Origin of the sequence: Ornithinimicrobium panacihumi, assembly GCF_052073805.1 — a bacterium.
Classification (GTDB): domain Bacteria; phylum Actinomycetota; class Actinomycetes; order Actinomycetales; family Dermatophilaceae; genus Ornithinicoccus; species Ornithinicoccus panacihumi.
This window is the reverse complement of sequence record NZ_JBQGWG010000016.1, coordinates 1-55,954: the sequence shown is the minus strand read 5'-3', so window position 1 is coordinate 55,954 and position 55,954 is coordinate 1. Positions and strand designations below refer to the sequence as shown.

Annotated in this window: 50 protein-coding genes, 1 tRNA gene and 2 pseudogenes (1 of these 53 cut by a window edge); 20 read left to right on the top strand and 33 right to left on the bottom strand. The window is 70.5% G+C overall.

What is annotated here, in order from left to right; all coding sequences use genetic code 11:
* The 6 genes from ACTMMA_RS13655 to fumC form a co-directional block, all read right to left on the bottom strand.
* Window positions 1-807 carry the 5' portion of a PhoH family protein gene (locus tag ACTMMA_RS13655; RefSeq protein WP_441190681.1) on the bottom strand. 210 nt of this gene lie to the left of the window's left edge, so only the first 807 of its 1,017 coding nucleotides appear in the window; the start codon lies at window positions 805-807; the stop codon falls past the left edge of the window.
* Window positions 808-819: 12 nt separating this feature from the next.
* A complete protein-coding gene (locus ACTMMA_RS13650; protein ID WP_441190680.1) occupies window positions 820-2,304 on the bottom strand; it encodes an MFS transporter in 1,485 nt (494 codons plus the stop codon).
* Window positions 2,301-3,038, bottom strand: coding sequence for a 16S rRNA (uracil(1498)-N(3))-methyltransferase (locus ACTMMA_RS13645; protein WP_441190679.1), 738 nt, complete (start codon window positions 3,036-3,038; stop codon window positions 2,301-2,303). Before ACTMMA_RS13645 ends, ACTMMA_RS13650 begins: the two co-directional genes overlap by 4 nt.
* Window positions 3,039-3,048: 10 nt before the next feature.
* On the bottom strand, window positions 3,049-4,173 hold the full coding sequence (dnaJ, locus tag ACTMMA_RS13640; protein WP_441190678.1) for a molecular chaperone DnaJ: 1,125 nt from the start codon (window positions 4,171-4,173) through the stop codon (window positions 3,049-3,051).
* Between the two features lie 123 nt (window positions 4,174-4,296).
* On the bottom strand, window positions 4,297-5,322 hold the full coding sequence (hrcA, locus tag ACTMMA_RS13635) for a heat-inducible transcriptional repressor HrcA (RefSeq protein ID WP_441190677.1): 1,026 nt from the start codon (window positions 5,320-5,322) through the stop codon (window positions 4,297-4,299).
* 127 nt (window positions 5,323-5,449) lie between these two features.
* Complete coding sequence (gene fumC, locus ACTMMA_RS13630; protein WP_441190676.1) at window positions 5,450-6,889, bottom strand: class II fumarate hydratase; 1,440 nt, start codon at window positions 6,887-6,889, stop codon at window positions 5,450-5,452.
* 85 nt (window positions 6,890-6,974) lie between these two features.
* On the opposite strand from fumC, the gene ACTMMA_RS13625 reads away from it, so the two are divergent.
* Window positions 6,975-7,838, top strand: coding sequence for a DUF3097 domain-containing protein (locus tag ACTMMA_RS13625; RefSeq protein WP_441190675.1), 864 nt, complete (start codon window positions 6,975-6,977; stop codon window positions 7,836-7,838).
* Between the two features lie 22 nt (window positions 7,839-7,860).
* On the top strand, window positions 7,861-8,370 hold the full coding sequence (locus tag ACTMMA_RS13620; RefSeq protein ID WP_441190674.1) for a DUF4870 domain-containing protein: 510 nt from the start codon (window positions 7,861-7,863) through the stop codon (window positions 8,368-8,370).
* 454 nt (window positions 8,371-8,824) lie between these two features.
* Here ACTMMA_RS13620 and hemW read toward each other — a convergent pair whose 3' ends face one another.
* Window positions 8,825-10,051: a radical SAM family heme chaperone HemW gene (gene hemW / locus ACTMMA_RS13615; RefSeq protein WP_441190672.1), complete on the bottom strand. Its 1,227-nt coding sequence runs from the start codon at window positions 10,049-10,051 to the stop codon at window positions 8,825-8,827.
* 53 nt (window positions 10,052-10,104) lie between these two features.
* On the opposite strand from hemW, the gene ppk2 reads away from it, so the two are divergent.
* Window positions 10,105-10,995, top strand: coding sequence for a polyphosphate kinase 2 (gene ppk2, locus ACTMMA_RS13610; protein WP_441190671.1), 891 nt, complete (start codon window positions 10,105-10,107; stop codon window positions 10,993-10,995).
* Window positions 10,996-11,061: 66 nt separating this feature from the next.
* On the opposite strand, the gene trmB is transcribed toward ppk2, so the two are convergent.
* The 3 genes from trmB to ACTMMA_RS13595 all read right to left on the bottom strand — a co-directional run bounded on the left by trmB (window position 11,062) and on the right by ACTMMA_RS13595 (window position 14,253).
* Entirely contained in the window at window positions 11,062-11,712 is a 651-nt protein-coding gene (gene trmB, locus ACTMMA_RS13605; protein ID WP_441190670.1) for a tRNA (guanosine(46)-N7)-methyltransferase TrmB, read from the bottom strand.
* Window positions 11,713-11,855: 143 nt separating this feature from the next.
* Window positions 11,856-13,733 (bottom strand): translation elongation factor 4, encoded by a 1,878-nt coding sequence (lepA, locus tag ACTMMA_RS13600; RefSeq protein WP_441190669.1) that lies wholly within the window; start codon window positions 13,731-13,733, stop codon window positions 11,856-11,858.
* A 94-nt stretch (window positions 13,734-13,827) separates the two neighbouring features.
* Window positions 13,828-14,253 carry a GNAT family N-acetyltransferase gene (locus tag ACTMMA_RS13595; RefSeq protein ID WP_441190668.1) on the bottom strand — a complete coding sequence of 142 codons (426 nt, stop codon included), beginning with the start codon at window positions 14,251-14,253 and terminating at the stop codon, window positions 13,828-13,830.
* Between the two features lie 107 nt (window positions 14,254-14,360).
* On the opposite strand from ACTMMA_RS13595, the gene aceB reads away from it, so the two are divergent.
* The 4 genes from aceB to ACTMMA_RS13575 all read left to right on the top strand — a co-directional run bounded on the left by aceB (window position 14,361) and on the right by ACTMMA_RS13575 (window position 20,295).
* Window positions 14,361-15,983, top strand: coding sequence for a malate synthase A (aceB, locus tag ACTMMA_RS13590; RefSeq protein WP_441190667.1), 1,623 nt, complete (start codon window positions 14,361-14,363; stop codon window positions 15,981-15,983).
* An 87-nt stretch (window positions 15,984-16,070) separates the two neighbouring features.
* Window positions 16,071-17,609: an FAD-linked oxidase C-terminal domain-containing protein gene (locus tag ACTMMA_RS13585; protein ID WP_441190666.1), complete on the top strand. Its 1,539-nt coding sequence runs from the start codon at window positions 16,071-16,073 to the stop codon at window positions 17,607-17,609.
* Window positions 17,609-18,907, top strand: coding sequence for an FAD-binding oxidoreductase (locus tag ACTMMA_RS13580; protein ID WP_441190665.1), 1,299 nt, complete (start codon window positions 17,609-17,611; stop codon window positions 18,905-18,907). The genes ACTMMA_RS13585 and ACTMMA_RS13580 overlap by 1 nt, the downstream gene beginning before the upstream one ends.
* Before the next feature lie 2 nt (window positions 18,908-18,909).
* Window positions 18,910-20,295, top strand: a complete 1,386-nt coding sequence (locus ACTMMA_RS13575) for a (Fe-S)-binding protein (protein WP_441190664.1) — start codon at window positions 18,910-18,912, stop codon at window positions 20,293-20,295.
* Window positions 20,296-20,370: 75 nt separating this feature from the next.
* Here the strand turns inward: ACTMMA_RS13575 and ACTMMA_RS13570 are convergent, their stop codons facing one another.
* Window positions 20,371-22,179 carry an L-lactate permease gene (locus ACTMMA_RS13570; protein ID WP_441190663.1) on the bottom strand — a complete coding sequence of 603 codons (1,809 nt, stop codon included), beginning with the start codon at window positions 22,177-22,179 and terminating at the stop codon, window positions 20,371-20,373.
* A gap of 172 nt (window positions 22,180-22,351) precedes the next feature.
* Between ACTMMA_RS13570 and ACTMMA_RS13565 the strand changes: the two genes are divergently transcribed.
* Window positions 22,352-22,879 (top strand): type II toxin-antitoxin system PemK/MazF family toxin, encoded by a 528-nt coding sequence (locus tag ACTMMA_RS13565; RefSeq protein WP_441190662.1) that lies wholly within the window; start codon window positions 22,352-22,354, stop codon window positions 22,877-22,879.
* Window positions 22,880-22,993: 114 nt separating this feature from the next.
* Here ACTMMA_RS13565 and ACTMMA_RS13560 read toward each other — a convergent pair.
* From ACTMMA_RS13560 to ACTMMA_RS13540, 5 genes are all read right to left on the bottom strand, one after another.
* Window positions 22,994-23,066 (bottom strand) — tRNA-Ala (locus ACTMMA_RS13560).
* A gap of 53 nt (window positions 23,067-23,119) precedes the next feature.
* Complete coding sequence (locus ACTMMA_RS13555) at window positions 23,120-23,755, bottom strand: histidine phosphatase family protein (protein WP_441190661.1); 636 nt, start codon at window positions 23,753-23,755, stop codon at window positions 23,120-23,122.
* An 11-nt stretch (window positions 23,756-23,766) separates the two neighbouring features.
* On the bottom strand, window positions 23,767-24,147 hold the full coding sequence (gene rsfS / locus ACTMMA_RS13550; protein ID WP_441190660.1) for a ribosome silencing factor: 381 nt from the start codon (window positions 24,145-24,147) through the stop codon (window positions 23,767-23,769).
* The gene (gene nadD, locus ACTMMA_RS13545; protein WP_441190690.1) at window positions 24,144-24,716 is read right to left on the bottom strand and encodes a nicotinate-nucleotide adenylyltransferase; all 573 of its coding nucleotides are present in this window, start codon (window positions 24,714-24,716) and stop codon (window positions 24,144-24,146) included. Before nadD ends, rsfS begins: the two co-directional genes overlap by 4 nt.
* A 14-nt stretch (window positions 24,717-24,730) precedes the next feature.
* The gene (locus tag ACTMMA_RS13540) at window positions 24,731-24,979 is read right to left on the bottom strand and encodes a hypothetical protein (protein ID WP_441190659.1); all 249 of its coding nucleotides are present in this window, start codon (window positions 24,977-24,979) and stop codon (window positions 24,731-24,733) included.
* A 40-nt stretch (window positions 24,980-25,019) separates the two neighbouring features.
* Between ACTMMA_RS13540 and ACTMMA_RS13535 the strand changes: the two genes are divergently transcribed.
* Both ACTMMA_RS13535 and ACTMMA_RS13530 read left to right on the top strand, forming a co-directional pair.
* Window positions 25,020-25,988, top strand: a complete 969-nt coding sequence (locus ACTMMA_RS13535; protein ID WP_441190658.1) for a glycosyltransferase family 2 protein — start codon at window positions 25,020-25,022, stop codon at window positions 25,986-25,988.
* Window positions 25,985-26,992 carry a squalene cyclase gene (locus ACTMMA_RS13530; RefSeq protein ID WP_441190657.1) on the top strand — a complete coding sequence of 336 codons (1,008 nt, stop codon included), beginning with the start codon at window positions 25,985-25,987 and terminating at the stop codon, window positions 26,990-26,992. Before ACTMMA_RS13535 ends, ACTMMA_RS13530 begins: the two co-directional genes overlap by 4 nt.
* On the opposite strand, the gene ACTMMA_RS13525 is transcribed toward ACTMMA_RS13530, so the two are convergent.
* The 7 genes from ACTMMA_RS13525 to ACTMMA_RS13495 all read right to left on the bottom strand — a co-directional run bounded on the left by ACTMMA_RS13525 (window position 26,980) and on the right by ACTMMA_RS13495 (window position 36,246).
* Window positions 26,980-28,287 (bottom strand): glutamate-5-semialdehyde dehydrogenase, encoded by a 1,308-nt coding sequence (locus tag ACTMMA_RS13525; RefSeq protein ID WP_441190655.1) that lies wholly within the window; start codon window positions 28,285-28,287, stop codon window positions 26,980-26,982. The two genes, ACTMMA_RS13530 and ACTMMA_RS13525, sit on opposite strands and share 13 nt — an antisense overlap.
* Window positions 28,284-29,456, bottom strand: coding sequence for a glutamate 5-kinase (proB, locus tag ACTMMA_RS13520; RefSeq protein ID WP_441190654.1), 1,173 nt, complete (start codon window positions 29,454-29,456; stop codon window positions 28,284-28,286). Before proB ends, ACTMMA_RS13525 begins: the two co-directional genes overlap by 4 nt.
* A gap of 147 nt (window positions 29,457-29,603) precedes the next feature.
* Window positions 29,604-31,112 carry a GTPase ObgE gene (gene obgE / locus ACTMMA_RS13515; protein WP_441190653.1) on the bottom strand — a complete coding sequence of 503 codons (1,509 nt, stop codon included), beginning with the start codon at window positions 31,110-31,112 and terminating at the stop codon, window positions 29,604-29,606.
* Between the two features lie 137 nt (window positions 31,113-31,249).
* On the bottom strand, window positions 31,250-31,513 hold the full coding sequence (gene rpmA, locus ACTMMA_RS13510; protein ID WP_441190652.1) for a 50S ribosomal protein L27: 264 nt from the start codon (window positions 31,511-31,513) through the stop codon (window positions 31,250-31,252).
* A gap of 35 nt (window positions 31,514-31,548) precedes the next feature.
* Entirely contained in the window at window positions 31,549-31,863 is a 315-nt protein-coding gene (gene rplU / locus ACTMMA_RS13505) for a 50S ribosomal protein L21 (protein ID WP_441190651.1), read from the bottom strand.
* A 162-nt stretch (window positions 31,864-32,025) separates the two neighbouring features.
* Window positions 32,026-35,190, bottom strand: a complete 3,165-nt coding sequence (locus tag ACTMMA_RS13500) for an Rne/Rng family ribonuclease (protein WP_441190650.1) — start codon at window positions 35,188-35,190, stop codon at window positions 32,026-32,028.
* A 276-nt stretch (window positions 35,191-35,466) separates the two neighbouring features.
* Window positions 35,467-36,246, bottom strand: coding sequence for a TIGR03936 family radical SAM-associated protein (locus ACTMMA_RS13495; RefSeq protein WP_441190649.1), 780 nt, complete (start codon window positions 36,244-36,246; stop codon window positions 35,467-35,469).
* 130 nt (window positions 36,247-36,376) lie between these two features.
* Here ACTMMA_RS13495 and serC point away from each other — a divergent pair, with 130 nt between their 5' ends.
* Together serC and ACTMMA_RS13485 are read left to right on the top strand one after the other, a co-directional pair.
* Window positions 36,377-37,453: a 3-phosphoserine/phosphohydroxythreonine transaminase gene (gene serC / locus ACTMMA_RS13490; RefSeq protein ID WP_441190648.1), complete on the top strand. Its 1,077-nt coding sequence runs from the start codon at window positions 36,377-36,379 to the stop codon at window positions 37,451-37,453.
* 9 nt (window positions 37,454-37,462) lie between these two features.
* A complete protein-coding gene (locus ACTMMA_RS13485; RefSeq protein WP_441190647.1) occupies window positions 37,463-38,653 on the top strand; it encodes a phosphoglycerate dehydrogenase in 1,191 nt (396 codons plus the stop codon).
* Between the two features lie 291 nt (window positions 38,654-38,944).
* Here the strand turns inward: ACTMMA_RS13485 and ACTMMA_RS13480 are convergent, their stop codons facing one another.
* The 7 genes from ACTMMA_RS13480 to rbfA form a co-directional block, all read right to left on the bottom strand.
* The gene (locus ACTMMA_RS13480) at window positions 38,945-40,912 is read right to left on the bottom strand and encodes a TIGR03960 family B12-binding radical SAM protein (RefSeq protein ID WP_441190646.1); all 1,968 of its coding nucleotides are present in this window, start codon (window positions 40,910-40,912) and stop codon (window positions 38,945-38,947) included.
* An 87-nt stretch (window positions 40,913-40,999) separates the two neighbouring features.
* On the bottom strand, window positions 41,000-42,067 hold the full coding sequence (locus ACTMMA_RS13475) for an IS110 family RNA-guided transposase (protein WP_441190645.1): 1,068 nt from the start codon (window positions 42,065-42,067) through the stop codon (window positions 41,000-41,002).
* A 262-nt stretch (window positions 42,068-42,329) separates the two neighbouring features.
* On the bottom strand, window positions 42,330-44,171 hold the full coding sequence (locus ACTMMA_RS13470; RefSeq protein WP_441190644.1) for an AMP-dependent synthetase/ligase: 1,842 nt from the start codon (window positions 44,169-44,171) through the stop codon (window positions 42,330-42,332).
* Window positions 44,172-44,234: 63 nt separating this feature from the next.
* Entirely contained in the window at window positions 44,235-45,350 is a 1,116-nt protein-coding gene (gene rodA, locus ACTMMA_RS13465) for a rod shape-determining protein RodA (protein WP_441190643.1), read from the bottom strand.
* Between the two features lies 1 nt (window position 45,351).
* Complete coding sequence (locus ACTMMA_RS13460; protein WP_441190642.1) at window positions 45,352-46,311, bottom strand: bifunctional riboflavin kinase/FAD synthetase; 960 nt, start codon at window positions 46,309-46,311, stop codon at window positions 45,352-45,354.
* A gap of 10 nt (window positions 46,312-46,321) precedes the next feature.
* Window positions 46,322-47,278, bottom strand: coding sequence for a tRNA pseudouridine(55) synthase TruB (gene truB / locus ACTMMA_RS13455; RefSeq protein ID WP_441190641.1), 957 nt, complete (start codon window positions 47,276-47,278; stop codon window positions 46,322-46,324).
* The gene (rbfA, locus tag ACTMMA_RS13450) at window positions 47,268-47,756 is read right to left on the bottom strand and encodes a 30S ribosome-binding factor RbfA (RefSeq protein ID WP_441190640.1); all 489 of its coding nucleotides are present in this window, start codon (window positions 47,754-47,756) and stop codon (window positions 47,268-47,270) included. Before rbfA ends, truB begins: the two co-directional genes overlap by 11 nt.
* Before the next feature lie 243 nt (window positions 47,757-47,999).
* Between rbfA and ACTMMA_RS13445 the strand changes: the two genes are divergently transcribed.
* The 7 genes and pseudogenes from ACTMMA_RS13445 to ACTMMA_RS13415 form a co-directional block, all read left to right on the top strand.
* Window positions 48,000-48,185, top strand: coding sequence for a hypothetical protein (locus ACTMMA_RS13445; RefSeq protein WP_441190639.1), 186 nt, complete (start codon window positions 48,000-48,002; stop codon window positions 48,183-48,185).
* Window positions 48,182-48,340: a hypothetical protein gene (locus tag ACTMMA_RS13440; RefSeq protein ID WP_441190638.1), complete on the top strand. Its 159-nt coding sequence runs from the start codon at window positions 48,182-48,184 to the stop codon at window positions 48,338-48,340. The genes ACTMMA_RS13445 and ACTMMA_RS13440 overlap by 4 nt, the downstream gene beginning before the upstream one ends.
* 181 nt (window positions 48,341-48,521) lie before the next feature.
* Window positions 48,522-49,085 (top strand): hypothetical protein, encoded by a 564-nt coding sequence (locus ACTMMA_RS13435; RefSeq protein ID WP_441190637.1) that lies wholly within the window; start codon window positions 48,522-48,524, stop codon window positions 49,083-49,085.
* 147 nt (window positions 49,086-49,232) lie between these two features.
* On the top strand, window positions 49,233-49,544 hold the full coding sequence (locus ACTMMA_RS13430; RefSeq protein ID WP_441190636.1) for a lactococcin 972 family bacteriocin: 312 nt from the start codon (window positions 49,233-49,235) through the stop codon (window positions 49,542-49,544).
* Between the two features lie 184 nt (window positions 49,545-49,728).
* Window positions 49,729-51,690 carry a bacteriocin-associated integral membrane family protein gene (locus ACTMMA_RS13425; protein ID WP_441190635.1) on the top strand — a complete coding sequence of 654 codons (1,962 nt, stop codon included), beginning with the start codon at window positions 49,729-49,731 and terminating at the stop codon, window positions 51,688-51,690.
* On the top strand, window positions 51,687-52,349 hold the full coding sequence (locus ACTMMA_RS13420) for an ATP-binding cassette domain-containing protein (protein WP_441190634.1): 663 nt from the start codon (window positions 51,687-51,689) through the stop codon (window positions 52,347-52,349). Before ACTMMA_RS13425 ends, ACTMMA_RS13420 begins: the two co-directional genes overlap by 4 nt.
* Before the next feature lie 286 nt (window positions 52,350-52,635).
* Window positions 52,636-53,186 (top strand): annotated as a pseudogene (locus ACTMMA_RS13415) (transposase); the annotation flags it as partial.
* A gap of 7 nt (window positions 53,187-53,193) precedes the next feature.
* Here the strand turns inward: ACTMMA_RS13415 and ACTMMA_RS13410 are convergent.
* On the bottom strand, window positions 53,194-53,544 hold the full coding sequence (locus ACTMMA_RS13410) for an integrase core domain-containing protein (protein ID WP_441190633.1): 351 nt from the start codon (window positions 53,542-53,544) through the stop codon (window positions 53,194-53,196).
* Window positions 53,525-53,944, bottom strand: a pseudogene (locus ACTMMA_RS13405) (IS30 family transposase); the annotation flags it as partial. The pseudogene ACTMMA_RS13405 and the gene ACTMMA_RS13410, both read right to left, overlap by 20 nt.
* A 135-nt stretch (window positions 53,945-54,079) precedes the next feature.
* Here ACTMMA_RS13405 and ACTMMA_RS13400 point away from each other — a divergent pair.
* Window positions 54,080-54,442 (top strand): transposase, encoded by a 363-nt coding sequence (locus ACTMMA_RS13400; protein ID WP_441190632.1) that lies wholly within the window; start codon window positions 54,080-54,082, stop codon window positions 54,440-54,442.
* Window positions 54,443-54,520: 78 nt separating this feature from the next.
* Here ACTMMA_RS13400 and ACTMMA_RS13395 read toward each other — a convergent pair whose 3' ends face one another.
* Window positions 54,521-55,876 carry an IS256 family transposase gene (locus ACTMMA_RS13395; RefSeq protein WP_441189501.1) on the bottom strand — a complete coding sequence of 452 codons (1,356 nt, stop codon included), beginning with the start codon at window positions 55,874-55,876 and terminating at the stop codon, window positions 54,521-54,523.
* Between the last annotated feature and the right edge of the window lie 78 nt (window positions 55,877-55,954).

Genomic DNA, 55,954 nt, shown 5'->3' with positions numbered 1-55,954 from the left:
CACCATCTTGGAGCCGAAACCGAGGCGGGTCAGGAACATCTTCATCTGCTCCGGGGAGGTGTTCTGCGCCTCGTCCAGGATGATGAAGCTGGAGTTGAGCGAGCGCCCTCGCATGAAGGCCAGCGGGGCGACCTCGATGGTCCCGGCAGCCATCAGCCGCGGGATCGAGTCCGGGTCCACCATGTCGTGCAGCGCGTCGTAGAGCGGCCGCAGGTAGGGGTCGATCTTGTCGTTGAGGGTGCCGGGCAGGAAGCCGAGGCGTTCGCCGGCCTCGACCGCGGGGCGGGTCAGGATGATCCGGTTGACCTGCTTGGCCTGCAGCGCCGCGACCGCCTTGGCCATCGCCAGGTAGGTCTTGCCGGTGCCGGCCGGGCCCAGCCCGAAGACGATGGTGTTGGCGTCGATGGCCTCGACGTAGTGCTTCTGGTTCAGCGTCTTGGGGCGCACCGTCTTGCCGCGGCTGCTGACGATGTTCATCGTCAGCACGTCCGCGGGACGGTCCGTGGTGGAGGCGCGCAGCATGCCGATGGAGCGCTCGACGGCGTCCCGGTTGAGCGCCTGCCCGGTCCCGCTGACCGCCAGGAGCTCGTCCAGCAGGCGCTCGACGAGGGCCATCTCGCCCACGTCGCCGCTGAGCCGGAACTCGTTGCCCCGGACGTGGATGTCCAGCTGGGGGAAGGCCCGCTCGATGGTCCGCAGCAGCTCGTCGCGCGGCCCGAGCAGGGACACCATCGACACCCCCTCTGGGACCACGACGGTGTGGGTCGGTCGGATCGGGGTGCGTGCCGGGGTGGGGGCTTCAGTCATCGTGGGTCCAGTCTAGGCGGGGCCAGCGGGAAAAGCCCCTTCTTTCCCCTCCGCGGCCGGCCTGGCGCGCAGCGCGCTGAGCACGGTCAGGAGGCTGACGCCGATCGCGACGGCCAGCGTCCCGACGAAGGCGGTGTGCGGTGCCGAGGCGTAGTAGAGCCCGAAGACGACCCCGGTCAGTGCCAGGGCCAGCGCGCTGGCCATCGCCTCCCCCACCGACAGGGAGGAGGTGTTGCGCCCGATCTCGGCCGGCGGCGACAGGCGCATCGTCAGCAGGGTCGTGGTGGGGTAGGCCATGCCGACGCCGAGGGTGGCCAGGGCGTAGACCGCGATCAGGGCCCAGCCCGGCCAGCGGGCCCACAGGGCGAGGCCGAGCACGGCCATGAAGAGGCCGAAGACGGCCGAGCCGAGGATGAGCACGTGATAGCGGTCCACGCTCTCGCGCAGCCGCCCCTGCACCCAGGAGCCGAGCGCCCAGAAGACGGAGGCCGCGGCCAGGACCGCCCCGGCCTGGGCCGGTGTGTAGGAGTACTCGTCACGCAGCATCAGGGGCAGGTAGGCCTCGGCCGCCACGAAACCACCACCCATCGCGCTGCGGGCCCCGATCACCGACGGCAGTCCCCGCCCGAGGTGGAGCGTGCCGCGGGGCAGGAGCCGGAGCGAGGCGACGAGGACGCCGGTGACGCAGGCGGCGCCGATGAGCAGCTTCATACCCGTCAGCTCGTCCCCGGCGAGGTTGAGCAGGGCGACGGCGACCGCCGCCACCACGGCCCAGGCGATCGTCGAGGGGCGAAGGTAGGGCGAGTCGTCCCCGGCCCGGGTGGCCGCGAGCGCCCGCCAGAGCACGCCCAGCGACAGGACGACCAGGGGCGCGACGCCGAGGAAGACCCAGCGCCAGGAGAGGTGGTCGACGAGCACGCCGGTGAGCAACGGGCCGGCCAGTCCGGGCACCACCCAGGCCGCGGCGAGCAGGGAGAAGACCGCGGGGCGGCGGACGTCCGGGATGCGCTGGGCGATGACGACGTAGATGGCCACGGTGGCCAGACCGCTGCCCAGCCCCTGGAACGCACGTCCCACGGAGAAGATCTCCATCGTCGGTGCGAGGCCGCTGATCGTCAGCCCACCGGCGAAGAGCAGGGTCCCGGTCGTGACGACCGGCTTGGGCCCGGAGCGGTCGGACCACCAGCCGCCGACGATCATCCCCACGATGCTCGCGGCGACCATCGCCCCGAAGGCCATGTTGTAGAGGTGGTAGCCGTCCAGGGCGGTCGCCACGGTCGGCATGGCCGCACCGACGGCGATGTATTCGAGGGCGAAGAGGGAGATGAGGGCGGCCGCGCCGATCGAGGCGCTGCGCAGCCCGGGGCTGAAGATCGACGGTGGCACCGGCGGTGCGGATGGCACGGGCTGTGCGTGCGGGGCGGGCTGTGCCTGCGGGGCGGGCGGCACGGGCAGGTCCCCGGCCGGGATCGGCCGGTCCCCCTGCTGGTCGCTCATCGCCAGCCGGTCCGCGTGTGGAGTGCGGCCAGGGCGGCCGCGCCCGCGGTGGAGGTGCGCAGGACGGTCCGGCCGAGCCGGACCGGCACCGCCCCCGCCTCGGTGAGGGCGGACAGCTCCTCGGGGCCGACCCCGCCCTCGGGACCGACCACGAGCAGCACCTCTCCCGACTCCGGCAGGGGCACCTCGCGCAGCGGCTGGTCCGCGTCCTCGTGGAGGACCAGCGTGACGTCAGCGTCTGCGGCACGCGCGAGGAGGCCCTTGCGGTCGAGCAGCTGCCCGACGACGGGCACCCGGCTGCGGCGGGACTGCTTGGTGGCCGCCCGGGCCTGCTGCTCCCAGCGGCGCAGGGACTTCTCGCCACGCTCGCCGCGCCAGCGCACGATCGAGCGGTCGGCCTGCCAGGGCAGGATCTCGTCGACGTCGAGCTCGGTGGCCGACTCCACGGCCATCAGGTCACGGTCGCCCTTGGCCAGCGCCTGCACCAGCACGAGCCGCAGGGCCGGCGCGGGCTCGTGGGCCACGGCGTCCACGGTCAGCTCGATCACGCCCCGCTGAGCGTCCCTGACGGTGCACGTGGCCAGCCAGCCCTGCCCGTCGGAGAGCAGCACCTGCTCGCCCACCGCGAGCCGCTGGACGTCGGCGGCGTGCCGCCCCTCGGGTCCGTCGAGACGCACCTGCGCGGTGCTGGCGGACAGGCTGCCCGCGGGCACGTGGAAGAGGGGCGCGGTCATGGGCGGCCGGTCAGCGACCGCGCAGGGCGTCCCACAGCTTCCCCTTGCGGGAGGCGTGGGCGCCGTTGCTCATCCGGCCCTCGGGACGGCTCTCGCCGCGCTGCTCGGCCAGCTCGGCGAGCAGGTCGCGCTGGGCGTCGGTCAGGCGGGTCGGCACGCGGACGTCGAGGTGGACGACCACGTCTCCGCGCCCCTGGGCACGCAGGTGGGTCACGCCCTTGCCGTCCAGGGTGATGGTCTCGCCGTGCTGGGTGCCGGGGGCGACCTGGACCTCGACCGGGCCGTCGAGGGTCTCCACCGGCAGGGAGGCGCCCAGCGCCGCCGCCGTCATGGGCAGCTCGACCGTGCAGTGCAGGTCGTCACCGCGGCGGTGGAAGGTCTCGTGCGGCTCGACGAGCACCTCGACGTAGAGGTCGCCGGCCTCCCCGCCGAACGGGCCGACCTCGCCCTCGCCACGCAGCTGGATGCGGGTGCCGGTGTCGACGCCGCCTGGGACCTTCACGGTGAGGTCGCGACGGGTGCGCACCCGTCCCTCGCCGGAGCAGTCGAAGCAGGGGTGCTCGATGACGTCGCCGTAGCCGCGGCAGGCCTGGCAGGGCCGGGAGGTCATCACCTGGCCGAGGAAGGACCGCTGGACCTGCTGCACCTCGCCGCGGCCGCTGCATACCTGGCAGGTGCGGGTGCCCGAGCCCGGCTGTCCGCCGGAGCCGGTGCAGGTGGAGCACAGGATGGCCGTGTCGAGGGTGAGGGTCTCCTCGCCGCCGAAGACCGCCGTCGGCAGGTCGATGTCGAGCCGGACCAGCGCGTCGTGACCGCGCTGCACGCGGGAACGCGGCCCGCGCGACCCCGCGGCCGTCCCGCCGAAGAACGCGTCCATGATGTCGGTGAAGGTGAAGCCCTGCCCGAAGCCGCCGGTCGCTCCCCCGTAGGGATCCTGGCCCCGGTCGTAGGCCGCACGCTTGGTCTGGTCGGAGAGGACGTCATAGGCCTGGGAGACCCTCTTGAACTCCGCCTCCGCCTCGGCGCCGGGGTTGACGTCGGGGTGCAGGGTCCGGGCCTTCTTGCGGTAGGCCTTCTTGATCTCCTCGATCGAGGCCTCGCGGGAGACACCCAGATCGGCGTAGTAGTCGTTCACTGCGTGCAGCGTCCTTGTCGGTCGTTCACGGTCGGTCGGTCTGTGCCAGGTCGTCGTCCGGTCAACGGTGTGCTCAACGACGGCGGGGGGCGGGCTTATGCCCGCGGGAGGGTATGCGGTGCCTCACCCGTCCAGGATCTCGGCGACGTAGTGAGCCACGGCGCGCACCGCGGCCATGGCGTGCGGGTAGTCCATGCGCGTGGGGCCCAGGACCCCCAGGCCCCCGGCCCCGCCGTAGGGGGTGCTGACCACCGAGGTGGTCCGCAGGGGCTCGTAGGGATTCTCGGCCCCGATGGACACGGTGACGCTCTCGGGGTCGTGCGCCGCGAGCGCGGACATGCTGCCGAGCAGCCGCAGGAGCACCACGTGCTCCTCCAGTGCGTCGAGGACCGCGGACAGCGAGGTCGGGAAGTCGCTGCCGACCCGCGCCAGGTTGGCCGTGCCGGCGAGCACGACGCGGTCGTCGCTCTCCTCCTGCGCGGCGTCGGCCAGCGCGGCCACGACGGCCTGGGCGACCGGCCGGTCGGCCGGCGTGACCTCGTCCAGGACGGGGGCGAGCCGGGACGGGACGGCGGTGAGCACCTGGCCGGCGGCGGCGGAGTTGATGCGGGTCCGCAGCACGGCGACGAGGTCCTCTGCGCCGGCGAGGTCGCGGCCGACGTCGACGACGCGCTGCTCCACGCGGCCGGAGTCGACGATGAGGACGACCATCAGGCGCGGGCCGACCAGCGGCACCAGCTCCACGTGGCGCACGCGGGAGCGGGACAGGCTCGGGTACTGCATCACGGCGACCTGGTGGGTCAGCCCGGACAGCAGGCGGGTGGTGCGGCTCACGACGTCGTCCAGGTCGTGGGCGCCGTGCAGGAATCGCTCGATGGCGCTGCGCTCCCCGCGGGTGAGCGGCTTGATGGTGGAGAGGCGGTCGACGAACAGCCGGTAGCCGGCGTCGGTCGGCACGCGGCCCGCGCTGGTGTGCGGCGCGGTGATCAGCCCGTCCTCCTCCAGCGCGGCCATGTCGTTGCGGACGGTGGCCGCCGAGACCCCGAGCTGGTGGCGCTCGAGCAGCGCCTTGGACCCGACGGGCTCGGAGGTGCGCACGTAGTCCTGGACGATGGCGCGCAGCACCTCGAGCCGACGCTCCTCGCTCATGACCGGATCACCTCCCTGCCCGCTGGCACTCTCTCGTGTCGAGTGCCAATCCTACCGCGCCCGGGGACGGGTCGGCCTCACGCTGCCGGTCCACCTACCCATCGGTGGATCCCCGCCAGACGCGGGGTCAGCCCTCCCGCGGGCGGGTCATGTCGACGGGCACCACCCAGGCGTCGTACTGCTCCTCGGTGAGATCGCCGGAGGCGATGGCCGCCTCGCGCAGGCTCAGGCCCTCCTTGTGGGCCTTCTTGGCGATCGCCGCGGCCTTGTCGTAGCCGATGTGGGGGTTGAGGGCGGTGACCTGCATGAGATTGCTGCCCAGGTTGGCCTCGATCCGCTCGCGGTTGGGCTCGATCCCGACGGCGCACCCGTCGTTGAAGGCCAGGCAGGCGTCCGAGATGAGCCGGATGCTCTCGAGGACGGCATGGACCATGACCGGCTTGAAGACGTTGAGCTGGAAGTTGCCCTGGCTGCCGGCGAAGGCCACCGTGGCGTCGTTGCCGAAGACACGGGTGGCCACCATCGTCATCGCCTCGGACTGGGTGGGGTTGACCTTGCCCGGCATGATGCTGGACCCCGGCTCGTTCTCCGGGATGAGCAGCTCGCCGATGCCGTTGCGGGGGCCCGAGGCCAGCCAACGCACGTCGTTGGCCATCTTCATCAGCGCGCCCGCCAGGGTGCGCAAGGCGGCCGAGGTCTGCACGAGGGCGTCGTGGGCCGACAGCGCGGCGAACTTGTCGGGGGCCGAGACCAGCTCCAACCCGGTCTCCTCCCCCATCCTGCGGGCGGCCAGGTCGCCGAAGTGGGGGTGGGCGTTCAGGCCCGTGCCGACGGCGGTCCCGCCGATCGCCAGCTCGCGCAGCCCCTCGCCCGCGTGCCGGACCTCCGCCAGGGCGTAGTCGATCTGGGCCACCCACCCGCCGATCTCCTGACCCAGGGTGATGGGGGTGGCGTCCTGCAGGTGGGTGCGGCCCACCTTGACCACGTCGGCGAAGTCCTCCGCCTTGGCGTGCAGGGTGTCCCGCAGCGTGGTCACGGCACCTTCGAGCCGGTCGCGCAGCTCCAACAGGACCGCGATGTGCATGGCGGTCGGGAAGGTGTCGTTGCTGCTCTGCCCGCGGTTGACGTGGTCGTTGGGGTGCACCGGCGTCTTGCTCCCCATCTCGCCCCCGGCCAGCTCGATCGCCCGGTTGGAGATCACCTCGTTGGTGTTCATGTTGCTCTGCGTGCCCGACCCGGTCTGGAAGACGACCAGCGGGAAGTGCTCGTCGAGGTCGCCCGCGATCACCTCGTCGGCGGCCCGCACGATGAGGTCGGCGACGTCCTGCGGCAGCTCGCCGAGCTCGGCGTTGGCCTGGGCAGCGCCCTTCTTCAGGATGCCCAGCGCCTTGATGACCGGCCGGCCCCAGACGAAGGTGTCGCGCCCGATCGGGAAGTTGTGGATGCTCCGCTGAGTCTGCGCGCCCCAGTAGCGGTCGGCGGCGACCTCCAGCGCACCCATGCTGTCGGTCTCGGTCCGCGTCTGCTCCGGCGTGGTCTCGGGCGTGCCCGTCTGGTTCTCGGCCATGCCTCCCAGGGTATGCGGCGCACGTCGCCGCGCGCAGGGCGAGCCTCACCAGCCTCAGCCGCCACACCGCATACCCTCGTCTGCCGTGATGGATCGCTATGGCTCCGACGTCCTGGCCACCGACTGGCGCGCCCCGAGGCGCGGACGCGCGCAGGAGGTGGAGGCCGAGACCGGCCTGGTCGTCGAGGACGTCGAGACCGGATGGGTCGGGGCGGTCGTGCACGTCGAGAAGGCCGGCGGCATGACCGTCGTGCACCTGGAGGACCGGAAGGGCCGGCGCAAGGGCTTCCCGCTCGGCCCGGGATTCCTCATCGACGGCGCACCCGTCGTCCTGACCCCGCCGGCCGCGGCACGGCGCGCCGAGCTCGAGGCGGCCAGGAAGGCGACCACCCGCACGGCCAGCGGCTCGGTCCGCGTGGTGGGCCAGCAGGCCCGCGTCGCCAGCGGGTCCCGCATCTGGGTCGAGGGACGCCACGACGCCGAGCTGGTCGAGAAGGTCTGGGGCGACGACCTGCGCGTCGAGGGCGTGGTCGTGGAGATGCTAGACGGGGTGGACGACCTGGCCGCCGAGATCCGCGCCTTCTCCCCCACCCCCGACCGGCGGCTGGGGATCCTGGTCGACCATCTCGTGCCCGGCACCAAGGAGACCCGGATCGTCGCGGAGGCGGAGAAGGTCAGCCCGCACGTGCGGATCCTGGGCCACCCCTATGTCGACGTGTGGCAGTCGGTCAAGCCTGCGCGGCTGGGGCTGGACGCCTGGCCGGTGATCGAGAGAGGGCGCTCCTGGAAGCACGGGATCCTGGCCGAGCTGGGCTGGCCGCACGCCAACCAGACCGATGTCGCCCTGGGGTGGAAGAAGATCCTGGGGTCCGTGCGTTCCTACAGTGACCTGGAACCAACGCTGCTCGCCAGCGTCGAAGAACTGATCGACTTCGTCACCGTTCCATGAGCTCAGCAGGAGTGAGAGCACCATGACCCAGCCCCACGACCCCAACCGCACCTACGGCCACGAGCCGCAGCAGCCCTACCAGCAGGGTGCCTACCCGCAGCAGTCCTACCAGCAGGGCGCACCCCAGGGCCCGGGCTACCAGCCTGCCTACGGCGCACCCCAGGGGGGCGCCTCCGGCGAGGAGCGCACCATGATGCTCCTGGCCCACCTGTCCGCGCCGATCGCCTTCCTGGTCTCCGCGGGCTCGCTGCCCTTCCTGGGCCCGCTGCTGATCTGGTTCTTCTACAAGGACCGCAGCCCGGCCGTGCGCAAGGCCTCGGCGGGTGCGTTCAACTTCAACGTCGGCGTCACCATCGCCACCTGGATCACCTGGGCGAGTGTCTTCCTGACCCTGTTCGTCGGGCTGATCTGGGCGATCCCGATCCTGATCTTCCTGTTCATCCTCCAGATCTGGGCGCACCTGCGCGGCGTGATCAAGGCCTCGGACGGCCAGGCCTACGACTATCCCTTCCAGATCCGCATCCTGAGCTGACCTCTCACGGCTGACCCCATCAGCCTCACCAACCTCATCGCCCGGCGAGTCAAGCGCGACACGCCGGGCGATGAGATTTTTTCCGGCGTATCCCTTGCGCCCGGCCCGGCAAAGGAGTAGACATCTCTCTACGCACTTCCGCAAGGAAGAGCGGATCGCAAGACTTGTCGAGGATTCGAACGACTCACGCTGGTGCCTCGTGCACCGGCACGAATCATCCCTGGTGATGCAGGGATCGAGCCTCAGACACCTTCGCGATCGACCAGCTCATCACCAGTTGGCCGTGGCCCGTTTCGCGAACTCATACTTCGCGAAACGGGCCACACCTTTTACCGCACGTTCTTCCAGGCCCTGCTGGCTCATACCCGGCAGGGTCTGCCCTCATTGTGGGCGGGTCGGGTGGCGGAGCGGGGTATGCGGCATGGCGTGTCGGTGAACACGTCGCCTTCGCGAGTCAGGACACGAGCAGGCGGTGCACGACCGTGTCCGCCAGGAGGCGACCGCGCAGGGTCAGCACCACCCGGCCGTGGAGGGCGGCCCGCCCGTCGACCAGGCCGTCCGCCACGAGCCCGGCGACGGCGCGGCGCCCCTCGGGGTCGAGCCGGTCGACCGGCAGCCCCTCGGCCAGGCGGTTGCCGAGGAGCACGTCCTCGTCGCGGCGCTCGTCCGGGTCCAGCACCTCTCGGGCGTGGACCGGGCTGAGGCCCTGGGACACCCGGTCGGCGTACGCGCGCGGGTGCTTCACGTTCCACCAGCGGACCCCGCCGACGTGGCTGTGGGCGCCCGGCCCGATCCCCCACCAGTCGCCACCACGCCAGTAGGCCAGGTTGTGCCGGCACCGGGCGTGCTCGGAGCGGGCCCAGTTGGAGATCTCGTACCAGCCGTAGCCGGCCTGCGCGAGCAGCTCATCGGCGAGCTCGTACTTGTCGGCCTCGTCGTCGTCCTCGGGGGCCGGCAGCTCCCCGCGCCGGACCTGGCCGTGCATCCGCGTGCCCTCCTCGATCACCAGGGCGTAGGCGGACAGGTGGTCCGGCCCGAGCGCGACCGCAGCCTCGAGGCTGGCGCGCCAGTCGGCCAGCGACTCCCCCGGTGTGCCATAGATGAGGTCTAGGCTCACCTGCATCCCGGCGCCGCGGACGGCCTCGACCGCCCGGGCCACGTTGACCGGGTCGTGGGTGCGGTCCAGGGTGCGCAGGACGTGCGGCACGGCCGACTGCATCCCGATGCTGACCCGCGTGAAGCCGTGCGCCGCAAGCGCCTCGGCCACCTGCGGCGTGATCGTGTCGGGATTGGCCTCGGTGGTGACCTCGGCGTCCCGCGCCAGGCCCCAGCGCTCCCTGATCCCCTGGAGCAGCCCGCCCAGCTGGTCGGGCTCCAGCATGGTCGGGGTGCCTCCACCGACGAAGACGGTGGAGACGGCCGGCGGGCCACCTGCTGCCAGGGCCCGCTCGGCGATCGTGAGCTCCTCGTGGGCCGCGGCCACGAAGGTCTCGGTCAGCGAGGCGCCCTCCCCCAGCTCGGGCAGGGTGTAGGTGTTGAAGTCGCAGTAGCCGCACCGCACCCGGCAGAAGGGCACGTGGAGGTAGAGCGAGAAGGTGCGTGACCGCATACCCTCCAGCGCCGCAGGCGGCAGCGAGCCGTCGGCGGGCGCGGGCTCGCCGGGAGGGAAGGCGGAAGGCATGGGGTCCAGTCTCCCACCCGGTGGTGGATGGACCCGCACGCTAGGGTCGCGGTGTGCAGCAGAAGCTCCGGGAGTACATCGACAGCCTCCGCGACGCCGGGTTCACGGTGCGCGACGACCAGGGCTCGGACCCGGACCTGATCACTCCCGAGGGCAGCGCGGTCGACACCTGGCGCGAGGACTATCCCTACAAGGAGCGGATGGCGCGCGACTACTACGAGGTCGAGAAGTGGCTGCTGCAGGTCGAGCTGCTGAAGTTCCAGTACTGGGCCAAGGACAACGGCAGCCGGCACATCCTGGTCTTCGAGGGACGGGACGCGGCCGGCAAGGGCGGGTCGATCAAGCGCTTCACCGAGCACCTCAACCCGCGCGGCGCCCGGGTGGTGGCGCTGAACAAGCCCACCGAGGTCGAGGCCGGGCAGTGGTACTTCCAGCGCTACGTCGAGAACCTGCCGACCAGCGGGGAGATCGTGCTTTTCGACCGTTCCTGGTACAACCGTGCCGGGGTCGAGCGGGTCATGGGCTTCTGCTCCCAGGCGGAGTACGAGACCTTCATGGAGCAGGCGCCGCTGTTCGAGAAGATGCTCGTCGACTCCGGCATCTCGATCACCAAGTACTGGTTCTCGGTGACCCAGACCGAGCAGCGCACCCGCTTCGCGATCCGCCAGCTGGACCCGGTGCGGCAGTGGAAGCTCTCGCCGATGGACCTGGAGTCGCTGGACCGGTGGGAGGACTACACGGCCGCCAAGGAGGAGATGTTCCGCCGCACCGACACCGACTGGGCGCCGTGGACGACCATCAAGTCCAACGACAAGAAGCGCGCCCGGATCAACGCCATGCGCCACTTCCTGTCGCGCTTCGAGTATGAGGGCAAGGACCACGACGTGGTGCTGCGCCCCGACCCGCGGCTGGTCAAGCGGGCCCAGGACGCCGTCGGCGACTGAGGGCGGGACCGGCCCTCTGCTCCCGGTGCGCCCGCCCCTGCGTGGCGCAGGTGGGCACCTGGCCCGTCAGCGCAGGCGGTAGGCCAGGTCGGTGATCTCCCGGCCCGCCTCGGTCCCCCGACGCTCGAAGCGGGTGACAGGACGCAGCGGTGCGCGGTCGGTCGAGACCAGCTCCAGCCGGTCGTCGGCGCCGATCACCTCGCGCATCGCCTCCGCGTAGTGGTCCCAGTCGGTGGCCAGGCGCCACACGCCGCCCGGCTCGAGCAGCGCGACCACGGCGTCCACCAGGTCGGGCGTGACGATGCGTCGCTTGTGGTGCTTGGCCTTGGGCCAGGGATCGGGGAAGAAGGTCCAGACCTCCCGCACGCTGCCGGGCGCGAGCAGGGTCTGCAGCGCGACGGCGGCGTCGGCCTCGACGACCCGCACGTTGGGCAGCGCAGTCTCGCCCATCTTGGCCAGGGCGTGGCCGATCCCCGGACGCCACACCTCGAAGGCCAGGAAGTCCCAGTCCGGTCGCGCCTGCGCCCCCGCGACCAGTGCGTCGCCCGATCCGGAGCCGATCTCGACGACTAGCGGCGCGCCGCGGCCGAAGACCTCGGCCGGGTCGAGCCGATAGGTCGGGTCGATGACGGTCGAGGTGGCGCCCATCGGGCGAGGCAGCTCCAGCACCACCTGCTCGGCCAGGCGGTCCCAGGCCTTCTGGTGGGTATGCGGCATCCGCCCGCCTCGGCGGGTGAAAGAGCGGGTCCGGGCCAGCGGTCGCGGCCCGATCATGGGATGGCCGAGGGCGTAGTGGCCGCGTGGGGGCGTGGTCCGCTCCTGGCTCGCTTCCCCTCGCGGGGGCGTGGGCCGCTCCGGGCTCACTTCTTGGCCTTCTCGGCCCCGCTCCCGTCCTGGGAGAGCGCGGCGATGAAGGCCTCCTGCGGCACCTCGACGGAGCCGACCATCTTCATCCGCTTCTTGCCCTCCTTCTGCTTCTCCAGCAGCTTGCGCTTGCGGCTGATGTCACCGCCGTAGCACTTGGCGAGCACGTCCTTGCGGATCGCGCGGATGGTCTCGCGGGCGATGACGCGGGCGCCGATGGCGGCCTGGACCGGCACCTCGAACTGCTGGCGCGGGATGAGCTCCTTGAGCTTGGTGGCCATCTGGACGCCGTAGGCATAGGCCTTGTCCTTGTGGACGATCGCGCTGAAGGCGTCGACGGTGTCCCCCTGCAGGAGGATGTCGACCTTGACCAGCTCGGCCTCCTGGGAGCCGTCGGGCTCGTAGTCCAGGGAGGCATACCCGCGCGTGCGCGACTTGAGGGCGTCGAAGAAGTCGAAGACGATCTCGGCCAGCGGGAGGGTGTAGCGCATCTCGACCCGCTCGGGCGAGAGATAGTCCATGCCGCGCAGGGTGCCGCGCCGGGTCTGGCACAGCTCCATGATGGCGCCGATGAACTCGCTCGGGGCCAGGATCGTGGCGCGCACGACCGGCTCGGTGATCGAGGCGATCCGCCCCCCGGGGAACTCGCTGGGGTTGGTCACCTCCACCATCGTCCCGTCGTCCATCTGCACCTGGTACTCCACGTTGGGCAGCGTCGAGATGAGGTCGAGGTTGAACTCGCGCTCCAGCCGCTCGCGGACGATCTCCAGGTGGAGCATCCCGAGGAAGCCGACGCGGAAGCCGAAGCCCAGCGCCGCCGAGGTCTCGGGCTCGTAGACCAGGGCGGCGTCGTTGAGCTTGAGCTTGTCGAGGGCGTCACGCAGGATCGGGTAGTCGGAGCCGTCGATCGGGTAGAGCCCGGAGAAGACCATCGGCCGCGGGTCCTTGTAGCCGCCCAGCGCCTGGGTGGCCGGCCGCCGCTCCCCCGTGACAGTGTCACCGACCTTGCTCTGCCGCACGTCCTTCACGCCGGTGATGAGATAGCCGACCTCGCCGACGCCCAGCCCCTTGGAGACGACCGGCTCGGGGCTGATCACGCCGATCTCCAGCAGCTCGTGCGTGGCCCGGGTCGACATCATGGCGATGCGCTCCCGCGGGGACAGCGAGCCGTCGATCACGCGCACGTAGGTCACCACGCCCCGGTAGGTGTCGTAGACCGAGTCGAAGATCATCGCCCGGGCCGGCGCGGCCGCGTCGCCGACCGGCGCGGGGATGAGCTCCACGATCCGGTCCAGCAGCTCGGTGACACCCTCGCCGGTCTTGCCCGAGACCTTGAGCACGTCCTCGGGGTCGCAGCCGATGAGGCCGGCGATCTCCTCGGCATATTTCTCCGGCTGGGCCGAGGGCAGGTCGATCTTGTTGAGCACCGGGATGATGGTGAGGTCGTTCTCCATCGCCAGGTAGAGATTGGCCAGGGTCTGCGCCTCGATGCCCTGCGCCGCGTCGACGAGCAGCACCGCTCCCTCGCAGGCCGCCAGGCTCCGGCTGACCTCGTAGGTGAAGTCGACGTGACCAGGGGTGTCGATCATGTTGAGGATGAAGGTGGACGCCGGCCCGTCGCCCTCGGCGACCGCCCAGGGCATCCGCACCGCCTGGCTCTTGATCGTGATGCCGCGCTCGCGCTCGATGTCCATCCGGTCGAGGTACTGGTCGCGCATCTGCCTCTGGTCGACCACCCCGGTGACCTGCAGCATCCGGTCGGCCAGCGTCGACTTGCCGTGGTCGATGTGGGCGATGATGCAGAAGTTGCGGATGACCTCGGGCGGGGTCGCCGACGGCTGCGGGACCGAGTCAGGACGGGCGAGCGGGGACACGCTGGTTTTCAACCTCGAGGTATGCGGTGGGGCCGGGCAGTCCTCCCAGTGTCCCACGGTGGGGGTCCTCGGCCCAATGCGTCGGGCGCGGCCGTCAGTCCAGGCGGACGAAGGCCCGCAGCGTCCCCTCGCCGACGTCGCGGATCTCGGCCCAGCCCAGCGACTCGTAGAACGCCCGCTGCCGCGGCTCGTCGTCGGTGAGCAGCACCTTCTGGCGGCAGTGCTCGAAGGGCTCCATCGCGGCCTGCACGAGGGAGCGACCCACCCCTTCCCGCTGGAGCGCGGGATGGACGAGGACGTCCTGGAGGTAGGCGATGGTGGCGCCGTCGGAGATGACACGTGCCAGTCCGAGGAGCTCCTCGCCGTAGCGGGCCGTCACCACCCGGGTCGACCCCTCGATCGCGCGGGCCAGAGCATCGGGGTCGCGGGTGTAGGTGCTCCACCCCACCGCGTCGTACAGCCCGACCAGCTCCTCCCGGCCCGGACGTTCCTCGGCGATGACGAGCTCGTGTGCACCCACGAACCTAGAGCCTAGGCCACTTCACGCGCGCCCGCCCGCTCGGAGTAGTATCGTTACCAGAGGCGAAAACTTTTTCCGCATCGTGAGAACTCACCCGAGGAGAACCCATGACCGAGCCCACCGCCACCAGCCCCGTCCTCGACCTGCCCGAGGGCGTCGAGGTCACCGGCGAGCTCAAGCCCGGCTACGAGGAGATCCTGTCCCGGCAGGCCCTCGAGCTCATCGCCACCCTGCACCGCGAGCTCGAGCCCCGCCGCCAGGAGCGGCTGGCGGCGCGCGCCGAGGTGGTCAGGGCGGTCTCCGACGGCGCCGACCTGGACTTCCTGCCCGAGACCGCCCACATCCGCGAGGACGACTCCTGGCGCGTCGGCGAGCACGCCCCGGGCCTGGTCGACCGCCGGGTCGAGATGACCGGCCCCACCGACCGCAAGATGACGATCAACGCGATGAACTCCGGCGCCCGGGTGTGGCTGGCCGATCAGGAGGACGCCAACACCCCGATGTGGGCCAACGTCGTCGAGGGCCCGCTCAACCTGCGCGACGCGATCGCCGGCACCATCTCCTTCACCTCCCCCGAGGGCAAGGAGTACGCCTTGTCGACCACCGACCAGGCGCAGCTGCCCACGATCGTCATGCGCCCGCGCGGCTGGCACCTGGACGAGAAGCACATCACCGTGGACGGGCAGCGCACCTCCGGTGGCCTGGTCGACTTCGCCCTGTCCATGTGCGCCAGCGCCCAGCTGCAGATCGACGCGGGCAAGGGCCCCTACTTCTACCTGCCGAAGATGGAGCACCACCTTGAGGCCCGGATCTGGAACGACGCCTTCAACATCGCCCAGGACGCCCTTGGCATCCCCCGCGGCACCATCCGCGCCACCTGCCTCATCGAGACCTACCCGGCCGCCTTCCAGATGGAGGAGATCCTCTACGAGCTCAAGGAGCACTCCGCGGGCCTGAACGCCGGTCGCTGGGACTACCTGTTCAGCATCATCAAGACCTACCGCACCCGCGGCGAGGACTTCGTGCTGCCCGACCGCAACGCGGTGACGATGACCGCGCCGATGATGCGGGCCTACACCGAGCTGCTCGTGCGCACCTGCCACAAGCGCGGCGCGCACGCCATCGGCGGTATGGCCGCCTTCATCCCGTCCAAGGACGAGGAGATCAACGCCGCCGCCTTTGACAAGGTCCGCGGTGACAAGCAGCGCGAGGCCAACGACGGCTTCGACGGCTCCTGGGTGGCTCACCCGGGCATGGTCGAGACCTGCCTCGAGGTCTTCGATGCGGTACTGGGCGACAAGCCCAACCAGGTCGACAACACCCGTGCGGACGTCGACGTGTCCGCGGCCGACCTGCTGGCCGTCAAGAACACGCCCGGGGAGGTCACCGAGGAGGGACTGCGCGGCAACATCGAGGTCGGCATCCGGTACCTCGCGGTCTGGCTCACCGGCCGCGGCGCCGTCGGCATCAACAACCTGATGGAGGACGCCGCGACCGCCGAGATCTCCCGCAGCCAGGTCTGGCAGTGGATCCACAACGGCGTCACCCTGGCCGACACCGGCGAGACGGTGACCCGCGAGCTGGTCCAGCGCCTGATGGACGAGGTCGTGGCCGAGCTGCCCGGCGACGCCGCCGACTACCGCGAGGCGACCGGGCTGTTCGCCGAGATGGCCCTCTCGGAGGACTACGCCGACTTCCTCACCGTCCCCGCCTACGAGGCCATGCCCTGACCTGGCCACGCCGTGGTCTGACCATTAGTGTGGGTCCCAGACGGGCCCACACTGATGGTCCCCGAACGCTCGACGAGGAGGCCAGGTATGCCGCTCGACCCCCAGGTGCGCGGGCTCACCGACGAGGAGGACGCGCAGTCGCGCGCCCAGGCCGCACCCCCGCCGGCCGGCACCGTCGGTGAGGTGCTGGCGGCCCTGCGGGGCCGCATACCGGAGCCCAACCTGATCACCGACCCGACCCAGCTGCGTACCTACGAGTGCGACGGGCTGGCCGCCTACCGCGTCACCCCCGGGCTGGTGGTGCTGGCGGACACCGCCGATCACGTGCGGGAGACGGTCGAGGCCTGCGCCGAGCACCGGGTGCCCTTCGTCGCCCGGGGCTCGGGCACCGGCCTGTCCGGCGGCGCCCTCCCGCACGCCGAGGGGGTGCTGCTGGTGACCAGCCGGCTGCGCACCCTGCACGAGATCCGCCCGCGGGACCAACGGGCCGACGTCGACTGCGGCGTGATCAACTTGCAGGTCAGCAAGGCGGCCAACCCGACGGGCTACTACTTCGCGCCCGACCCCAGCAGTCAGCAGATCTGCTCCATCGGCGGCAACGTCGCGGAGAACTCCGGCGGGGCGCACTGCCTCAAGTACGGCTTCACCAGCAACCACGTGCTGTCGGTCGACATCGTCACCCCGCAGGGCGAGGAGGTGACGCTGGGCACCGAGGCGCCCGACGCCCCCGGCTACGACCTGGTTGGCGCCTTCGTCGGCTCCGAGGGCACCCTCGGGGTAGCCACCCGGGCGCTCGTGCGGCTCGTGCGCCTCCCGGAGGAGGTCCGCACCGTCCTGGCCGGGTTCGCCTCCACCGACCAGGCCGGCGCCGCGACCAGCGCGATCATCGCCGCGGGCATCGTGCCGGCCGCGATCGAGATCATGGACGCCCTGGCGATCGAGGCGGCCGAGAAGGCGGTTTCTTGCGGCTATCCCGAGGGGGCCGGCGCGGTGCTGGTCGTCGAGCTGGACGGGCCGGCGCAGGAGGTCGAGCACGAGTACGCCGAGGTGGAGCGGATCTGCCAGGAGGCGGGAACCTTCGAGTTCCGGATGGCCACCGACGCCGCCGAGCGCGCCGAGATCTGGAAGGGCCGCAAGTCCGCCTTCGCCGCCGTGGGCCGCATCTCCCCCGACTACATCGTCCAGGACGGCGTGGTGCCCCGCACGGCCCTGCCCGAGGTGCTGCGCCGGATGGGTGAGATCAGCGCCGAGCGCGGGGTGCGGGTGGCCAACGTCTTCCACGCCGGCGACGGCAACCTGCACCCCCTCGTGCTCTTCGACGCCGCCGAGGAGGGTGCCACCGAGCGCGCCGAGGAGGTCTCCGGGATGATCCTGGACCTGTGCATCCAGCACGGCGGGTCGATCACCGGGGAGCACGGAGTCGGCGCCGACAAAGCGCGCTACATGCCCAGGATGTTCACCGACGAGGACCTCGAGACCATGCAGCTGATCCGGTGCGCCTTCGACCCCGAGGGCATCGCCAACCCCGGCAAGATCTATCCCACGCCCCGCCTGTGCGGCGAGCGGCCCCGCATCGTGCAGGGTGCGCACCCGCTGCAGGAGGCCGGCCTGGCGGAGCTGTTCTGATGTCCGCCAACCACCCCGCCACCGACCTGCTGCCCGCCGGGCTGGACCACCTCCTGTCCCCCGCCGGGGACGACGACCACGTCGACGGCGTGCCCGCCCGCGTCGTGGCCCGCCCCGCGACGGCCGAGCAGGCTGCCGGGCTGATGCGCGCCTGCCACGAGCGCGGCCTGGCCGTGGTCGTGCGCGGCCACGGGACCAAGCTGGCCTGGGGCCGCCCCCCGGAGCGCCTCGACGTCCTCCTGGACACGACCGCGATGGACGAGCTGGTCGAGCACGCCCGGGGCGACCTCATCGCCACGGTCGGGGCCGGTATGCCGCTCGCTCGCCTGCAGGAGCAGCTCGCCGAGGCCGACCACCAGGTGGCGCTGGACGACCTCGTGGGTGCCTCCGACGGGAGCCCTGCCTCGCCCGGGAGCACAGTGGGTGGCGCGGTCGCCGCCAACGTCGCCGGTCCCCGCCGCATGTGGGCCGGCACCATGCGTGACCTGGTCATCGGGGTGCGGATCGTGCGCGCCGACGGCACGATCGCCAAGGCCGGCGGCAAGGTGGTCAAGAACGTGGCGGGCTACGACCTGTCCAAGCTGGTCGTGGGGTCGTTCGGCACCCTCGCGCTCATCACCGAGGTCACCCTCCGGCTGCACCCCGTGCCCGCCGCGTCCTTCTGGGTGGGCGGAACGGTTCCCCAGGAGCACCTGGGCACGGTCCTGGAGCAGGTGGTGGCCAGCCAGCTCGTGCCGCACGCCGTGGAAGTCCGCACCCGGCCCGGCGTGGACCCGGCCGTGGTGGCGCTCGTCTCCGGGACCTCGGAGGGCGCCGCCGCCCGCGCCGAGGCCCTGTCCTCGGTCATGGGCGGGCTCGGCTGCCCGGCCACCGTGCACGATCTGCAGCCGCCCTGGTGGGGCGCGATGCTCCACCCCGGCCAACGCGGGGGCACGACCCCGCCGGAGGGCTCCCGACCGCTCCTGGTCAAGGTCACCTCCCGGCTCAGCGGCGTCGCCGACCTGGTCGCCGAGGCCACCCGGCTCGGCGCCACCCTCAACGGCTCGGCCGGCACCGGGGTGCTCTACCTGACCCTGCCCGGCGAGGACGCCGAGGGGGCCGGGGCCGCCCTGGCCTCCCTGCGGGCCGCCACCGCCCGGCTCGGCGGCTCGGCCGTCGTCCTGGACGCCCCGCCTCAGGCCAAGGCAGCGCTGGACAGCTGGGGCCCCGTCCCCGGGCTGGACCTGATGCGCCGCGTCAAGCACGAGTTCGACCCCGGACGCACCCTGGCGCCCGGACGCTTCGTAGGAGGACTGTGACGATGACCTTTCCCGACCCCCGCTCCCCGGTCCAGCTCGGGATCCCGACGGTGCGCGGCGTCGGCCAGCAGGCCGGCAAGGTCCTGGCCAGCCCGGCCTTCGACGGCCACCGCCCGCCGTCGCCGGAGCTCCTCGACGACTGCGTGCACTGCGGCTTCTGCCTGACCACCTGCCCGACCTACGCGCTGTGGGGCGAGGAGATGGACAGCCCGCGCGGCCGCATCGACCTGATGCGCGCGGCCACCGAGGGCGCCCCGCTGACCGACACGATGGTGGGCCACTTCGACGCCTGCCTGGGCTGCATGGCCTGCGTGACGGCCTGCCCCTCCGGCGTCCAGTACGACCGCCTCATCGAGTCGACCCGGGCCCAGCTGGAGCGCCGCGTGGACCGCCCCGCTACCGACAAGGGTCTGCGCACGCTCATCTTCAACCTCTTCCCCTACCCCCAGCGGCTGCGGGCGCTGCGCGGGCCGCTGCGGCTGGCCCAGCGCACGGGGCTGCTCGGCCTCGTGGAGAAGACCGGGCTGGTCGGGCGGGTCAGCCCCCAGCTGGAGGTCATGCAGTCCCTGGCTCCCCCGCTGGGCCCCCGCGTGACGGTGCCGGAGCGCACGCCGGCCGTCGGCCCACGCCGGGCCGTGGTCGGCATGCTGACCGGCTGCGTCCAGCGGGAGTTCTTCGGCGACGTCAACGCCGCCACCGCCCGCATCCTGGCGGCCGAGGGGTGCGACGTCATCGCCCCGCAGAAGCAGGGCTGCTGCGGGGCGCTGTCGGTCCACGTGGGCCGTGAGGAGGAGGGGCAGGCCTTCGCCCGGCGCCTCATCGACACCTTTGAGGCGACCGGCGTCGACCACGTCGTCGTCAACTCGGCCGGCTGCGGCTCGAGCATGAAGGAGTACGTCCACCTGCTCGCCGACGACCCTGACTATGCCGAGCGGGCCCGCGCCTTCAGCGCCAAGGTGCGCGACCTGGCCGAGATCCTCGTCGAGCTGGGCCCCGTCGCGCCCCGGCACCCGATCACCGCCGATGGCCGCGACCTGACGGTCGCCTACCACGACGCCTGTCACCTCAGGCACGCCCAGAAGGTGGTGAGTCAGCCGCGTCAGCTGCTGAACGGCATACCCGGCCTGTCCCTGGTGGAGATCCCCGACGCCGAGATCTGCTGCGGCTCCGCCGGCGTCTACAACATCCTGCACCCCGAGCCCGCCCAGGAGCTGGGCGACCGCAAGGCGGCCAACATCGTCCGCACCGGCGCCGAGCTGCTCGTCACCGCCAACCCGGGCTGCCTGATGCAGATCAGCCAGGCCCTGGACCGCGCCGGGACCCCGATTCCGTTCGTGCACACCGCCATCGCCCTGGACGCCTCGATCCGCGGCGAGCACCTCCTCTGACGAGCTGCGCACCGGCCCCGACGAGGCCCCCACCCGGCGATCCCGGTGGGGGCCTCGTCGTGAGTGGGCTTGCGCTCAGCCGCGGCGGTCCGCGGTCTCCAGCTTCGGCAGCTTCTTGTCGTGGTTGACCATCCAGAAGACCGAGCCGACGATCAGGGCCAGGGTGATGAGGGCGTGGACGATGCCCGCCGGCCGCAGCCCGTAGATCATGAAGTAGCCGACCGCTCCTGCCACCAGGCAGTAGTAGGTCGTGACCAACGCCGTCTTGCGGATCAGGTCGCCCTCGCGTCCCAGCAGACCCACCGTGGCCGAGGCCGCGACGATGTTGTGGATCGCCACCGGGTTGCCACCCGCACCGCCGACCGCCTGGGTGGCGACGACCGTGTCGGGCGTGACCCCGATCTCGGCGCCGGTGTGGAACTGGAAGAGCGCGAAGGTCAGGTTGGAGACGGTGTTGGACCCGGCCACGAAGGCCCCGAGCGCACCGATCCAGGGGCTGATGAGCGGCCAGTTCGCGCCCGCGACCGCGGCCGCGCCCTCGGCCAGGGTCACCGGCATGGAGGCCAGACCGGACTCGGTGAACTCGGCGCCGGAACGAATCAGGATCCGGACCAGGGGCACCGCGAAGAGCAGCGCGACGGCGGTCCCGAGGATCTGCTTGCCAGCCACCTTCCAGGTCTTCGCGATCTGCTGACCGCTCATCCGGTGCAGGGCGTAGGTGATCAGGCAGGTGACGATGAAGACCGTCCCCGGGCTGTAGAGCCACTGCCAGTTCGTGGAGATCCCGGTGCCCAGGATGTCGTCGAACGGCAGCGTCACGGCCGGGTTGTCCGAGCGCAGCGCCGCGGTCAGCGGCTCGATGAGGCGCGTGGCCAGCAGGAGCACGGCGATGATGACGTAGGGCGTCCAGGCCACCGGCAGGCTCATCCGACGCTTGTCGATATCACCGAGGTGGTCGGTGTCCAGCGAGCCCATCCAGCGCTCCTCCCAGGTCGACCTGGGGCCGAAGTCGAAGGTTTCCTTGGGCATGAGGAAGCCCTTGCTGGAGGTGAACATCACGATCGCGAGGCCGATGAGCCCACCGAGGAGGGCCGGGAACTCCGGGCCGGCGACGAAAGCGACGATGACATAGGGGACGGTCATAGCCACCGAGGCGTAGATCGCGAACGGCCAGATCTTCAGGCCCTCGGCGAAGCTCTTGCGCTCCCCGAAGAAGCCGGTGAGGAAGACCGAGATGATCAGCGGGATCAGCAGGCCTGCGATGGCGTGGATGATCGAGACCTGGCTGGCGATGTGCGCCACATACTCCATGTGGTCCATGCCGAGCTCGGCCTCGCGCTCGGCGACACCGGCGCCGTCCTTGAGGCCGTTGCCGATGCCGACGATCATCGGGGTTCCCACGGCCCCGAAGGACACCGGGGTCGACTGGATGATCAGGCCCACCATGACCGCCGCCATGGCCGGGAAGCCCAGCGCCAGCATGAGCGGCGCGACGACCGCGGCCGGGGTGCCGAAGCCGGAGGCGCCCTCGATGAAGGAGCCGAACAGCCAGCCGATGATGATCGCCTGGACGCGGCGGTCCGGCGAGATCGAGGTGAAACCTGCGCGGATGGTGCTCATCGCGCCGCTGCCGATCACCGTCGCGAGCAGGAGCAGCGCTCCGAAGACGATGTAGAGCAGGGTGATCGCGACGATCAGTCCTTCGATCGTGGCCGCGGCGACGGCGGCCGGGCGCATCTTCCACACCAGCATCGCGATGAGGACGGTGACCACGTAGCCGACCGGCATCGCGTACTTGGCCGGCCACCGCAGGCCGGCGAGGAGGATGCCTACGACGACGATCGGGGCGATCGCCAGCAGGCTGAGAACAGCAAGGTTGTCCACGTCGACACCTTTCGGGAAGGACCGGCCGTACAGGAGCGGCGCGGATGTGCACTTGGAATGGCCAGACCAAGAGGCGTGAAGGTGACTATGCCGCGCTCTGGTCGTCCGCGTCAAGCATCTGGGGCACGGTGTCTCGAACGGGTCCGCCGACCACCCCGGCTAGGGTCGGTGCATGGCCCGCAGCGACGTCCCCGGCTCCCCCGCGACCAGTTGGCGCGACGGCCTGCGCCGCGCCGCCGAGGTGGTCGGGCGGGCGCTCCGCCAGCGCCCCGGCGCTCAGGAGCCCGGGCCAGCAGAGGACCTGGAGCCTCCCGAGGACCTCTACACCTACTCCCCCGTCGACGACGAGCACCCCGACCCCGGCGAGGTCGTGTGGGCCTGGGTGCCCTTCGAGGAGAACGCCCGGAAGGGCAAGGACCGCCCCGTCCTCGTGATCGGGCGGGACGGCGCCACCCTGCTGGCCCTGCAGCTCACCAGCAAGGACCACGACCGGGACGCAGCCCAGGAGGCCGCGGCGGGACGGCTGTGGATGGACATCGGCGCCGGGGGCTGGGACCGCTACCGCCGTCCCAGCGAGGCCCGCGTCAACCGGATCCTGCGCCTGGAGGAGTCTGCGGTCCGACGTGCCGGGGTCGCCCTGGACCGAGAGATCTTCGAGGAGGTCCTGGCGCAGGTGCGACGTCACGACGGAGGTCGGTGAACGGCGGGGGTGCCTGAAGCCGCTGCCTCCTCCCGGCGCCGCACCGGGCGCGGGCAGCGTGGGGCGGGAATGCGTTCGGGCCGGGCACCTTCTGGTGCCCGGCCCGAGGTCCGGTGGAGCTGAGGGGATTCGAACCCCTGACCCCCTCCATGCCATGGAGGTGCGCTACCAACTGCGCTACAGCCCCGTTGAGGACTGGATTACTTTACCCAGGCGCCCGGGCAATCTCCAAATCGCAGGTCAGCGGTCCGTGACGCTGCCCACGCTGGCGGTCACGCCGACGTTCCAGGACTCCATCCGCCACCCCGTGCGGTGCTCCACGAGCTCGGCCCAGTGGCAGTTGTGCAGGCCCACGAGGGCCAGCCAGGACTGCTGGTAGGTGAGCCCGATGACGCCCGCGACGAGGGTGCGGCTGGCCACCCCGTGGGTAGCCAGGACGGCGGTCTCGTCCTCGCCCATCCGGCCCACCAGGTCGTCGAAGACCTCCCGGACCCGGGCCTGGACATCTCCGACGCTCTCCCCCGTCTCCCCGCGCCGCGGGTCCTCCCCGCGGTCGATCGCCTCGATCACGTCGGACCAGCCGGCGACGACCTCGGTATGCGGCAGCCCGGCCCAGCGGCCGACGTGGATCTCGCGCAGGCGCGGGTCGGGCTCGACGACCAGCCCGGTGGCGTCCGCGAGGGCCTGGGCGGTGTCGGCTGCGCGGGCCAGGTCGCTGGCCACGATCCGCGTCGGCCGGCGGGCGGCCAGCGCCGCGGCCGCCTCCGCGGCCTGCTGCCTGCCGCGATCGGACAGGTGGCTGTCCAACTGGCCCTGGTAGATCCCCCCCGCGTTGTGCTCGGTCTCACCGTGCCGCCAGACGATGACCCGCCTCATACCGGACCTGCTCAGGCGTCGCGCTGCTGACCGGTGGGCTCCGGCAGCACGACCGAGGGGCAGTCCTTCCAGAGCCGCTCGAGGTCGTAGAACTCGCGGTCCTCGCTGTGCATGACGTGCACGACGATGTCGCCGAAGTCGAGCAGCACCCAGCGGCCCTCGCGGTGCCCCTCGCGGCGCAGCGGCTTGGAGCCGAGGGTGAGCAGGCGCTCCTCGACGGCGTCGACGATCGAGGAGACCTGCCGCTCGGTCGGGGCGGAGGCGATGACGAAGACGTCGGTCAGGACGAGCTGACCGGAGACATCCAGCCCGACGACGTCCTCGGCGAGCTTGTCGTGCGCGGCGGCGGCGGCCGCCTGGGCGAGCTCGGTCGCACGAGGGGTAGCGGTCACTGGGGATCCTCCCGGTAGAGGTGGTACTTGCCGATGTACTGGACCACGCCGTCGGGGACGAGATACCAGACCGGCTCGCCGGCGGCTGTCCGCTCGCGGCAGTCGGTGGAGGAGATGGCCATGGCGGGCACCTCCAGCAGGGTCACGCGGTCCTGGGGCAGGCCGTCGCCGGACAGCTCGTGCCCGGGGCGGGTCACGCCGACGAAGTGGGCCAGGTCCCAGAGCTCCTCGACGCCCTCCCAGGTCAGGATCTGGGCCAGCGCGTCGGCTCCGGTGATGAAGTAGAGCTCGTCGTCGGGCCGCTGGGCCCGTAGGTCGCGCAGGGTGTCCCGGGTGTAGGTGGGGCCGTCGCGCTCGATATCGACGCGGCTGACGGTGAACCGGGGGTTGGAGGCGGTCGCGATGACCGTCATCAGGTAGCGGTGCTCGGCCGGGGAGACCTTGTCCGCGTCCTTGCGGTAGGGCTGCCCGGTCGGGACGAAGACGACCTCGTCGAGGTCCAGCAGGCTCGCGGCCTCGCTCGCGGCGACGAGGTGGCCGTGGTGGATGGGGTCGAAGGTCCCACCCATCACTCCGACGCGCATCAGTGCGTGGCGCTCCCGTGGCCGGTGCCGTCGTCGACCACGCGGCCGGTCGCGTGCCCGCCGTGGGCGTGGTGGGTGCGCGGGTCCACGGACAGCGTGTTGCGGAAGGCCCACAGGAAACCGAGCAGCGCGAAGAACGCCACCAGGGCGATCACGCCGAACCAGATGGGGGCGAACGGCAGCTCGTTGACCACCGCGTGGCCACCCTCGGCAGCGACGATCATGGAGTCGGACAGCACAGACGTCATAGGGGCAACTGTACCCGGCGCCAGCACATAGAGTGGCGACATGCCTGGCCTGTCGCCCCCCACGCTGTCCGTGGTGGTCCCGATGTTCGACGAGGAGGAGGTCCTCCCCCTCTTCGTGGAGCGCGCCCGCAGCGTCCTCGACGAGCTCGGCGAGGACTACGAGGTCGTGGCCGTCGACGACGGCAGCTCGGACCAGACCCCCGTCCTGCTTCAGACCGCCCGCCGCACCTGGCCCCAGCTGCGCATCCTGCGGCTCCGGGCCAACTCCGGTCACCAGGCGGCCATCTCCGCCGGCCTGGCCAGGGCCCGTGGCGACTGGGTGGTCACCATCGACGCCGACCTGCAGGACCCGCCCGAGACCATCGTCGAGATGCTGGAGGCCGCCCGCCGCGAGCAGGTCGACGTGGTCTACGCGGTGCGGACCGACAGGTCCAGCGACAGCGCCTTCAAGCGCAGCACCGCCAACGCCTTCTACGGCACGATGAGGCGTCTGAGCTCGGGCACCGGGCCGGACGACGCTGCCGACTTCCGACTCATGTCCCGGGCGACGGTCGACGCCGTCAACGCGCTCCCCGAGCAGCACCGGGTGCTCCGGCTGGTCGTCCCCTCCCTGGGCTTCCCCTCGACGACGGTCGGCTACGTCCGGGACGAGCGCGCGGCCGGAAGCTCGAAGTATCCCCTCGCCAAGATGCTGCGTCTCTCGCTGGACGCGATCACCGGATTCTCGGCCGTCCCCCTACGGCTGGCCACCTGGTTCGGCCTGGGCGGCTTCCTCGTCGCCCTCGGCCTGCTGGTCTACGCGCTCATCGCCAAGGCGACCGGTCACACGGTCGCCGGATGGACGTCCACGGTGGTGATCGTGGCCGCCTTCGCCGCGGTGCAGCTCCTGTGCCTGGGGATCATGGGCGAATACGTCGCCCGCATCTACTCCTCCCTCCAGCGACGACCGACCTATTACGTCGCCCACGACTCGTTGAGCCCCTCCGACCGGTCCAGCACCGCACCGTGATCCGGCAGCCGCGCCCCGACGAGCTGACGAGCTGGCTGCTGGCGACCGACCCCGCCCTGCGCTGGCAGGTCGAGCGCGATCTGGTGGGCGCCCCGGAGGAGACGTGGCGGGCGACCCGCGCGCGTGTGCCGCACGAAGGCTTCGGCGCCCGGCTGCTCCAGCTGCAGGATCCCGCAGGCACGTGGGCGGGAGGTGCCTTCTTCCCCTCCGGCTGGGAGGAGCCGGAGGAGGGCCCGCGGCCCCCGCAGCCCTGGACGGCCACCACGTGGACCCTGAACTCGCTCCGCGAGTGGGGCGTCGACGCCTCCGCGCTCGGCGACACCGCCGACCGGCTGGCCTGCAACGCCCGCTGGGAGTATGACGACCTGCCCTACTGGGCCGGCGAGGTGGACTGCTGCATCAACGCCTGGACGCTGGCCAACGGAACCTGGCTGGGGGCGGACGTGTCCGGGCTGGAGCGCTGGTTCGCCGAGCACCAGATGGCGGACGGAGGCTGGAACTGCGCCTGGGAGTGGTACGGCGCCACGGTCTCCTCGGTCGAGAGCACCCTGAACGTCCTGGTCTCCCTCCGCTACCGCGAGGAGCAGGGGGTCGGCGACCTCGACCTGCTGCGCTCACTCCGCCGGGGCGGGGAGGACTACCTCCTCGAGCGTGGGCTGATGCGGCGTCGCTCGACCGGGGAGCCGATCGGCGACTTCGTCACCGAGTTCGCCTATCCGGGCCGGGCACGCTACTCGGTGCTGAGGGCGCTGGACCATTTCCGTGCCGTCGACCGGCTCGACGAGGCCGCGGGCCGTCCTGTCGACGGTCCGGACCCGAGGCTGGCCGAGGCGGTCGAGGCGGTCCGGGCCAAGCGCACCGACGACGGTCGCTGGCTGCAGGACGTCAGTCTCGGGGGCGAGGTCTGGTTCGAGGTGGACGTCCCGCCCGGTGAGGCCTCACCCTGGCTGACGCTGTCCGCCCTGCGCGTCCTCGACTGGTGGGACCGCGCTCAGCGCACCTGACCGTCACCCTCCACGACCCACTTGGTGGTGGTCAGCTCGGGCAGCGCCATCGGTCCGCGGGCGTGCAACTTCTGGGTGGAGATCCCGATCTCGGCACCGAAGCCGAACTCCCCGCCGTCGGTGAACCGGGTCGAGGCGTTGACCAGCACCGCCGCGGCGTCCACCTCGGTGGTGAACCGGCGCGCCGAGGCACGGTCCGCTGTGACGATGGCCTCCGTGTGCCCGCTGGTGTGCTCCTGGATGTGCCCGATGGCCTCGTCCAGGGAGCCCACCACCCGTGCGGAGATGTCCAGGGAGAGGAACTCGGTGTCGTCGTCCTCGTCGACGATGGCGACGTGATCGGCGCCGGCCGCTGCCGCATACCGGAGCATCTCCTCATCCCCGTGCACGGTGACGCCGGCGGACGCGAGTTGCGCCATGATCCCGGGGAGCACGCGCTCGGCGACGTCCTGGTGGACCAGCAGCGACTCCGCCGCGTTGCAGACCGAGGTGCGGTGGGTCTTGGAGTTGGTGACGATGCGCACCGCCATCTCCGGGTCGGCGGACGCGTCGACGTAGACGTGGCAGTTGCCCACGCCGGTCTCGATCACCGGGACCGTCGACTCCATCACCACGGTGCGGATCAGGCTGGCGCCGCCGCGCGGGATGACCAGGTCCACCAGGCCCCGCGCGGTCATGAGCGCCCGCGCCGCGTCGTGGCCACCCTCGGACAGCAGCGTGATCGCGTCCGGGTTGGCTCCGCGCTCCTGCAGCGTGGTCCGCATGATGCCGACCAGGGCAGCGTTGGTCGAGGCCGCCGCCGACCCACCGCGCAGCAGCACCGCGTTGCCGCTCTTGAGTCCCAGGCCCGCGGCGTCCACGGTGACGTTCGGCCGCGCTTCGTAGATCATCCCGACCACGCCCATGGGGACCCGGACCTGGCGCAGCTGGAGGCCGTTGGCCAGGGTGGACCCGCGGACGACCTCGCCGACGGGGTCGGGCAGCGAGGCGACCTGGCGCAGGGCGTCGGCGACGTCCCGGACCCGGGCCTCGTCGAGGCTCAGGCGGTCCAGGAGGTTGGGGGCCAGCCCCTTGTCGCGGCCACGGGTCAGGTCCTCCTCGTTGGCGGCGACGACCTGCGCCGCCGAGGCCTCGATCGCGTCGGCCAGCGCCAGGAGCAGGGCGTCCTTCTCCGCCCGCGTCAGCAGCGCGAGCTCGCGGGCGGCCACCCGGGCGAGCCGGGCCAGGTCGTGGACCTGCTCGACGACGCCGGGGTCGATCGGGGCGGGTGCCTGGTCGGTGGTCTGGCTGGTCATGGTGCGGGATGCTCCTCGGGGTGGGGGTCGGGGGCCGCCGTCGGCCGGAGGACGGCGAGGTCGTCGCGACGGACCACGGGGCGTGCGGCGGGCGCGCCGGTGCGCAGCCGGGTGCCGCGCTGGAGACGTTGGCCGACCAGCGGGCGCAGCTCGTCGGCGTCGTAGCCGACCAGCCCGCGGGCGACGACCCGACCGTCCCTGTCGCACAGGTCGACCGTGTCACCGGCCGAGAAGCGACCCTCGAGCCTGGTGATCCCGACAGGGAGGAGGGAGGTCTGCCGCGACACCACGGCCTCCACCGCGCCGTCGTCCAGCACGATCCGCCCGGAGACGCTGCTGGCGTGGGCGAGCCAGCGCCGGCGCGCCGGGCTCTTGACGCCGGTCGGGACGAAGATGGTGCCCACATCCTCCCCGGCCAGCGCATCGCCGGCCCGGTCGGTGCTGGCCAGCACCACCGTGATCCCCTCCGCGGTCGCCATCTGGGCCGCGGCCACCTTGGTCGCCATGCCCCCGGTGCCCACGCTGGAGCCGGCCCGGGACACGTCGATACCGGCCAGATCCTGCGGACCACCGACGAAGGGTATGCGGCGCGCGCCCGGCTCGCGCGGATGTCCGTCGTAGAGCGCGTCGACGTCGGAGAAGAGCAGGAGCGCGTCGGCATCCACCAGGTGGGCCACCAGGGCGGCCAGCCGGTCGTTGTCGCCGAAGCGGATCTCGTCGGTGGCCACGGTGTCGTTCTCGTTGATGATCGGGACGACCTCGAGCTCCAGGAGGCGCTCCAGGGTCCGCGAGGCGTTGACGTAGTGGCTCCGGCGGTGCATGTCGTTGGCGGTCAGCAGCACCTGGCCGACCTGCACGCCGTGCATGGTGAAGGCCTGCGTGTAGGCGGCCATGAGCATGCCCTGCCCGGCGCTGGCCGCCGCCTGCTGGGTGGCCAGGTCCTTGGGCCGACGGGTCAGCCCGAGCGGGGTCATCCCTGCCGCGATGGCTCCGCTGGAGACGAGCACGACCTGGGTGCCCTCGAGTGCTCGCCGAGCCAGCACGTTGGCCAGCGCCTGCAGGCGGAAGCCGTCGAGCCCTCCCGTCGGCGCGGTCAGCGACGACGACCCGACCTTGACGACGATGCGGTGCGCGGTGCGGATGGCGCTGCGATCGACGAGGGAGGACATGGGAGGCATACTATTCCATCCTCACGCATACTCATGCATCCAGGCCGGTGTCCGGGGCGGTGCCCTGGCCGGTGCCCGGGCAGGGTTCCGGGCACCGGTTCGGTCAGGGCTTCAGCCACCCGTCGGGCCACGCGCCCCGGTGGTCCGTCAGTCGTCCTCGGTCGTCCACTTCCCGGCCCGGCGCTCGGCCTCCATCTCGGCCCGCACCTGGGACTCGACGTCCTTGCGGGCGTGGAAGGCGTCGCGCTTCTCCGCGCGGGTCGGACGCGAGCGCTCCTCCAGACGCAGGTCGGTGCCGCGCTGGCCGAGCAGCTCGGCCCCGCTGGCCATGGTGGGCTCCCAGTCGAAGACCACCGCGTCGTCGTCCTTGCCGATGAGCACGGTGGAGCCGGCCACGGCCCCAGCCTTGAGCAGGGCGTCCTCGACGCCGGCCCGGTTGAGCCGGTCGGCGAGATAGCCGACCGCCTCGTCGTTGGTGAAGTCGGTCTGGCGCACCCAGCGGGTCGTCTTCTCCCCCACGACGCGGTAGACGGGGCCGTCCGCGGTCTTCTCGACCAGGACCTCGAAGCCCGTGTCGTCGATGGCACGGGGACGCAGAACCGTCCTGGTGGGCTCGATGACGATCTGCTCCTCGCGTGCCTTCTTCACGTGCCCCGCGAGGGCGAAGGTGAGCTCCTTGAGGCCGATGTGGGCCACGGCGGAGACGATGTGGACCTCGTAGCCCTGCTCCTCCAGGTCCGGGCGCACCATCTCGGCCAGCTCGCGGGCCTCGGGCACGTCCGCCTTGTTGAGGACGACGACCCGCACCCGGTCGGCCAGCGGGATCCCGCCCAGCGCCCCGTGGGGGACGTAGGCGGCCAGCTCGGCCTCGATGACCTCCAGGTCGGTGAGCGGGTCACGGCCGGGCTCGAGCGTGGCGCAGTCGATGACGTGCACCAGGACGTGGCAGCGCTCGACGTGCCGCAGGAACTGCAGCCCCAGCCCCTTGCCCTCGCTGGCGCCCGGGATCAGACCCGGCACGTCGGCGACGGTGAAGCGCTCGCCGCCGGCGGTCACGACGCCGAGGTTGGGCACCAGCGTGGTGAACGGGTAGTCGGCGATCTTGGGGCGCGCCGCCGACAGGACGGAGACCAGCGAGCTCTTGCCGGCCGACGGGAAGCCGATGAGTGCCACGTCGGCCAGGGTCTTCAGCTCGAGGAGGACCTCGGTCTCCTCCCCCGGCTCACCGAGGAGCGCGAAGCCGGGTGCCTTGCGCCGGGTGGAGGCCAGGGCCTTGTTGCCGAGCCCCCCGCGACCGCCGCGGGCCGCCACATACTCGCTGCCCTCCCCCACGAGGTCCGCGAGGACCTCGCCGGAGCGGGTGGTGACGACCGTCCCGCTGGGCACCGGGAGGATGAGCGACTCACCCTGGGCGCCGTTGCGCTCGTCGCCCTCGCCGGGGCGCCCGTTGGGGGCCGTGCGGTGCGGGCTGTGGTGGTAGTCGATCAGCGTGGTGACCTGCGCGTCGACCCGCAGCACGATGTCGCCTCCGTGCCCGCCGTTGCCGCCGTCGGGTCCTCCCAGCGGCTTGAACTTCTCGCGGTGCACGGAGGCGACGCCGTGCCCGCCGTTGCCGGCGCGCAGGTGCAGGACGACCCGGTCGACGAAGTTGGCCATGGGATGGATCCTCTCAAGGTATGCGGTCTCCCGCCTCGTGCGGGGACGCGCAGACGCCGGTGGGGGCTGGGCCACCCACCGGCGTCTGCGGTGTGTCTGTGTCGCCGTCGCGCGTGAGCGTGCTCACGCGGCAGCGGTCAGGCGTCGACGGACTCGGCGACGACGTTGACGGTCTTGCGACCGCGCTTGGAGCCGAACTCCACCACGCCGGGGACGAGGGCGAACAGCGTGTCGTCCTTGCCGCGACCCACACCCTCACCGGGGTGGAAGTGGGTCCCGCGCTGACGCACGATGATCTCGCCGCCGTTGACGAGCTGACCGCCGAAGCGCTTCACGCCCAGACGCTGGGCGTTCGAGTCGCGACCGTTCTTGGTCGAGGACGCACCCTTCTTCGTTGCCATGGCTCAGCCTCCTAGTTGACTAAAGAACGTCGCCGTCAGGCGTCGATCGCGGTGATCTTGATCTGGGTGAGCGGCTGGCGGTGGCCCTGCCGCTTCTTGTACCCGGTCTTGTTCTTGTACTTCTGGATGACGATCTTGGGACCCTTGGCGGCACCCATGACCTCAGCCTTGACGACGGCCTTGCTCAGGGCGTCGGCGTCGGTGGTCACGGTGGAGCCGTCCACGAGCAGGACGGGCGCGAGCTCGACGGTGTCGCCGGCCTGCGCGCCGCTCTTGACCTTGTCGATGGTCAGGACGTCGCCGACGGAGACCTTCTCCTGACGGCCGCCGGCACGGACGATCGCGTACACGTTGAACTCACTTCCTGCAGTCTGGGTGGGGTTTGCAGCTCCCGGTGGAGGAGGGCCGAGCCACCGCACAGCCATGCGACTGGGCGTTGTCTACGAGACCCGTCCCGGACCCGGGGCGAACCGACGCACTAGCCTACCGTGCCGGACGCCCCGGGACCAAACTCACTCGGGGACCGACTCCTGTGTGGTCGTGGCGGCATCGGCATCCGTGCTGGCCGGAGGACCGGCCGGGGCCGACACGCGGCCGCGACGGCGACGCTTGGGCGCGGCGGGCGCCTCGCCCTCGGCCTGCTCGGTCGGGGCCTGCCCGGTCGGGACGTCCTGGGCCGTCTCGGCCGGGGCAGCCGGAGCCGGGGCGTCCGCCGTGGTGATCTCCTGGACCACCTCGACCTCGGGAGCAGGCTCCGGCGTGGTGACCTTCGAGGTCGCCTTGCGGGTGCGGGCGCCACCCCGGGACCGGGAGGCCCTCTTCTCCGGCGCGGGCGCGCTCGCCTCGGTGCCGTCGCCGGCGGCCCCGTCCGTCTGGGGGGCCTCGGCGCTGCCACCTGCGGACCCGTCCGTCTGGAACTCGTCGGCCTGGGGCTCGTCGACCGGGGCTTCGCCCGTCGAGGACTCCTGAGCAGTAGTGGGCTCGCCCGAAGGCTCGGGGGCGACGTCCTCGGCGGACACCTCGTCGACCTGGGCGGCCTCGGTGTCCTCGCCTTCCGGGCGCGCCCCGTTGCCGGCCCCGGCCATCTGCGCGGCCGCATGGGCCGCGGCCGCGATCTGGGCCGGCGTCGGGCCGTTGGGGTTCGGGGTCGGAAGCACGTTCTTGGGCTCGCTCTGCTGGGAGGAGCTGTTGCGGCCGCGACCTCGACCACGACGGCCGTTGCCCTCACCGCCACCGCTGCCACCGTTGTTCCCGTTGCCGGAGCCCGTGCTCCCGGAGCTGGCCCCGCCGGCACCGCCCTGCTCGCCGCCGCCCTTGCCGAGGGGCTCGGTGTGGACGATGATCCCGCGTCCCGAGCAGTGGGCGCAGGTCTCGGAGAAGACGTCGATGAGTCCGGAGCCGACCCGCTTGCGGGTCATCTGGACCAGTCCGAGAGAGGTGACCTCGGCCACCTGGTGCTTGGTCCGGTCCCGGCCCAGGCACTCCAGGAGGCGCCTCACGACGAGGTCCCGGTTGCTCTCCAGGACCATGTCGATGAAGTCGATGACGATGATGCCGCCGATGTCCCGCAGCCGCAGCTGCCGGACGATCTCCTCGGCCGCCTCGATGTTGTTCTTGGTGACCGTCTCCTCCAGGTTGCCCCCGGAGCCGGTGAACTTGCCCGTGTTGACGTCGACGACGGTCATCGCCTCGGTCCGGTCGATGACCAGCGAGCCGCCGGAGGGCAGCCAGACCTTGCGGTCCATCGCCTTGGCGATCGCCTCGGAGACGCGGTAGGTCGTGAAGACATCGTTGGTGCCGGTGTACTTCTCGACCCGCTCGGCCAGGTCCGGGGCCACGTCGTCGATGTAGCGCTTGACCTCGTTCCAGGCGTGCTCACCGGAGACCACGAGCTTGGAGAAGTCCTCGGTGAAGACGTCGCGGATGACGCGGACGGTCATGTCGGGCTCCCCGTGCAGCAGGGACGGCGCCTTGGTGCTCTTCGCCTTCGCGCTGGCGCTGATCCGCTCCCACGCCGCGGTCAGGCGCTCGACGTCGGCCTTGAGCTCGGCCTCGGAGGCCCCCTCGGCCGCGGTCCGCACGATGACGCCGGCGTCCTCGGGGAGGACCTCCTTGAGGATCTTCTTCAGGCGCGTCCGCTCGTTCTCGGGCAACTTGCGCGAGATCCCGGTCATAGAGCTGCCGGGCACATAGACGAGGAAGCGGCCGGGCAGCGAGATCTGGGAGGTGAGCCGGGCACCCTTGTGACCGATCGGGTCCTTGGTCACCTGGACCAGGACCGACTCCCCGGACTTCAGGGCGTTCTCGATCCGCTTGGGCTCGTTGCCGACCATGCCGGCGGCGTCCCAGTTGACCTCACCGGCGTAGAGCACCGCGTTGCGGCCCTTGCCGATGTCGACGAAGGCGGCCTCCATGCTGGGCAGGACGTTCTGGACCCGGCCCAGGTAGACATTGCCGACCATCGTGGTCTGGGTCGAGCGGGAGACGTAATGCTCCACGGGGACGTTGTCCTCCAGGACCGCGATCTGGGTGCGGTCCTCCAGTCCACGCACCACCATGACGCGGTCCACGCTCTCGCGACGGGCAAGGAACTCGGCCTCGGTGATGATGGTCCGGCGTCGACCGGCCTCGCGGCCCTCCCGGCGCCGCTGGCGCTTCGCCTCGAGCCGGGTCGAGCCGCGGACCGAGGTCACCTGGTCGCGGGCGGAACGCTCACCGCTGGAGCTGGACTCGCCGCTACGCCGGCGGCGGCGCCGCCGCCGGGTGCTGCTCGAGCCCTCCTCACCCTCGCCCTGCTCGTCGGAGCCGGTCTCCGAGGAGCTGTCCTGCTCTGCGGGGGTGGCGGAGTCGTCGCCACCGTCGGAGCCGGAGCCGCCGGCGCCTCCCCCGCCGGAGCGGGAACCGCGGCTGCGGCTACGGCTGCGGCTCCGGCCGCTGCCCGAGGCCTGGCCCTCGGTGTCCGTGGTGTCGGTGGCGTCGGTGCTGTCACCGTCATCGGCCTGCGAGCTCTCCGCGTCGTCCTGGCCCGTCTCCGGGGTGGTGTCCGATCCCCCGCGGCCACGGCGGCCCTTGCCGCCGCGACGGCGGCGGTTGGACGTCCGGGACGACCCTGCCTGTGCGTCCTGGGTCGAGTCCTGGTCCTGGGCGTCGTCCGCGTCCGGCTCCTGCCCCTCCTCGCTCTCCTCCTCGGCCGCACGCGGCGCCGGGGTCGTGACGCCGGAGGTGGCACGGCGCGAGCGCCGGCGCGGGATGTCCGAGAGGTCCGGTGCCTGGAAGAGCAGCCCGAAGGTCGGCTGGGCGGCCGCCAGCGCAGCGACCTCGGACCCGTCGGCGTTCTCCTCGTCCTCGGCCTGATCCGGGTCGGCGTCCTTCGACCCTGCGTCGTCCGAGTCCTCGGTCTGATCCGTGTCGGCCTCGTCCGTCTCGGCGGTCTCGTCGCCGCTCCCGTCGGAGTCGGCCTCCTCCGCATCGCCCTCGGGCTCGTCCGCGCTGTCCGCGCTCGCCGGGCTGTCCGGCGAGTCGGGGCTATCCGGCGAGTCGGGGCTGTCCGCACTCTCCGGGGAGTCACTGCCGCCCTGCGCCCCGGTCTCGAAGAGAGCCTGGGTCGCGGCGGTCAGCGCTGCCGCGCGGTCTGCGCGGTCCTGCTCGGTTTCGTGCGTGGTGCTGTCGTCAGACACGTCGTGTCCTTCCAGCCACGCGGACAAGCCCACACCGGGCCCTGCTAGGGCCACTCCCCGCGCGGCGGGTGCAGTCGTCCGGACCTTGCTGGTCGGGACGGAAGTCGTCCTGGTGCCACGGCCGGTTCGCGCGGGGCGCGGCACCGGTCTGGCCGGCTGAAGTCGTCTGTGGCGCCCTTCTGGGCGTCGCGCGTGCGGATGGTGTGTCGCACCACGCGGCAACTCTCGCCGGGTCGGGCAGCGGTGTGGCCCTCTGCCCGGCCGAACGTCAGTATCTCACACGACCGCGTCGGAGAGGTCTTCCGCGACACCCGAGTCGAGCACCGGCCCCTGGCGCAGCCGGGTGCTCAAGGGGCGCGGCAGATCCTGGCCGGAGACGGCCCGGAGCGCGGTCCAGATCTCCTCCGGCCGCACCGTCGGTGTGGTGTGGTGCACCGCGGCGAGCACCACCACGTCATCGGGCGACACCTCCGCGCCCGCGACGGGGCCCCCCGAAGGCTGGATCGTGAGATCGAGGAGCGCGGCCCGGACGTCGAGGTCGCGCAGGCCCTTCTTCATCATCCGCTGGACCACGTAGGAGTCTTGGCCCATCAGCTCGTCCACGGCCCCGGGCAGGGCCGAGAGCACCTCGGGCCCTCGGTCGGCGGCCCGGAAGCGCATCGCCCACAGGCTGGCCTGGAGCCGGTCCGCGAGCGCGCCGGGCTGCGCGGTGACGTCCGCGACGTCGATGACGTCGAGCCCCTCCGGCAGTCCTCGGTCGAGACGGGGACCCACCTCGTGCGGATCCATGGCGCGCGTCAGGGAGATCTCGACATACTCCGCCTCGCTCGCGGCCCCCGTCGGTGCCGCGTTGGCGTAGGAGATCTTCGGGTGGGGGTGGAAGCCCGCCGAGAAGGCCATCGGCAGCCCGGCCTTGCGGACCGCGCGCTCCAGGGCGCGCTGGAAGTCGCGGGTGGAGGTGAACCGCATACGACCGCGTTTGGCATAGCGCACCCGCAGCTTCTGGACGGCGGGATCGGGGGCGGGTCCTTCGGGGACACGTCGAGAACCGGACATGCCGTCAGGGTAGGCGGTCGCGGGCGGTAGCGTAGACCTCACTAGAAGCTCGACGGCGAGCGCGACCGATCCCAGGCGCGCCGCGGCGAGCCGGGAGTCGATCGTCCACCCACTCCCCCGAGGAAGACCCGTGCGCGTCCACAACTTCTCTGCCGGCCCAGCCACCATGCCCCGCGACGTCCTGGAGCGTGCCCAGTCCGAGCTCACCGACTGGCGAGGTTCGGGGATGTCGGTGATGGAGATGTCCCACCGCTCCAAGGAGTTCGTCGGCATCGCCGCCGAGGCGGAGTCGCGCATGCGTTCCCTGCTCTCCGTGCCCGACGACTACGCGGTCCTGTTCCTGCAGGGAGGCGCGACCGGCCAGTTCGCCGCGGTGCCGCTCAACCTGTCCGCCGCGGGCGGCAGCGCCGCCTACGTCAACACCGGGGCGTGGAGCAAGAAGGCCATCTCCGAGGGCAAGAAGTACCTGGACGTCCAGGTGATCGCCGACGAGGCGGCCTCCAACTACTCGACCGTCCCGGCCGAGGGGAGCCTGGAGGTGCCGGAGGGCGCGGCATATCTCCACTACACCCTCAACGAGACCATCGGTGGCGTCGAGTTCCCCTACGTGCCGAGCACCGACGTGCCGCTCGTGACCGATGCCAGCTCCACGATCCTGTCCCGTCCGCTCGACGTGTCGAAGTTCGGCGTCATCTACGCCGGGGCGCAGAAGAACCTCGGCCCGTCCGGACTCGTGGTCGTCATCGTGCGCAAGGACCTGCTGGGCCAGGCTCGCCCCGAGGTGCCCAGCGCGCTGGACTGGAAGGCCATGGCCGAGGCGGACTCGATGCTCAACACTCCCCCGACCCTGGCGTGGTATCTCGTCGGCCTCGTCCTGGAGTGGGTCGAGCAGCAGGGTGGACTGACCGCGATGGCCGAGCGCAACAAGGCCAAGGCCGACCTGCTCTACGGCGCGATCGACGCCTCCGACTTCTACTCCAACCCGGTCGCCCCCGAGGCGCGGTCGTGGATGAACGTGCCCTTCCTGGTCCCGGACCCCGCCCTGGAGAAGCCCTTCGTGGCCCAGGCGGCGGAGGCCGGGCTGTCCGGCCTCGGCGGGCACCGCAGCGTGGGCGGGATGCGGGCGAGCATCTACAACGCCATGCCGCTCGAGGGCGTCCAGGCCCTCGTCGACTTCATGACCGACTTCGAGAAGCAGAACGGCTGACCCCCAGAGATGACCAACGGCACCTTCCCCATCCAGACCCTCAACGCGATCTCCCCGGTCGGCCTGCAGCGCCTGGATCGCGACATCTTCGACATCGGCACCGACATCGCCGATCCGCGCGGCATCCTCGTCCGCTCCGCCGACCTGCACTCGGTCGAGCTCCCCGAGAGCCTGTATGCCGTGGCCCGCGCCGGTGCGGGCACCAACAACATCCCCGTCGACAAGCTGGCGGCACGCGGTATCCCGGTCTTCAACACCCCGGGCGCCAACGCCAACGCCGTCAAGGAGCTCGTGATCGCGGGCATGCTGCTGGCGGCGCGCAATCTCTACCACGCCGCCGACTACACCCGTGACCTCGTGGCCGAGCAGGGCCTGTCCGGCACGGACCTCGACAAGCAGGTCGAGGCGGGCAAGAAGCAGTTCGCCGGCTTCGAGCTGCCCGGCAAGACCCTGGGCGTCATCGGCCTGGGCGCGATCGGTGTGCTGGTCGCCAACGCGGCCCAGTCCCTGGGGCTGAAGGTCCTGGGCTACGACCCGGCCGTGACCATCAAGAACGCCTGGCAGCTCTCCCCCAACGTCGAGCAGGTGAACAGCGTCGAGGAGCTCTTCTCCCGCTCCGACATGATCACCCTGCACGTGCCGCTGGTCGAGGGCACCAAGGGCCTGGTCAGCGCGGAGCGGATCGCGCTGATGCCCAAGGGTGCGGTCGTGCTCAACTTCGCCCGTGGCGGCGTGGTGGATGAGGAGGCCGTGATCGAGGCGCTGGAGTCTGGTCACCTGCACTCCTACGTCAACGACTTCCCGACCGAGGCCGGGGCCGTGCACCCGCGCGTCATCACGCTGCCGCACCTGGGCGCCTCCACCGGCGAGGCCGAGGACAACTGCGCGGTCATGGCCGTGGACCAGCTCTCCGACTACCTGCTCAACGGCAACATCCGCAACTCGGTCAACTTCCCCGAGGTGCAGATGGCCCGCACCCCCGGCACCACCCGTCTGGGCATCTTCAACGAGAACAAGCCCAACATGATCGGTCAGATCACGGCCGTGCTGGCCGAGGCCGGGCTCAACGTCGCGGAGTTCACCAACAAGGCCCGCGGCGACTTCGCCTACACCCTCGTCGACGTCGAGGGCGAGGTGCAGGACAGCCTCAAGGAGCAGATCCTGGCCATCGACGGCGTCGTCCGCGCCCGCAAGATCTGAGCATTCCTGCCCGTTCCGATCGAGCTGAGACCGGCCCCGCAGCCCGCTACGGGTTTGCTCGCTGTCAGGGAGCAAACCCGTAGGGCGTCTCAGGGGCATCCTCAGCGCCTCCCGCGCCTCCCTCTCCGCGCGCCGCTCTGCCGTCTCGGTCCCGTCCTCCACGACGGCCCCGTACGCACCGGCGTGCGCAAAGCGCACCTTCCTGCAGGTATGCGGCGAATCTCGCCGTTGTGCACGCCGGTACGTACAGGGGTGGAGCGCTCGGGTGGGGGTCGCGCGGGTGGGTGCCGCTCAGGAGCGGATGACGCTCAGCGGCAGCAGCTTCTTGCCGGTCGGGCCGATCTGGATCTCGGTGTCCATCTGGGGGCAGACGCCGCAGTCGAAGCAGGGCGTCCAACGGCAGTCCTCGACCTCGCGCTCGTCCAGGGCGTCCAGCCAGTCCTCCCAGAGCCACTCCTTGTCCAGGCCCGAGTCGATGTGGTCCCAGGGCAGCACCTCGTGCTCGCCGCGCTCGCGGGTGGTGTACCACTGCACGTCCACCGGTTCTCCGGCGAAGGCCTCCTCGGCGGCGGCCATCCAGCGCTCGTAGGAGAAGTGCTCGTTCCACCCGTCGAAGCGGCCACCAGCACGCCACACCTGCTCGACCACCGCACCCACCCGCCGGTCACCGCGGGACAGCAGCCCCTCCACGACGCCGGGCTGGCCGTCGTGGTAGCGGAAGCCGATCGCCGAGCCGTAGCGGCGGTCCGAGCGCACCGCCTCGCGCAGCTTGGCCAGGCGCGCGTCGGTCTCCTCCGGCCCCAGCTGGGCGGCCCACTGGAAGGGCGTGTGCGGCTTGGGGATGAAACCGCCGATCGACACGGTGCACCGGATGTCGCGACGACCGGAGACCTCGCGGCCGGTGTCGATGACCTTCTTGGCCAGGTCGGCGATCTCCAGCACGTCCTCGTCGGTCTCGGTCGGCAGTCCGCACATGAAGTAGAGCTTGACCTGCCGCCAGCCGGCCGCATACGCCGCGGAGACCGTCCGGATCAGGTCCTCCTCGGTGACCATCTTGTTGATGACCTTGCGCATCCGCTCCGAGCCGCCCTCGGGCGCGAAGGTCAGGCCCGAGCGTCGCCCGTTGCGGGTCAGCTCGTTGGCCAGGTCGATGTTGAAGGCGTCGACACGGGTGGAGGGCAGGGACAGCCCGGTCTGGGTGCCCTCGTAGCGGTCCGCCAGACCCTTGGCGATGTCGCCGATCTCGCTGTGGTCCGCCGACGAGAGCGACAGGAGGCCGACCTCGTCCAGCCCGGTCGCCTCCAGCCCCCGCTGGACCATCTCGCCGATCCCGGTGATCGAGCGCTCGCGCACGGGACGGGTGATCATCCCGGCCTGGCAGAAGCGGCAACCGCGGGTGCAGCCGCGGAAGATCTCCACCGACATCCGCTCGTGCACCGACTCGGTCACCGGCACCAGCGGCTGCTTGGGATAGGGCCAGGCGTCCAGGTCCATCACCGTGTGCTTGGCGACGCGCCAGGGCACCCCGTGCCGATTCGGCGCCACCCGCTGGATGCGTCCGTCGGGCAGGTAGCTGACGTCGTAGAACGCCGGCACGTAGACGCCACCGGTGCGGGCGAGCTCGAGCAGCAGGCCCTCGCGGCCGTCCGGGCGGCCCGCCTTCTTCCAGGCGTTGATGATCCGGCTGGTCATCAGCACCGCCTCCTCGCCGTCGCCGACGATGGCGGCGTCGATGAAGTCGGCGATCGGCTCGGGGTTGAAGCTGGCGTGCCCGCCGGCGATGACGATCGGGTCGTCCTCGCGACGGTCGCGGGCGTGCAGCGGCATCCCGGCCAGGTCGATGGCGGTGAGCATGTTGGTGTAGCCGAGCTCGGTCGAGAACGAGAGCCCCAGCACGTCGAAGTCGCCGACCGCGCGGTGGCCGTCGACGGTGAACTGCGGGATGCCGTGCTCCCGCATCAGCGCCTCCATGTCCGGCCAGACCGCGTAGGTGCGCTCGGCCAGGACGTCGGGCCGCTCGTTGAGGACCTCGTAGAGGATCATGACGCCCTGGTTGGGCAACCCGATCTCGTAGGCGTCGGGATACATCAGCGCCCAGCGCGCCGTCGACTCACCGCCGCAGTCCCAGTCCTTGACCTGGGAGTTGAGCTCGCCGCCGATGTACTGGACCGGCTTGCTCACCTGCTCCAGGAGCGGCTCGAGCGCGGGCAGGAGCGACTCACCGGGGGCGGCGCGGCGCATCGTGGGTGCTGCTGACATGCCTTCCAGGGTATGCGGTGAGCCCGCCCCGGGGAGAACTCTCCTCGGAGCGGGCCCACCTCGTGCTCAGGACGCTCCTATGGTCTGTCAATCGGTTGCCTGGGCGGATTGGTGCTCGAGGAGTCGGTAGATGTCTCGGGCGACGTAGCGCTTGAGGCAGCGTTTGATCTCGCGTGGGGTCTTGCCCTCGGTGGTGCGGCGGGTGACGTAGGCGCGGGTGTTCTCGTCATAGCGGACCCGGGACAGCACGATGGTGTGCAGGGCGCGGTTGAGCGCTCTGTCGCCGTAGCGGTTGAGTCGGTGACGGGTGGTGACCTGGCCACTGTTGGCAGGGATCGGGGCGACTCCGGCGAGCATCGCGAAGGCCGCCTCGGAGTGGATGCGGCCCGGGTGGGACCAGGCGCACAGCACGGTCGCGGCCACGATCGGTCCGACGCCGGGCTGGGCGAGCAGGTCGGGCCGCCAGGAGCGCACGATGGCCAGGATCGCCTTCTCGTGCTCGGCAGCTTCCTGGGTCAGGGCCTGGGCACGACGGGCCAGGGACCGCAGCGCGGTAACCGTGCTGAGGGTCTCGACGTCCCAGTCGGCACGGGTGCGCAGCCGTGAGGCGATGAGGATCATGGCGGGCAGCTTGTGGCCGCGGAACCGGTCGCGGATCTGCTCGGGTGCGGCGATGACCAGGCTGAACACCTGACGCTGAGCATCCGTAGATGCCTGCACCGCCGAGCGTCGCGCCGCCAGCAGCACCGACAGCGCCTGCCGGTCGCCACCGGCACGCGGGGTGCCCAACCGGGCTCGTGACAGTGCCTCCCGGGCAGCCCGGACCGCGTCCAACGGGTCCGACTTGGCACCGTTGCGCCGGTGCGCACGCTCGGGACGGTCCAGCTCGACAACGAGCTCCTCGCGGCTGGCCAGGTGGCGCGCCAGGCCGGCACCGTGACCGCCGGTCCCCTCGATCGCCCACGCTCGCAGGACCGCGTGCTCGTCGGCGAACTCGACCAGCCGGGCGTAACCGTCGGCGGTGGCCTCAACGGTGATCTCATCCAGCACCCCACCGGTGCCGGTCTCCACGACGGCGGCCGAGTGGGTGTGCACGTGGGTGTCGACGCCGATGATGACGTCGACGACCTCGCGCAGATCGGTCAGACTGGGCATTGCGTTCTCCTCCTTGCCGGAACGGGGACGTGGTTCCGGTCCGGGGCGGAGACTCGGCAGGACTGTGATGAGACACGTCCGGGCGCCGTCAACGCCAGGACGGTCAAGCTCCTGATCAGGCCAGCTGCTCCGACCGGGCCGGGGCCGGCGACCACGAGCGGACAAGTCCCGCGAAAGGCACGAAGCCAGTCAGTCGAAGGGTCACGCTCGTGATCACCAGACACAGCCCATCACCATCAGGCTGCGAAGGGAATCCTCACAGTCAGTCGACGTAGAACTTGTCGAGGTCGTCCTTGTACTTGCTGACGACGGTCTTGCGCTTGAGCTTCATGCTCGGCGTCAGGTCGCCATCCTCGACGGACAGGTCGTGGTCGAGGATGTGGAACTTCTTGACCTGCTCCCAGCGGTTGAGCTTGGCGTTGAGCTCGTCGACATAGCCCTGGACCATCTCCCGGCACTTGTCCGAGCCGACGATCTGGGCGTAGGAGTCGCCGGCCATGCCGTGCTTGGCGCCCCAGGCGGTGATCGCCTCGGGGTCGAGGGTGATCAGCGCGGAGACGAACTTGCGGCCGTCGCCCTCGACGATGAGCTGGCTGGCGTAGGGGCAGATGCCCTTGAACAGGGACTCGATGTGCGAGGGCGCGCCGTACTTGCCGCCGGAGGTCTTGAACAGGTCCTTCTTGCGGTCGGTGATCCGCACGTGGCCGGTCTGCTCGTCGATCTCGCCGATGTCACCGGTGTGCAGCCAGCCGTCCTCGGTCAGAGCCTCTCGGGTGGCCTCCTCGTTCTGGTGGTAGCCGGTCATGATGCCCGGGCCACGCAGCAGGATCTCGCCGTCCTCGCCGACCTTCACCTCGGTGCCCGGCAACGGCCAGCCCACCGAGCCGACCCGGTTGCCGGCCGGCCGGTTGACCATCGAGGCAGCGCTGGACTCGGTCAGCCCGTAGCCCTCGATGATGGTCAGGCCCATGGCGTGGAACCAGCGCTGCACGTCCGGGTTGAGGGCGGCCGAGCCGGAGATGAAGAAGCGCACGCGTCCGCCGAAGCGGTCCCGGATCTTGGACAGGACGAGCTTGTCGGCCAGCTTGTGCTTGACGGCCAGCAGCCCGCCGGGCTCGCCGTCGGAGGCGCGGATCTCGGCCGCGTCCTTGCCGACCTGGGCGGCCCAGTCGAAGAGCTTGGCCTTCACCCCGCCCTCGTCGTGCATCATCGTGGTGATCTTGCCGTAGGCCTTCTCGAAGATGCGCGGGGCGGCACCCATGAAGGTGGGCTTGATGATGCCGACGTTCTCCACGATCTTCTCCTGGCGGCCGTCCACGGCGGTGGGGAAGCCGATCTGGAGCGGCAGGGTGAGCAGCACCTTGCCGAAGACGTGGGCCAGCGGCAGCCAGAGGAACTGCAGGTCGTCCTGGCTCAGGATGCCGGTCGCGTCGACGGCGGCGGCCTCGTAGGTCCAGGCCGAGTGCGGCAGGCGGACGCCCTTGGGCCGACCGGTGGTGCCGGAGGTGTAGATGATCGTGGCCAGGCTGTCGGGGCCGGTCGCGTCGATACGGGCGTCCACGAGACCCGGCTCGGTCTGCAGCCGGGCACGGCCGCTCTCCTCGAGCTCGGCGTAGCTCATCACCCAGTCGCCGTCGCCCTCGCCGTCGATGACGACGACCTTGACGACATCACCCAGGGAGTCGCGGTAGTCGCGGAGCTTGGCCACCTGGTGCATGTCCTCGGCGATCACGACGCGGCTGCCGGAGTCGGACACGATGAACGCCACGTCGTCGGCCACGGTGGTCGGGTAGATGGTGGTGGTCGCGGCCCCGGCGCACATGACGGCCAGGTCGGACAGCACCCACTCCAGGCGGGTGGAGCTGGCCAGGGCCACCCGCTCCTCGACCTCGACGCCCAACTCGATCAGGCCGGCGGCCAGGGCGTAGGCCCGGTCGCGGGCCTGGGTCCAGGTCAGGGAGACCCACTCCTCGCCCTGGGGAGACCGGAAGGCCTCGGCCCCGGGAAGGGCCTGCACCCGTTCGCGGAACATGTGCCCTACCGAGGCAGCACGGTTCTCGATCAGGCTCAGGTCGACCTTCTCATCGGTCACGGAACGGGCCATGTCAACTCCTTCGTCGCACGCACGGGTAAGGGCAATCTTCGCAGACGAGGGGGCCGGCACCAACTACCTGTCGCCGCGTTGCGCCGCCGCCACCAGCCCGATGGCCAGCCAGCAGGCCATCATCGACGACCCGCCGTAGGAGAGGAAGGGCAGCGGCAGGCCCGTCACGGGCATCAGCCCGAGGTTCATCCCGACGTTCTCGAAGATCTGGAAGGCCAGCCAGCAGGCGACGCCGACGGCGACGAGCCGCCCGAACGGATCCTGGCTGTGCGACCCGATCAGCAGTGCTCGGACCACGAGGAAACCGAGCAGGAGGATGAGGCCGAGGGATCCCGCATATCCCAGCTCCTCCCCCGCCACCGAGAAGATGAAGTCGGTCTCCTGGAAGGGGATGAATCCGCCCTGGGTCTGGGGGCCCTGCCCCAGACCGGTGCCGTTCCACCCTCCGGAGCCGATGGCCAGGCGCACCTGGCGGGTCTGATAGCCGATCCCCTGCGGGTCCAGGGACGGGTCGCGGAAGGCCAGCAGCCGGTCGACCTGGTAGGGGTCCAGCAGCGGCACCCTGATCGCGGCGACCACTGCGGCGGCGGTGGCCACCAGCGCCGCCATGGTCCAGCGCCACGAGGCTCCCGAGGCCGCCACGACGCCGAGGGTGAGCATCCCCAGCACCAGCGCGCTGCCCAGGTCGGGCTGCAGGAGGATGAGCCCGACCGGGACCGCTGCCAGCACCCAGGCCAGCACGACGTCGCGCCACTGCGGCGGCCGGAAGGGGTCGCGCCCCTCGGCGAGGATCATCGCCAGCCCGATGACCAGCCCGATCTTGGCCAGCTCGGCCGGCTGCAGGGAGAAGCCGCCGGGCAGGAAGAGCCAGGACCGGGAGCCGTTGACGGTCTGGCCCGCGGGGGTCAGGACCAGCACCAGACCGGCCAGCCCGGCGACGTAGATCCAGGGCGCGACGGCCCGCAACCACCGCACCTCCACGGCGACCAGGGCCAGCGCCATGGTCAGCCCGATGGCGGTGTTGACCAGGTGCCGGACGGCGAGGGCAGACCCCACGGACTCCTTGGTGGCCGACCAGACGAGCACGGCCCCGACGATGGACAGGCCCAGCGCGGCGACGAACAGGCCCCAGTCGGTCGAGGCGTAGCGGGAGCGCAGCGAGCGCGTCGCGCCGTCCACGTCAGCCCAGCAGCTCCCTGGTGCGGTCGACGTCCTGGGCCATCTGCTCCAGGAGCGCCTCGATCGAGTCGAAGCGCACGTTGCCGCGGAGGCGGTGGACGAAGTCGACCCACACGGTCTCGCCGTAGAGGTCCAGGTCGGTGCGGTCCAGCACGTAGGCCTCCACCGTGCGCCGGACGACGTCGTCGAAGGTCGGGTTGGTCCCGACCGAGATCGCCGCCGGCAGCCGACGGTCGGGGTGGTCCTCGGCCAGCTCGGGACGCTCCAGCCAACCGGCGTAGACGCCGTCGGAGGGGATCAGCCCGTCGCTGTCGTGGGAGAGGTTGGCGGTGGGATAGCCCAGCTCACGGCCGCGGTGGTGCCCGTGGACGACCTCGCCGGAGACGCGGTGGGGGCGGTCGAGGATCTCGGTGGCCGACTCCATGTCCCCGCTGGCCAGCGCGTCCCGCAGCGCGGTCGAGGACCAGGTGCGACGACCCTCGTCGACCTCGCCGACGGTGTCCTGGACGACGACCTCGAAGCCGTGCTCGCGGCCGAGGTCGCGCATGGTCTCGATGTCGCCGCTGTTGTGCAGCCCGAAGCGGGAGTCCTTGCCCAGCACGACGACCTGCGAGCGCAACCCCTCCACGAAGGTCTCGACCACGAAGTCCTCCGGGGTCAGGAGGGCGTACTCCTTGGTGAACTCGATGACCACGACCCCGTCGAGGCCGGCCTCCTCCAGCAGCGCGAGCCGGTGCTCGAGCCCGGCGATCGCCTCGGGCGCCCGCTCGGGGTGGAGGACGGCGACCGGGTGCGGGTCGAAGGTCACCGCGACCGCGGCGAGGCTGCGCTCGGCGGCAAGGTCGGTAACGGTCTTCAGCACCGCCCGGTGGCCACGGTGGACGCCGTCGAAGTTGCCGAGGGTGGCGACGGTGGGGCCCAGCGTGTCGGGGACCTCGTCCAAGCTGTTCCAGCGGTGCACGGGCGTCACTCTACTTCTGCCCCGCGGGGGCGAGGACCACGTGGGGTCGGGCCTGGGCGCGGCTCTCGTCGAGCACGGCGACCAGGGTGCCGTCGGGGCCGAACGCCGCGACCGGCACGTCGCGGCCGGCCTCGGCGGAGTCGATCCGCTGCCCGTAGCCGAGGGCGCGGGCCTCCTCCTCGGTCAGCTCGCGGGTCGGCAGCGCGGCGCGGGCGGCGTCCGCCAGCCCCACGAGGTATGCGGCAGGGCCGGGTCCGTGCTCCGGGTCCAGCTGGTCCAGGCTCACCGCGCGGTCCAGGGTGAGGTCACCGACGCGGGTGCGACGCAGCGCGGTCAGGTGGCCACCCACCCCCAGCGCCGCGCCCAGGTCCCGCGCGAGCGCACGCACGTAGGTCCCGGAGGAGACCTCCACCTCGACGTCCAGGTCCAGGCAGCCCTCCGGCACGACCGCCCCGTCCGGCCCGGTCTGCCCCGCGGCACGGGTCGCGAGCACGTCGAAGCGGCCGACCGTGACCGGCCGCGCGGGCAGCTCGACGTCCTCGCCGGAGCGGACCCGGGCGTAGGAGCGCTTCCCGTCGACCTTGATGGCGCTCACGGCGCTGGGCACCTGCTGGATCTCGCCGGTGAGCCCCCCGACGGCCGCCGCCACCTGGGCCGCGGAGACCGCGCCGGCGTCGGCGCCGCCGGTGACCTCCCCCTCGGCGTCGTCGGTCAGGGTGCGCTGACCGAGGCGGACGGTCGCCGCATACCCCTTGTCGTGACCCACGAGGAAGGTGAGGAGCTTGGTCCCCTTGTTGACGCCGAGGACGAGGACGCCGGTGGCCATCGGGTCGAGGGTGCCGGCGTGGCCGACGCGACGGGTGCGGGTCAGCCGGCGGACGCGCCCGACGACGTCGTGGCTGGTCCAGCCGGCGGGCTTGTCGACGACGAGGAGCCCGTCGCCGACTGCGGGCCCCTCAGCGGCCATCGGTCGAGGCGTCGTCCATCTCGTCGGCGTCGGCGTCGGTCTCGTCCTCGTCGTCGTCGGTGCGGGGCTTCTTGTAGGGGTCCGCCTCACCGGCGTAGCCCGCGGCCGTGCGGGCGGCCGCGAGCTCCGCGTCGCGCCGGGCCACCTCGCGCAGCAGGTCGTCGAGGTGCTGGGCGTCCTCGGGCAGGGCGTCGAGGATGAACTCCAGGCTCGGGGTCAGGCGGATGCCCAGGCCCTTGCCGACGAAGGAGCGCAGGCGACCTCGGTACTCCTCCAGGATCTCCGCCGCGGTGGTGCGGTCCTCGTCGGTGCCCAGCACGGTGTAGAAGACGCTCGCGTGCTGGAGGTCACCGGTCACCCTGACGTCGGTGATGGTGACGAAGCCGACCCGCTCGTCCTTGACCACCTGGGAGAGCCCCTGGGTGACCAGCTGCTTGATGCGCTCGGCGATCCTGCGGGCGCGGGCCGGGTCGGCCATGGTGTCCTCCTGGGGCTCGGTGGGGTGGGGCCGGACCATCCTACGGAAGGCGCGTACCCTGGGAGGTATGGCGAGGTGCCTCCTGACCGGTCGCGTGGCGGTGCTGCCGCTGCTGGCCGTCGAGTGGGGTCTGGCCGCGCACGCCCGCGGGAGCATGAGTTGATTGAGCGTTCGTGTCCGGTTTGAGGCGCCGGATCAAACCACATCGGTACGGTCCTCGTGACACCTTCAGGAGGGTGCACGATGAGCAACGATGCCTCGATGCCGAGGATACGGCGACCGAAGAAGGTCCTGTCGCCCTCGGCGAAGTATGAGATCTGGCTGCGGCTGGTCCGTGGCGAGGCCACGATCGCCCAGGCCGCGACCGAGGCCGGGGTGGACCGGTCCACGATCATCCGGCTCCGGCAGGTCGCCAAGGACGGGCCATGACGGCGCTGGCCGCTTCCAAACCGGGCACGCCCGGCAAGAGCCAGCGCGATTTCGAGTTGGAGGAGGCCAACGCCGAGATCGCTCGGCTGGGCGAAGCGGTCAAGGAGCTGGCGGTGAAGCTGACGCTGGTCGAGGGAAAAGGGGGCTCGGTTTGACGCCCACCGCGCCTGTCCCGACCCGGGTCGAGGCCGGCGTCAAGGAAGCCCTGCTGGACTTAGTCCAGCACGCCACGGAACAGGGCTGGCCGGTGGAGAAGGCCTGCGCGGTGCTCGGCCTGGACGTGCGCCGGCGCGCCGCGGCTCCTACGAGGGCCTGTTCTGGGCCGCCCCGTCCACGGTGCGGCGGGTCCTGAACGACCATGACCTGCGGTTTCGTCACCCACCGCGGGCATCGCCAAGCCAGCGGCGCCCGTTCCCGGACTGGGCCTCCTACACCCCGAACTCCATCTGGATCTACGACACGACGCACTTCGTCGCCGCCGGCGTGGGCGCCCTGTTCATCGAGGACCTCGTCTCGCGCCGGTGGATCACCACGGTCGTCTCCGCCGAGGAGACCCACACCCAGGTCCGCCTCGCCTTCGAGCGGGCCCTGGACGTCGAGGGCCTGCTCGAGGTCGCGCTCGAGCGTGCCGAGGCCCTGGACCGGGACCTGGGCCTGGACGGTGAGGACGAGCTCACCCCGATCCTGCTGGCCGTCTCCGACAACGGCTCACAGATGATCTCGGCGCACACCCGCAAGTTCATGGCCATGGTCGCCATCGCCCAGCACTTCGGCCGCCCGGCCACCCCGACCGACCAGGCCTGGGTCGAGTCCCTCAACGGCACCGTCAAGCACGAGTGGCCGCACCTGACCAAGATCACCGACCCCGAAGAATCCACGACCCAGATCAAGTCGCCGTGAACAGCGTTCACGACCTCCTCGATCCGGCCGAAAGTAAAATCTTGGTAAAGTCACTTGCTGCCCCGTCTCTGCCGTGTAATCTCCCTGCCGAGGGGCTCGGTCGAGAACAAACTCGCCCGCAATCATCCCCTCGCGGAGAGGAAAATCATGAACATCAAGCGCAAGATCCTGTCCAGTGTCGCCGGCGCAGCGCTCGTCGCGGGGGCGGCCGTTCCGGCCCTCGCGGTTGTCGTCCCTGCCGGTGGGGGCACGTGGAGCTACGGCACCACGACGAACGGCACGATCGTCTACTCCAACTACTACCACCGTGACGTGACCCACCGGGGCAGCACCATCAACGCGTGGGGCGAGTACAGCTGCACCGACGCCACCAAGGGCAAGTGGGCCAACGACTCACAGCGTGCCAAGCCAGGGGCGGTGGACAGCTCATACTGGGCGAAGGCTCGTTGCTCAGGGTGAGTGTCTGACCGTCACCAGACGGGGTGGTCGAGGCCGACGGAACCGGCCTCGACCACCCCTATTATAAGCCCGTTGGAGGGGTCTCTTGCTAAGAACGACACTGCGACTATTGATGGTCGCGTCTTGGGTCATCGCCTTGCTCCTGGCCTACCAGGTCGTTGAAGCACGCAGCAATCTTGCCCCAATGCCGGCCCAGCAGCTGATCACAATCACGCAGTGGAGCGGTAAGGAGTCGGCGGCCGACCTACGGCGCGACATCGAAGAGGCCGCCAACGACGGAGGCTTCCAACTGGGTCAGCTGGTCCCAGACCCGGAAAACAGTCGCGTCGCCAGGACCCTCTACGTCGCGGGCCCCGGCATAGTGAAGCCGGGAACACCCGACAACTTCCTGGACTTCGGGGACGCGATGCACACCACCGTCCAACCCCTCACGGATCTGGGACTGCACAGTCCCGTCGGGAACTGGGTTGTCTTCGGAGATTCAGAGGACACGTTGATTGCCACACGCGTCCTTCATGAACACGGAGCAGAAACGCTCCCCCAGGCTCTGACAACTTCGCCCCAGCTGGGACAGCTGCCCCAAAGCGCTAAAACCATTATTGCCGCGTTTGTTCTGCTTCTCTTCGGGACCACTGCCGCGTTCGTGGTCACACGGACAAGACGCTACGCCATTGCCCGGATGCATGGTCGAAGACTGCTCTCGGGGTGGCGCCAAGAGGTAGTCCCGTTCTTCTACGCTTGGCTGGCCGGCGGCGTCGCAACCCTCATCGTCGGTGTGGCTCTGACGGTCGCGCGCTTCGATGGAGTCGGCTTGGGCCCTCTCGTCCTGCAGGCCCTCGCAATATCGACGGTGTTTCTTGTGGGCGTAGGAATGGCCTTCGTCCTCCTCCTCGCGGTCACGCATTCCATGCCACTGCTAGCAGCCCTCAAGGGAGATATACCTGGGCGTACCATCGTTCTTTCCTCCTACGTGCTCCGGAGTGCCGCCATCGCCCTAGCTCTCGGTCTCGGGGCGACAAGCGCGTCGCTCCTCGTCGATGGGCAGGCTCGCGCTGAGGCCGAACGGCCCCTACAGGAACTGCGAGGCGCAGCGGTCCTCACCCTCGGCAATGCCTTCACCGAGGAGGACCAGAATCTCCTGGGACGGACCGTGGAGGCCTGGCTGGCCGACCTGGATGCCGAAGGGAAAGTGCTGCTCGCCAAACAGGAGACGATCGGGGGCGGAGACTCCATGATCGCGCCTCACCCAACACTGTTGGTCAATGACAAGTATCTGGACGAGCAACATATCGGACTCCACGACGAGACAGTGCTGTCGCGCGAGGCCCTGAACCAAGACGTGACGGTCATGATTCCGCCGGAACTGTGGCCCAACAGGGAAGCGGTGGTAGCCGAAGCCAAGACGCTACTCGAACTCCGGACCCGCGACGCAGGACGTGACCTGTCGACCCGGACACTGGAGGCCAGGGCCTCCCAAGTCGTTGCCACATACTCAAGCCCATCCGAGGTAGCCGGCGCCCCCCTCCAGCAAGACCAACAGGCCTTCCTGCGCGACGCGATCATCATCGTGATGCCCCCGAACACATATGAGGGGTACGTCTCGGCCGTGAGCGCAGGGGAGCTGATCGTGCTCGATCCGGACGTTGTACGTGCACAGGTGCAACAAGATGCACAACTCCAGCGCTTCGTCCTCAGCGTCACGCCAGCAACGGCAAAAGCCGACCTGATAGCTTCGGAGAAGCAGTCCGAGTTTAGAAGCGCCTCGTTCGCTGCCGCGATCTCCTACCTCGTTCTTCTCCTCGCTGGTATCGCCGTTGCAGGAGGCTACGCGAAACAGTTTGCGACACGCATTTTTGTTCAGCACCTGAACGGCTGGAGGATATCGAAAACGTACAGAGCCCTCATCGTCGTCGAGGCCCTGCTCTTGTCTTTCATCCTCGCGTGGGCGCCTTTCAGGGTGGCGCAAGAGCGAAGTGAACTTGCGCAGCTGCAAGAGATATCTCCCCTTCCAGGGGGCCTTCCAACGTTGGGCGTGCTCGATATTGTCCCAGTGTCGCTCGTCGCGCTCTTGGCAACGGGTGGGTTCGGGATCGCCCTGCTGCTGGCGCACCGCTGGATCATCCGCAACGGAATAAGTGAGGCATGACGATGGGTTTGGAAGTTTCTTCACTGCGTATGAGTTTCGGAGAAAGACTTCTTTGGGACGACGTAAACCTGCGGGCAGAGCCTGGAACCATGACAGCCCTCGTCGGGGCCAGTGGCTCAGGCAAATCCACCCTCCTGAACTGCATAGGGATGTTGACCGAGCCCGACCATGGCAGCGTCCACTTCGATGGGAGGAGTCTCTTGGACCTTACCTACGGGCAGCGTCAACGATTCAGAAGAGACGTGCTGGGCTACTTGTTTCAGAACTACGCACTGATCGAAGATGCGAGCGTGAAAGAGAACCTATCCGTCGCAATGCGTGGACGCGGCCGAACCGACACGCAAGCGATGGAAAGCGCACTAGACACGGTCGGCCTATCGGGTCGACTGCAGGCGAAGGTCGCGACCTTGTCCGGCGGCGAACAGCAACGCGTCGCGCTCGCACGGCTCCTGGTGAAGTCGGCCAAACTAATCCTGGCAGACGAACCAACGGGAGCGCTGGATCTCGCGAATGCGCACGGCGTGCTTCGACAGCTCAGGGGAATGGCCGAGCAGGGCGCGACAATCGTCATAGCCACCCACGACCCCGAGGTCAGAGAGGCATGCGATCAGGTGCTTGATCTCAGTATGACCAAGACATCGGTGCAGGGGATTGCGTGAGCGGGTATGACGCGCAACACCTTTCCGAGACGGAGGGAGTCATCGGTGGCTCTTCTTGGGCCGGCCTCGACCGGCGGGTGGGAATTGGGCCCGCTCGCGGTCGGACCACGCCCGCAGCGGACACGGGGTCTGCTTCCAGGACGGATCACCTCGCTGGTAAACGGGACGAGTTGACACGGGTGTGAGGCGCTGCGTGGCGACGCAGGATCCGTGAGACGGGACTGTTGGAGGGCTGGTTGACACCTGATCTGTGGGGACGTGGAGTCCCTGCTGGAAGGATGTTGCTATGCCTGCACCCCACCCCAAGGAGTTCCGTGACGATGTCGTCGCGGTGGCCCGTCGCGGCGATGCTCCGATCGCGCAGACCGCGAAAGACTTCGGGATCTCGGAGTCCTGCCCGCGGAACTGGTTGCGCCAGGCCGACGTCGAGGACGGCACCCGTCCTGGCGTGACGAGGGCTGAGTCCGAGGAGCTCCGCGAGCTCAAGCGGCGAAACCGGTTGCTGGAGCAGGAGAACGAGGTGCTGCGTCGAGCAGCGGCGTACCTGTCCCAGGCGAACCTGAAGCTGGGCCAGTCCCCAAAATGACGTACCCGCTTGTCCGTGACCTTGCCGCCGACGGGATCCCCGTCACGGTGACCTGCCGGGTGCTGCAGTTCTCCACGCAGGCGTTCTACGCCTGGTGCGCCAACCCGGTCAGCGGCCGGGACCTCGTCGACACCTACGCGATGAACGCTGCTCTGCAGATCCACGCCGAGGACCGCGGGTTCGGGTACCGCTTCATCCCTGACGAGCTCGCCGACGCCGGACACGTCCTCTCCGAGCGGCGGGTGAACCGCCCCGGGTTCAGTGGAGAGTCGTGTGTGCTTCGGCGGCGGTTGCCGTCGAAGGGTTGCGGGCAGCGTAGTAGGCGTTCTCGTACGCTGCGGGTGCGAGGTAGTCGCACCAGGAGTGCGGGCGGGTCGTGTTGTACCAGTCGACCCACCGCAGGACCTCGAGCTCGACGTGCTCGAGCGTCTTCCACGGGCCTTGGCGGCGGATGAGCTCGGTCTTGAACACGCGGTTCAGCGCTTCGGCGGCGGCATTATCGTAGGAGTCGCCCTTGGACCCGACCGAGGCAACGATCCCGAGCTCCTCCAGGCGCTCGGTGTAGCGGATGGCTCGATATTGACCGGGTTCAACCAGTCGATGCAACACCGGCTTGTGGGAGCAACAGTAGATGCTCGTTGAACGCTTCTGCTGGCGTTTTCCACCCGAGTGTCTTCCGTGGTCTCGTGTTAAGGGCGTGAGCGACGGCTTCGATCTCTTCGGCCGACCAGCGGGACAGGTCAGTGCCCTTCGGGAAGTACTGACGCAGCAGGCCGTTGGTGTTCTCGTTCGTTCCGCGCTGCCACGGTGACTGCGGGTCGGCGAAGAAGACCGGGATCCCGGTCTCGACACTGAACTTTGCGTGCGCTGACATCTCCTTGCCCCGGTCCCACGTCAGGGACCGGGCCAGTTGGGTGGGCAGCGTTGACATGGTGCTCGCCAACGCGTTCTTCATCGTGATCGCGCCATAGCCAGCCAGTGCTGGGCCATTCTTCGGTGTCTCCTTGTGCCGGTAGCCCTCCCCCTGTGCGTCAGGATGGGGTGAGACACCAGCACTGTTGACCTTCGCACTGCACGGGGCGAGATTTGGACGATTTCTGAGATGACGATGACGACTGCTGATGTCGGCACCGATGATGGGGTCATGTCCCCTCGTGCTGACCAGCCGAAGCGGCGGAGGTTCACCGCCGAGTTCAAGGCCGCGATCTTGGCCGAGTACGAAGCGGCCGACCGCGGTGAGCGGGGTGCGATCCTGCGCCGGGAGGGTCTGTACAGCTCGCACATCATCGAGTGGCGCAAGGCTGCCGCCGCGGGTGCGCAGGCCGGGCTGGCCGGCCCGCCGCCAGACCGGCGGGACAAGGAGCTGCAGGCGCTGCGGGCGCGGGCGGAGAAGGCCGAGGCTGAGCTGGCCCGCACCAAGGCCGCGCTGGACCTGATGGGAAAAGCACACGCGCTCTTGGAGACGCTCTCCGAGAGCGCGGACAGGCCGCCGCGGTCGCGGCGGTGATCAACCCGGCCGTGGACGAGGTGGCCGAGCACGTGAGCTTGTCAAGATGTTTGTGTAAGTGATGTGGGTCACATTGGGTTAGAGGTAGGCGTTTACGCGGTCGGGGTAGACGAGGGCGAGCTCGCCGAGGGCGGCTTTCCAGCCGGTGACGGTGGCGCCTTCGACCAGGCGGGGCACGGACTTTCGGTCTTTGCCTTTGCCGGCCTGCTTGGCTCGTTCGCGGGCTCGTTTGTCCTCGATGTTCATGATCGCCAGCCAGAGCAGCTTGATCACGGCTTCGTCGCTGGGGAAGTGGCCGCGGTTCTTGATGATCTTGCGCAGCTGGTAGTTCAGCGACTCGATGGAGTTGGTGGTGTAGATGACCTTGCGCAGCGCGGGCCCGAACGCCAGGAACGGGGTGAACCGGTCCCAGGCGTTCTCCCAGGTCGCGACCGCGGCCGGGTACTTCTTGCCCAGGTTGGAGTCGGCGAAGGTGGTCAGCGCCATCAGCGCGGCGTCCTCGTCGGGGGCGGTGTAGATCGGGCGCAGCATCGCCGCGACGGCCTTGCGGTCGGTGTAGGACACGAACCGCATCGAGGCCCGGATCAGGTGCACCACGCAGGTCTGCACCATCGCGTGCGGCCAGGTCGCCTCGATGGCCTCGGCCAGGCCGGCCAGCCCGTCGCAGCAGACGATGAGCACGTCCTTGACGCCGCGGTTGGCCAGCTGGGCGCACACGCCGGCCCAGAACTTCGCGCCCTCGGTGGCCTGGACCCAGATACCCAGGACGTGCTTGATGCCGTCCATGTCGACACCGACGGCGATGTGCGCCGAGCGGTTGGTCACGTGCGCGCCGTCGCGGACCTTGACCACCAGGGCGTCGAGGTAGATCACCGGGTAGAACGCCTCCAGCGGGCGGGACTGCCAGGCCTTGACCTCCTCGAGCACGGCGTCGGTGACGTTGCTGATCGTCTCGTGGGACAGCTCGGTGCCCAGCGTCGCGGCCAGATGATGCTGGATGTCGCGCACCGTCATCCCGCCGGCGTACAGAGAGATGATCATGTCCTCCAGCCCGCCCAGGCGGCGGGCGCCCTTGGGCACCAGCGCCGAGGAGAACGTGGAGTTGCGGTCCCGGGGCTGGTCCAGGGCGATGTCGCCGACCTCGGTGCTCACCGTCTTGGGGGTGGTGCCGTTGCGGGAGTTCCCCGAACGTCGGCCGGCCGCGTCGCCCTTGGCGTACCCGAGGTGGTCGGTCAGCTCGGCTCCCATGCCGCGCTCCAGGACGGTCTTGATCATCTCGGGCAGGAAGCCACCGGCCCCGGTCAGGGACACCCCGCGCTCACCGGTCGCCGCGAGCAGCTTGTCGACCAGCTCGTCGTCGAAGAACTCCTCACGCAGCCGGGCAGCCTCGGCCCGCTGGTCCACCTCGACCTGGTCCAGGTCCTCGGCCCTCATCTCGTCGTGCGTCATGCTCACAATCAATCTCCTTCTCGGTCGGAGACCCGGCACTTACACAGACCATCTGACACCTCC

Excerpts from the sequence above, each read along its gene's own strand:
- hemW (WP_441190672.1), bottom strand. The coding sequence starts at position 10,051 with ATGCCTTCCGCCTTCCCTCCCGGCGAGCCCGCGCCCGCCGACGGCTCG.
- ACTMMA_RS13400 (WP_441190632.1), top strand. The coding sequence starts at position 54,080 with ATGTCCCCTCGTGCTGACCAGCCGAAGCGGCGGAGGTTCACCGCCGAG.
- rpmA (WP_441190652.1), bottom strand. The coding sequence starts at position 31,513 with ATGGCAACGAAGAAGGGTGCGTCCTCGACCAAGAACGGTCGCGACTCG.
- ACTMMA_RS13430 (WP_441190636.1), top strand. The coding sequence starts at position 49,233 with ATGAACATCAAGCGCAAGATCCTGTCCAGTGTCGCCGGCGCAGCGCTC.
- ACTMMA_RS13575 (WP_441190664.1), top strand. The coding sequence starts at position 18,910 with ATGACCTTTCCCGACCCCCGCTCCCCGGTCCAGCTCGGGATCCCGACG.
- ACTMMA_RS13585 (WP_441190666.1), top strand. The coding sequence starts at position 16,071 with ATGCCGCTCGACCCCCAGGTGCGCGGGCTCACCGACGAGGAGGACGCG.
- truB (WP_441190641.1), bottom strand. The coding sequence starts at position 47,278 with ATGGCCGCTGAGGGGCCCGCAGTCGGCGACGGGCTCCTCGTCGTCGAC.
- fumC (WP_441190676.1), bottom strand. The coding sequence starts at position 6,889 with ATGGCCGAGAACCAGACGGGCACGCCCGAGACCACGCCGGAGCAGACG.
- rbfA (WP_441190640.1), bottom strand. The coding sequence starts at position 47,756 with ATGGCCGACCCGGCCCGCGCCCGCAGGATCGCCGAGCGCATCAAGCAG.
- hrcA (WP_441190677.1), bottom strand. The coding sequence starts at position 5,322 with ATGAGCGAGGAGCGTCGGCTCGAGGTGCTGCGCGCCATCGTCCAGGAC.
- ACTMMA_RS13495 (WP_441190649.1), bottom strand. The coding sequence starts at position 36,246 with ATGTCCGGTTCTCGACGTGTCCCCGAAGGACCCGCCCCCGATCCCGCC.
- ACTMMA_RS13395 (WP_441189501.1), bottom strand. The coding sequence starts at position 55,876 with ATGAGGGCCGAGGACCTGGACCAGGTCGAGGTGGACCAGCGGGCCGAG.
- ACTMMA_RS13470 (WP_441190644.1), bottom strand. The coding sequence starts at position 44,171 with ATGGCCCGTTCCGTGACCGATGAGAAGGTCGACCTGAGCCTGATCGAG.
- ACTMMA_RS13540 (WP_441190659.1), bottom strand. The coding sequence starts at position 24,979 with ATGACGTCTGTGCTGTCCGACTCCATGATCGTCGCTGCCGAGGGTGGC.
- ACTMMA_RS13480 (WP_441190646.1), bottom strand. The coding sequence starts at position 40,912 with ATGTCAGCAGCACCCACGATGCGCCGCGCCGCCCCCGGTGAGTCGCTC.
- ACTMMA_RS13525 (WP_441190655.1), bottom strand. The coding sequence starts at position 28,287 with ATGACCAGCCAGACCACCGACCAGGCACCCGCCCCGATCGACCCCGGC.
- ACTMMA_RS13645 (WP_441190679.1), bottom strand. The coding sequence starts at position 3,038 with ATGACCGCGCCCCTCTTCCACGTGCCCGCGGGCAGCCTGTCCGCCAGC.
- ACTMMA_RS13535 (WP_441190658.1), top strand. The coding sequence starts at position 25,020 with ATGCCTGGCCTGTCGCCCCCCACGCTGTCCGTGGTGGTCCCGATGTTC.
- ACTMMA_RS13485 (WP_441190647.1), top strand. The coding sequence starts at position 37,463 with ATGACCAACGGCACCTTCCCCATCCAGACCCTCAACGCGATCTCCCCG.
- ACTMMA_RS13475 (WP_441190645.1), bottom strand. The coding sequence starts at position 42,067 with ATGCCCAGTCTGACCGATCTGCGCGAGGTCGTCGACGTCATCATCGGC.
- obgE (WP_441190653.1), bottom strand. The coding sequence starts at position 31,112 with ATGGCCAACTTCGTCGACCGGGTCGTCCTGCACCTGCGCGCCGGCAAC.
- nadD (WP_441190690.1), bottom strand. The coding sequence starts at position 24,716 with ATGGGTGGGACCTTCGACCCCATCCACCACGGCCACCTCGTCGCCGCG.
- ACTMMA_RS13555 (WP_441190661.1), bottom strand. The coding sequence starts at position 23,755 with ATGAGGCGGGTCATCGTCTGGCGGCACGGTGAGACCGAGCACAACGCG.
- ACTMMA_RS13565 (WP_441190662.1), top strand. The coding sequence starts at position 22,352 with ATGGCCCGCAGCGACGTCCCCGGCTCCCCCGCGACCAGTTGGCGCGAC.
- ACTMMA_RS13425 (WP_441190635.1), top strand. The coding sequence starts at position 49,729 with ATGCCGGCCCAGCAGCTGATCACAATCACGCAGTGGAGCGGTAAGGAG.
- ACTMMA_RS13650 (WP_441190680.1), bottom strand. The coding sequence starts at position 2,304 with ATGAGCGACCAGCAGGGGGACCGGCCGATCCCGGCCGGGGACCTGCCC.
- ACTMMA_RS13420 (WP_441190634.1), top strand. The coding sequence starts at position 51,687 with ATGACGATGGGTTTGGAAGTTTCTTCACTGCGTATGAGTTTCGGAGAA.
- aceB (WP_441190667.1), top strand. The coding sequence starts at position 14,361 with ATGACCGAGCCCACCGCCACCAGCCCCGTCCTCGACCTGCCCGAGGGC.
- ACTMMA_RS13620 (WP_441190674.1), top strand. The coding sequence starts at position 7,861 with ATGACCCAGCCCCACGACCCCAACCGCACCTACGGCCACGAGCCGCAG.
- ACTMMA_RS13580 (WP_441190665.1), top strand. The coding sequence starts at position 17,609 with ATGTCCGCCAACCACCCCGCCACCGACCTGCTGCCCGCCGGGCTGGAC.
- ACTMMA_RS13440 (WP_441190638.1), top strand. The coding sequence starts at position 48,182 with ATGACGGCGCTGGCCGCTTCCAAACCGGGCACGCCCGGCAAGAGCCAG.
- proB (WP_441190654.1), bottom strand. The coding sequence starts at position 29,456 with ATGTCCTCCCTCGTCGATCGCAGCGCCATCCGCACCGCGCACCGCATC.
- ACTMMA_RS13445 (WP_441190639.1), top strand. The coding sequence starts at position 48,000 with ATGAGCAACGATGCCTCGATGCCGAGGATACGGCGACCGAAGAAGGTC.
- trmB (WP_441190670.1), bottom strand. The coding sequence starts at position 11,712 with ATGCCGCATACCCACCAGAAGGCCTGGGACCGCCTGGCCGAGCAGGTG.